Source organism: Novipirellula artificiosorum (assembly GCF_007860135.1).
GTDB classification, from domain to species: Bacteria; Planctomycetota; Planctomycetia; order Pirellulales; family Pirellulaceae; genus Novipirellula_A; species Novipirellula_A artificiosorum.
This window is the reverse complement of the sequence record NZ_SJPV01000005.1, coordinates 57,672-109,784: the sequence shown is the minus strand read 5'-3', so window position 1 is coordinate 109,784 and position 52,113 is coordinate 57,672. Positions and strand designations below refer to the sequence as shown.

Annotated in this window: 43 protein-coding genes and 1 tRNA gene (1 of these 44 cut by a window edge); 13 read left to right on the top strand and 31 right to left on the bottom strand. The window is 55.2% G+C overall.

All coding sequences use genetic code 11. The features are described 5' to 3' along the window. Nucleotides 1–961 precede the first annotated feature (961 nt). Nucleotides 962–1,714: a gamma-glutamyl-gamma-aminobutyrate hydrolase family protein gene (locus Poly41_RS15230; protein ID WP_146527329.1), complete on the bottom strand. Its 753-nt coding sequence runs from the start codon at nucleotides 1,712–1,714 to the stop codon at nucleotides 962–964. Nucleotides 1,715–2,220: 506 nt separating this feature from the next. Between Poly41_RS15230 and Poly41_RS15225 the strand changes: the two genes are divergently transcribed. Next, nucleotides 2,221–3,306, top strand: coding sequence for a 3-oxoacyl-ACP synthase III (locus Poly41_RS15225; protein ID WP_197231361.1), 1,086 nt, complete (start codon nucleotides 2,221–2,223; stop codon nucleotides 3,304–3,306). On the opposite strand, the gene Poly41_RS15220 is transcribed toward Poly41_RS15225, so the two are convergent. Next, the gene (locus tag Poly41_RS15220) at nucleotides 3,296–4,477 is read right to left on the bottom strand and encodes a tRNA-uridine aminocarboxypropyltransferase (RefSeq protein WP_146527325.1); all 1,182 of its coding nucleotides are present in this window, start codon (nucleotides 4,475–4,477) and stop codon (nucleotides 3,296–3,298) included. The two genes, Poly41_RS15225 and Poly41_RS15220, sit on opposite strands and share 11 nt — an antisense overlap. Before the next feature lie 514 nt (nucleotides 4,478–4,991). On the opposite strand from Poly41_RS15220, the gene Poly41_RS15215 reads away from it, so the two are divergent. The 3 genes from Poly41_RS15215 (at nucleotide 4,992) to Poly41_RS15210 (ending at nucleotide 7,662) form a co-directional block, all read left to right on the top strand. Continuing rightward, on the top strand, nucleotides 4,992–5,825 hold the full coding sequence (locus Poly41_RS15215) for a 50S ribosomal protein L11 methyltransferase (RefSeq protein ID WP_146527323.1): 834 nt from the start codon (nucleotides 4,992–4,994) through the stop codon (nucleotides 5,823–5,825). A gap of 240 nt (nucleotides 5,826–6,065) precedes the next feature. Then, nucleotides 6,066–6,239: a hypothetical protein gene (locus Poly41_RS34125; RefSeq protein ID WP_197231360.1), complete on the top strand. Its 174-nt coding sequence runs from the start codon at nucleotides 6,066–6,068 to the stop codon at nucleotides 6,237–6,239. Nucleotides 6,240–6,456: 217 nt separating this feature from the next. After that, nucleotides 6,457–7,662, top strand: a complete 1,206-nt coding sequence (locus Poly41_RS15210) for a DUF1559 domain-containing protein (protein WP_146527321.1) — start codon at nucleotides 6,457–6,459, stop codon at nucleotides 7,660–7,662. A 104-nt stretch (nucleotides 7,663–7,766) separates the two neighbouring features. On the opposite strand, the gene Poly41_RS15205 is transcribed toward Poly41_RS15210, so the two are convergent. From Poly41_RS15205 to Poly41_RS15175, 7 genes are all read right to left on the bottom strand, one after another. Then, nucleotides 7,767–8,987 carry an efflux RND transporter periplasmic adaptor subunit gene (locus tag Poly41_RS15205; RefSeq protein ID WP_231615677.1) on the bottom strand — a complete coding sequence of 407 codons (1,221 nt, stop codon included), beginning with the start codon at nucleotides 8,985–8,987 and terminating at the stop codon, nucleotides 7,767–7,769. Nucleotides 8,988–8,989: 2 nt separating this feature from the next. Next, the gene (locus tag Poly41_RS15200; protein WP_146527319.1) at nucleotides 8,990–11,353 is read right to left on the bottom strand and encodes an ABC transporter permease; all 2,364 of its coding nucleotides are present in this window, start codon (nucleotides 11,351–11,353) and stop codon (nucleotides 8,990–8,992) included. Between the two features lie 44 nt (nucleotides 11,354–11,397). Next, the gene (locus Poly41_RS15195; protein WP_146527317.1) at nucleotides 11,398–12,126 is read right to left on the bottom strand and encodes an ABC transporter ATP-binding protein; all 729 of its coding nucleotides are present in this window, start codon (nucleotides 12,124–12,126) and stop codon (nucleotides 11,398–11,400) included. Nucleotides 12,127–12,242: 116 nt separating this feature from the next. Beyond that, on the bottom strand, nucleotides 12,243–13,637 hold the full coding sequence (locus Poly41_RS15190; RefSeq protein WP_146527315.1) for a UDP-glucose 6-dehydrogenase: 1,395 nt from the start codon (nucleotides 13,635–13,637) through the stop codon (nucleotides 12,243–12,245). A gap of 121 nt (nucleotides 13,638–13,758) precedes the next feature. Beyond that, a complete protein-coding gene (locus tag Poly41_RS15185) occupies nucleotides 13,759–14,793 on the bottom strand; it encodes a GDP-mannose 4,6-dehydratase (protein ID WP_146527313.1) in 1,035 nt (344 codons plus the stop codon). Continuing rightward, the gene (gene nusG, locus Poly41_RS15180) at nucleotides 14,790–15,350 is read right to left on the bottom strand and encodes a transcription termination/antitermination protein NusG (RefSeq protein WP_146527311.1); all 561 of its coding nucleotides are present in this window, start codon (nucleotides 15,348–15,350) and stop codon (nucleotides 14,790–14,792) included. Before nusG ends, Poly41_RS15185 begins: the two co-directional genes overlap by 4 nt. A 279-nt stretch (nucleotides 15,351–15,629) precedes the next feature. Next, a complete protein-coding gene (locus tag Poly41_RS15175; RefSeq protein ID WP_146527310.1) occupies nucleotides 15,630–16,988 on the bottom strand; it encodes a Gfo/Idh/MocA family protein in 1,359 nt (452 codons plus the stop codon). A 215-nt stretch (nucleotides 16,989–17,203) separates the two neighbouring features. Here Poly41_RS15175 and yidD point away from each other — a divergent pair, with 215 nt between their 5' ends. Beyond that, the gene (gene yidD / locus Poly41_RS15170; RefSeq protein WP_261344900.1) at nucleotides 17,204–17,434 is read left to right on the top strand and encodes a membrane protein insertion efficiency factor YidD; all 231 of its coding nucleotides are present in this window, start codon (nucleotides 17,204–17,206) and stop codon (nucleotides 17,432–17,434) included. A gap of 764 nt (nucleotides 17,435–18,198) precedes the next feature. On the opposite strand, the gene Poly41_RS15165 is transcribed toward yidD, so the two are convergent. Then, on the bottom strand, nucleotides 18,199–20,319 hold the full coding sequence (locus Poly41_RS15165; protein WP_231615676.1) for a vWA domain-containing protein: 2,121 nt from the start codon (nucleotides 20,317–20,319) through the stop codon (nucleotides 18,199–18,201). A gap of 173 nt (nucleotides 20,320–20,492) precedes the next feature. Here Poly41_RS15165 and Poly41_RS15160 point away from each other — a divergent pair, with 173 nt between their 5' ends. Next, entirely contained in the window at nucleotides 20,493–21,167 is a 675-nt protein-coding gene (locus tag Poly41_RS15160) for a metallophosphoesterase family protein (RefSeq protein WP_146527308.1), read from the top strand. Between the two features lie 25 nt (nucleotides 21,168–21,192). Here the strand turns inward: Poly41_RS15160 and trxA are convergent, their stop codons facing one another. The 7 genes from trxA to Poly41_RS15125 form a co-directional block, all read right to left on the bottom strand. Then, a complete protein-coding gene (gene trxA / locus Poly41_RS15155; protein ID WP_146527306.1) occupies nucleotides 21,193–21,522 on the bottom strand; it encodes a thioredoxin in 330 nt (109 codons plus the stop codon). Between the two features lie 89 nt (nucleotides 21,523–21,611). Further along, nucleotides 21,612–22,391 carry an NUDIX hydrolase gene (locus Poly41_RS15150; RefSeq protein ID WP_231615675.1) on the bottom strand — a complete coding sequence of 260 codons (780 nt, stop codon included), beginning with the start codon at nucleotides 22,389–22,391 and terminating at the stop codon, nucleotides 21,612–21,614. 1 nt (nucleotide 22,392) lies between these two features. Further along, a complete protein-coding gene (locus Poly41_RS15145; protein WP_146527304.1) occupies nucleotides 22,393–23,139 on the bottom strand; it encodes a sugar phosphate isomerase/epimerase family protein in 747 nt (248 codons plus the stop codon). A 960-nt stretch (nucleotides 23,140–24,099) separates the two neighbouring features. Beyond that, nucleotides 24,100–26,013 carry a PEP-CTERM sorting domain-containing protein gene (locus Poly41_RS15140; protein WP_146527302.1) on the bottom strand — a complete coding sequence of 638 codons (1,914 nt, stop codon included), beginning with the start codon at nucleotides 26,011–26,013 and terminating at the stop codon, nucleotides 24,100–24,102. Next, on the bottom strand, nucleotides 26,010–27,326 hold the full coding sequence (locus Poly41_RS15135; protein ID WP_146527300.1) for a tetratricopeptide repeat protein: 1,317 nt from the start codon (nucleotides 27,324–27,326) through the stop codon (nucleotides 26,010–26,012). The genes Poly41_RS15140 and Poly41_RS15135 overlap by 4 nt, the downstream gene beginning before the upstream one ends. Nucleotides 27,327–27,594: 268 nt before the next feature. Beyond that, nucleotides 27,595–27,668: transfer RNA gene (locus tag Poly41_RS15130), tRNA-Met, on the bottom strand. A gap of 409 nt (nucleotides 27,669–28,077) precedes the next feature. Next, the gene (locus Poly41_RS15125; RefSeq protein ID WP_146527297.1) at nucleotides 28,078–28,923 is read right to left on the bottom strand and encodes a sugar phosphate isomerase/epimerase family protein; all 846 of its coding nucleotides are present in this window, start codon (nucleotides 28,921–28,923) and stop codon (nucleotides 28,078–28,080) included. A 129-nt stretch (nucleotides 28,924–29,052) separates the two neighbouring features. On the opposite strand from Poly41_RS15125, the gene Poly41_RS15120 reads away from it, so the two are divergent. After that, nucleotides 29,053–29,643, top strand: coding sequence for a DUF2141 domain-containing protein (locus Poly41_RS15120; RefSeq protein WP_231615674.1), 591 nt, complete (start codon nucleotides 29,053–29,055; stop codon nucleotides 29,641–29,643). A gap of 106 nt (nucleotides 29,644–29,749) precedes the next feature. Further along, nucleotides 29,750–30,751: a ThuA domain-containing protein gene (locus tag Poly41_RS15115; protein ID WP_146527293.1), complete on the top strand. Its 1,002-nt coding sequence runs from the start codon at nucleotides 29,750–29,752 to the stop codon at nucleotides 30,749–30,751. Nucleotides 30,752–30,812: 61 nt separating this feature from the next. On the opposite strand, the gene Poly41_RS15110 is transcribed toward Poly41_RS15115, so the two are convergent. The 4 genes from Poly41_RS15110 to Poly41_RS15095 form a co-directional block, all read right to left on the bottom strand. Further along, complete coding sequence (locus Poly41_RS15110; protein WP_146527291.1) at nucleotides 30,813–33,008, bottom strand: secretin N-terminal domain-containing protein; 2,196 nt, start codon at nucleotides 33,006–33,008, stop codon at nucleotides 30,813–30,815. Between the two features lie 80 nt (nucleotides 33,009–33,088). Continuing rightward, a complete protein-coding gene (locus Poly41_RS15105) occupies nucleotides 33,089–33,742 on the bottom strand; it encodes a hypothetical protein (RefSeq protein WP_146527289.1) in 654 nt (217 codons plus the stop codon). Beyond that, entirely contained in the window at nucleotides 33,735–35,252 is a 1,518-nt protein-coding gene (locus Poly41_RS15100) for a hypothetical protein (protein WP_146527287.1), read from the bottom strand. Before Poly41_RS15100 ends, Poly41_RS15105 begins: the two co-directional genes overlap by 8 nt. A gap of 139 nt (nucleotides 35,253–35,391) precedes the next feature. Beyond that, on the bottom strand, nucleotides 35,392–37,386 hold the full coding sequence (locus Poly41_RS15095) for a tetratricopeptide repeat protein (RefSeq protein ID WP_197231359.1): 1,995 nt from the start codon (nucleotides 37,384–37,386) through the stop codon (nucleotides 35,392–35,394). Nucleotides 37,387–37,575: 189 nt separating this feature from the next. Here Poly41_RS15095 and Poly41_RS15090 point away from each other — a divergent pair, with 189 nt between their 5' ends. After that, a complete protein-coding gene (locus Poly41_RS15090) occupies nucleotides 37,576–39,255 on the top strand; it encodes an alpha/beta hydrolase (protein ID WP_146527284.1) in 1,680 nt (559 codons plus the stop codon). On the opposite strand, the gene Poly41_RS15085 is transcribed toward Poly41_RS15090, so the two are convergent. The 5 genes from Poly41_RS15085 to Poly41_RS15065 form a co-directional block, all read right to left on the bottom strand. Then, nucleotides 39,233–40,717 (bottom strand): dicarboxylate/amino acid:cation symporter, encoded by a 1,485-nt coding sequence (locus Poly41_RS15085; RefSeq protein ID WP_146527282.1) that lies wholly within the window; start codon nucleotides 40,715–40,717, stop codon nucleotides 39,233–39,235. The genes Poly41_RS15090 and Poly41_RS15085 overlap by 23 nt on opposite strands. 6 nt (nucleotides 40,718–40,723) lie before the next feature. Beyond that, on the bottom strand, nucleotides 40,724–41,110 hold the full coding sequence (acpS, locus tag Poly41_RS15080; RefSeq protein WP_146527280.1) for a holo-ACP synthase: 387 nt from the start codon (nucleotides 41,108–41,110) through the stop codon (nucleotides 40,724–40,726). 98 nt (nucleotides 41,111–41,208) lie between these two features. Then, the gene (gene trpS / locus Poly41_RS15075) at nucleotides 41,209–42,171 is read right to left on the bottom strand and encodes a tryptophan--tRNA ligase (protein WP_146527278.1); all 963 of its coding nucleotides are present in this window, start codon (nucleotides 42,169–42,171) and stop codon (nucleotides 41,209–41,211) included. Nucleotides 42,172–42,360: 189 nt separating this feature from the next. Further along, nucleotides 42,361–42,609: a hypothetical protein gene (locus tag Poly41_RS15070; RefSeq protein ID WP_146527276.1), complete on the bottom strand. Its 249-nt coding sequence runs from the start codon at nucleotides 42,607–42,609 to the stop codon at nucleotides 42,361–42,363. A gap of 577 nt (nucleotides 42,610–43,186) precedes the next feature. Then, nucleotides 43,187–43,801, bottom strand: coding sequence for a hypothetical protein (locus Poly41_RS15065; protein WP_146527274.1), 615 nt, complete (start codon nucleotides 43,799–43,801; stop codon nucleotides 43,187–43,189). 421 nt (nucleotides 43,802–44,222) lie between these two features. On the opposite strand from Poly41_RS15065, the gene Poly41_RS15060 reads away from it, so the two are divergent. The 3 genes from Poly41_RS15060 (at nucleotide 44,223) to Poly41_RS15050 (ending at nucleotide 45,863) form a co-directional block, all read left to right on the top strand. Further along, nucleotides 44,223–44,579, top strand: coding sequence for a phosphoribosyl-ATP diphosphatase (locus tag Poly41_RS15060; RefSeq protein WP_146527272.1), 357 nt, complete (start codon nucleotides 44,223–44,225; stop codon nucleotides 44,577–44,579). Between the two features lie 6 nt (nucleotides 44,580–44,585). Beyond that, the gene (gene hisG, locus Poly41_RS15055; protein WP_146527270.1) at nucleotides 44,586–45,446 is read left to right on the top strand and encodes an ATP phosphoribosyltransferase; all 861 of its coding nucleotides are present in this window, start codon (nucleotides 44,586–44,588) and stop codon (nucleotides 45,444–45,446) included. Nucleotides 45,447–45,518: 72 nt separating this feature from the next. Then, nucleotides 45,519–45,863: a rhodanese-like domain-containing protein gene (locus tag Poly41_RS15050; RefSeq protein ID WP_146527268.1), complete on the top strand. Its 345-nt coding sequence runs from the start codon at nucleotides 45,519–45,521 to the stop codon at nucleotides 45,861–45,863. A gap of 101 nt (nucleotides 45,864–45,964) precedes the next feature. On the opposite strand, the gene Poly41_RS15045 is transcribed toward Poly41_RS15050, so the two are convergent. The 5 genes from Poly41_RS15045 to Poly41_RS15025 all read right to left on the bottom strand — a co-directional run bounded on the left by Poly41_RS15045 (nucleotide 45,965) and on the right by Poly41_RS15025 (nucleotide 51,511). Then, nucleotides 45,965–46,381 (bottom strand): response regulator transcription factor, encoded by a 417-nt coding sequence (locus Poly41_RS15045; RefSeq protein WP_231615673.1) that lies wholly within the window; start codon nucleotides 46,379–46,381, stop codon nucleotides 45,965–45,967. 214 nt (nucleotides 46,382–46,595) lie between these two features. Beyond that, the gene (locus Poly41_RS15040) at nucleotides 46,596–47,501 is read right to left on the bottom strand and encodes an alpha/beta hydrolase (protein ID WP_146527266.1); all 906 of its coding nucleotides are present in this window, start codon (nucleotides 47,499–47,501) and stop codon (nucleotides 46,596–46,598) included. 195 nt (nucleotides 47,502–47,696) lie between these two features. Beyond that, nucleotides 47,697–48,644, bottom strand: coding sequence for a malate dehydrogenase (gene mdh / locus Poly41_RS15035; RefSeq protein ID WP_146527894.1), 948 nt, complete (start codon nucleotides 48,642–48,644; stop codon nucleotides 47,697–47,699). Nucleotides 48,645–48,797: 153 nt separating this feature from the next. After that, complete coding sequence (locus Poly41_RS15030) at nucleotides 48,798–50,216, bottom strand: hypothetical protein (RefSeq protein WP_146527264.1); 1,419 nt, start codon at nucleotides 50,214–50,216, stop codon at nucleotides 48,798–48,800. Further along, nucleotides 50,213–51,511: a hypothetical protein gene (locus tag Poly41_RS15025; RefSeq protein WP_146527262.1), complete on the bottom strand. Its 1,299-nt coding sequence runs from the start codon at nucleotides 51,509–51,511 to the stop codon at nucleotides 50,213–50,215. Before Poly41_RS15025 ends, Poly41_RS15030 begins: the two co-directional genes overlap by 4 nt. Nucleotides 51,512–51,726: 215 nt before the next feature. Here Poly41_RS15025 and Poly41_RS15020 point away from each other — a divergent pair, with 215 nt between their 5' ends. Further along, nucleotides 51,727–52,113, top strand: partial view of a tetratricopeptide repeat protein gene (locus Poly41_RS15020; protein WP_146527260.1) — the beginning only. The gene runs 2,673 nt beyond the window's last position; 387 of the gene's 3,060 nt are visible here — the first part of the coding sequence; its start codon is at nucleotides 51,727–51,729; its stop codon lies off the right edge, out of view.

Below are 52,113 nucleotides of genomic sequence, written 5' to 3'. Positions count from 1 at the left end.
AACGCGGATCCTCAATTGAGGATAATTCGCGGCGTCCAGCAAAAAGTCCAGTGGAGTTGCACACAAAACCAACCCGTCAATGCATGCAAAACGCAGGAGTTATGTGGTACAACGAGCCCAGAGGGAGGGGTAAGCCCACCCCTCCCGCTCGGAGGTCGTCAGGTTTTTAAGTTGTGACTAACACAGTGTTTCGGTATCCAACCACCCCTGCCCGCGGAGGTCGTGCAGTTTTTAAGTTGTTGATTGAAAAAGACTTACAAGATTTACCTCTCCCTCTGGGAGAGGTCGAGCCTAAGCGAGGGAGAGGGAAAACGGGCTGCGATTACAACATGAAATTCCAGCACTGTTTCTATACCGGCCCTCCCCCTCGCTGCGCTCGACCCCTCCCGCTGCGCGGGCAGGGGTGGATGGATACCTAAACACTTCAGCAGTCACAACTTAAAAACTGCACGACCTCGCGCAGCGAGGGGGGAGGGCCCAGAACGCGCTAGACTTTTCGATTCGTCAGGCAACCCGGAGGGAAAAAGGGTGAAGTCCGTAAACGCTTATGGTTTTCTTGACTGCGCGACATCTTTTTGGGGGGGACAGGCAAAAAAGAAGCCGGGCGTGCCTCAACTCGGTGCACGCCCGGCCTCAAAGTCAGCCATGACTCAATCATCTAGTGAAATCGTTCTTCCCGCTAGGCATCGACGCTTCCCTGCCTGACTCACCTTCCATCCTGGGAGGCGATTGTTGCGACGACAACTTCTGCTTCAAGAACCTGACATCTTGTCTCATCGATCGCGAATCCATCCGCGAAGCTTTGAAGTTTTCGAATTTGACGTCGTTTGGCAATCCAATGGGTTTCCGATTCTCCTATCTGACACATCCTTGTGTACGATCACTGAGCGAAGAACAGGTTCTTGGCTCGAACTCCATTGTGGGGAGGATCGATCTCGGATCCTCTAAGGCAGCCGGTCGCTTAGGCAACCAGTCGCAAGTCCTCTTGGTTCATTCGTTCGCGAACGCCATCGATGAATTCTTCGAAAATGCGAACGTCCAGCGCCGAGGCGGCGCCACATTCGGGATGGAATTGGGTTCCAAGTGCAAACCAATCCATCATTTCACTTTCAATGGCTTCGATCACCCCATCGGGGCATTTTGCTGTGACGCGGAATCCGGGGGCGACTTCGTCAATCGCCATGTGGTGTCGGCTGCTGACGCGGATTTCGCCGTCGCCATAGACGCGGCCGATCAGTGAATCGCCTTCGACGTTTAGCGTGTGTCGGTGATTCGGGTCTTGCGGGTCGTGGTGGGGGACCGCATTGGGGAGGTCTTCTTTGATGTGTAAGAACAAGTTCCCGCCTTGATGCACATTCAACAACTGCATGCCCGTACCAATTCCGAGCACCGGCATTCTCCGTTCGGCGATGTCCGCGACCAGCAGTCGGTCGCTTGTCTCGCGAACCGGATCGAGCGGACGTACCGAAGGGTGTAACATGAAACCATCATTCCGCGGATCCAAGTCCGCGCCGCCAATCATGATAAAGCCGTGGATCACCTCCAGAGCCTCATGAATCGACTCAGGGTCATCCATCGGGGGAAGTACAACAGGGATCCCTCCTGCTGCAATCACCGACTGAAAATAGCCAGCAGCGATGTAACTGTATGCGGGCATGTTACGAGCTGCAGCACGATAGTCAGCGTTTAAGCCGATCAATGGTTTACACGTCATCCGAAAGGTCCTCTTCGAAGTTCGCGAGTGAAAAGAAGCCCGATGCGAGAATCTGTTCGCGATTCGGGGCGGGGGGCATGCAATCGAAAGAGAAGAGAACAACGCTTCGTCCACGACTTGGTCGTTGCCGACGGCACCAAAGCCATCCGGCCTCTGCGTGCGAAGCGATTCGTGAGATTGTCAGTGAGCGCCATCTTGGCATTCAACCCATCTTGACGTTTTGACGAATGGTAAGCAGCGAACCCGCTGAATCAACTCGCCGTTGCATTGCCGCCCTTGGTGTCACACGATGTGTCACCGGCGATGGGTGGGAATTTAGAAGCGTTCAATCGTTCGTCAAACCTTTGTTGCTACGTAGTCAATAAAGGCCGCTGCTAGCACTACATGGAGTGATAGCAAGCCGATTTTTTGCTAGCAATCAGCGGGGATCGATTGGTTCTCAGTCTTTGCCTCAAGGGGTATAAATAATGCGAAGGTCAATGCAGGAAACAACTTAGGACTTGAGAATGAGATTCAATAACGTTTACTTAGAATCCATCGGTGCGGAAATTCCCGATGAAATTTGGACAAGCGAACATATTGAAGGGAGGTTGCGACCGCTTTACGAGCGTTTGAAGTTGCCCGAAGGCCGTTTAGCCTTAATGAGCGGCATCGAGCAGAGACGGGTTTGGTCAGCGGGGACGATGCCCAGCGGACCGAGCGTGCGAAGTGCAACGCGGGCGATTGAAGCGGCGGGAATCGATCGGAATCGAGTGGGTTGTTTGATTCACGCCAGTGTTTGTCGTGATTTTCTCGAGCCAGCCACGGCGTCTCGCGTGCATCATGAAGTCGGTTTGCCCCACCCTTGTTGGGTCTACGACGTCTCAAATGCCTGCCTCGGATTGATGAACGGGGCGGTCCAAATCGCGATGATGATCGAAATGGGAGCGATCGAGGCGGGAGTGGTCGTCGGGACGGAGAACAGCCGACCGCTGCTCGAACAAACGATCCAACAGCTGAATACCGACATGTCGTTGACGCGGCAATCGGTCAAGCCTGCCTTCGCTTCCTTGACGATCGGCTCGGGGAGTTGCGCGTGGTTGCTGGTTCACCGAAAGCTATCTCGGATGGGGACGCCGCTCGACACGGCGATTGCCGAGTCGCGAACCGAGTTCAACGACTTGTGCCGGAGCGATCAAGATACCGCAGGATCAGCAATGCATCCTTTAATGGATACCGATTCCGAGCGTTTGATGGCGGAAGGAATTGCAACCGGTGCGAGTGCGTTTGAACGGTTGCTGGGTGAGAGTGGTTGGAGCCGTGAGCAGATCGACCGCAGCGTTTGTCATCAAGTGGGATCGCGTCATCGGGTCGCGATGCTTGACGCGATGGGATTGCCGGTGGACCGCGATTCGGCGACGTTTCCAAAACTCGGAAACACCGGATCGGTCGCTTTACCGTTGACACTTGCTGCTGCCGCTCAGCGGGGCGAATTGTCGGCGGGGCAACGCGTCGCGATGCTGGGGATTGGATCAGGGATCAACAGTGTCATGCTGTCGGCCGAGTGGGGGCAGACGCCGGTCAGCGGAAACATCGGTGAGATTAGCGAATGATCGCTTTGCCACCACCTTTGAGTGGACCCTCGTTGAGGGGTGGATTTGACGCTTGCACATGCTTGACGAACGCAATCGCATTGGCCAGTCGAAACGAGGAGCGGCTGGTTCCACCGTCATCGATCCCAATGCCTTCGTCTCGCAGGAACTGCTCCAGTGTCGCCGATACGGGGTGCGAGCCGATCTGAATCGATTTGAGTAACAAAAGGTTTGGACATGCCGCTCCGGCGTTGCGAAGCAGGTTGGCGGTTCGTTGGTGATACACCACGACCGTATCCGACGGGCGCAAGAACGCTTTCCACTGGTTGCGGAATTCGGAAAGCGAGATCGCTTGATCGATCTGACGGTCGGTCAGCCGGAGACGCTCCGCAAATTTCGCGTCCTGCAGCGATTTCGACTCGATCGCGCAGGCGAACGTTTCATCGCTCTGCAAACGCTCGGCGATCCAATAGACCGGCCGCGGCTTGATTCCATCATCGACCTCGCCCTTTCGGGGGCCCCGTTCTTGTTCGCCGTAGGCAACGACGACATTGCCCAAATTGCTGCATAGCGATCGTGGCACATTGGTCGATCCTCGCCGACGTCGTCGATTCTGGCGCCAATTCGCAGGGGCATGAACGATTTGCTGATCGATCATTTGCTCGAAGACGTTTAGCAACCGATCGAAGCCGAGGGTGTCGGGTTCGATTTCTCGCAGTGCTGCCACGGTCGCTTCCAAAGTCGACAGCGCTTGATCGTTCGGTTCGCGGCGAATGCGATACCGGCCGGGAGAAGCAGGCGTGATTTGGTAGCGGGGCAATCGCTGCAAACGTGGCACGTCACGCATCAGCGTCTTGGCGTGATGCCACGTACCGTCGACAACCACCAACTGATTCGGCAAGTCACGAGCATCCGGACCGCTTAACGGCATGGATCCCTCACCCGGGTACAACAGCCCCACATTGGCCGACAACTCCATGGTTTCCAGCCGTTTGGCTAGCTCGTCGTTGTGTTCGCAGAGGACGCTGCAACGCTGCAACGCCGTGTTGACGATGCGAGCCGTATTGAACGGGTGCGAACGTTCGCGGCGATGTTGAAGAATCAACACCTCCGTGCGATTCGTAATCGCTGGAATCTGGTCACAGAAGCACTGTTGGATCGGCCGAAAGCATTGAAAGCAGCGTGATGGCATGGTCGTGACGTTGGTGTCTTCGTCTTAGCCTCGATGATGGACGCATCCCGTTTGCGTTCAGGCTTTGAATCAAAGCGACTAAACTAAGGCAAACACCGCGGCAGAAGTAGGGTGGGCATAGCCGTCACACGGCCGCGAAAACTTGTGGCGGTTCCCCGTCGACCCTGTTCGCGACCATGTCGTTACTAAGCCGTTCTTTATCGAGGAGTTGCAGTACCGTTACCTCTCGTTTGGGAGAGGTCGGCGTTTCAACGCCGGGAGTGGGAAAACGGGCTGCGATGACGGCATGAAACTCCAACACCGTTTCGATACCGGCCCTCCCCCTCGCTGCGTTCGACCCCTCCCGCTGCGCGGGCAGGGGTGGTTGGATACCGAAACACTGCAGTCGTTACAGCTTAAAACTGCATGACCTCTGAACGGTCGCTCGCTGTTTGCCGCTTTGCCGCCCGGGGATCTGCTAACCTAACACTCTCCACGACTGGCTTCTCCAATCACTTCCAAGGTCTCGATCCCCATGTCTCGCTCCCCTCTCCTTTCACGCGGTTGCTTTCCGCTGATCGTCCTTGTCGGTCTGACGGCAGGTTGCTTGTCGAAATTGAAGGATCCTGGTGAAGGTCGCGGCGACGAGCAAAGTGTTCCGCCTCAATACAACGTGATCCAAACGTGGCCGATCGCCGACCTGGTTGAGTCCGCCGGGCTCCCCGATGGCATGTTTGTTCAATTCGATTCGGTATTTTGGGAACCGGATGATACGATTTCACTGCGAAAGAAAATTGGCAAGGAATCGCTGGTGGTCGATCGCGATGTCTTGGAGATCGGGACGGGAACGGGGTTGCTGTCGATTTGCTGTTTGCAAAACGGCGCCCGCAGCGTGGTCGCGACCGACATCAACCCGATCGCCGTCGCAAACGCTCGTTACAACGCGGCGATGCTTGTGCCCGACCGTGCCGAGGATTTCGACGTGCGCGCGGTTGATCCTCAACATCCGGGCGCTTTCTCAGCACTCGATCCCGAGGAACGATTCGATCTGATCCTTTCGAACCCACCTTGGGAGGACGGTACGGTCGAGAAACCGGCGGACTATGCCTTCTATGATCCTGCGTTTGAATTGCAGGAATCGATTCTCGACCAGTTGAAGGGACGTCTCAAACCGGGCGGTCGATGCTTATTGGCCTACGGTAACAAAACCGCAATCCGGCGACTGATCGATGGCTGCGAGGATCGCAATATGATTTGCACTCCACTGGATTCGCGAAATTTTGATATTTTGTCAGAAAATTTTCTGCCAGGTATGTTGCTGGAAATCCAGTGGAATCCGGCCCCATCCCACCAACCGTTGGCGGAGTAAAATGGTGAAAAGACCGTCTTTTTGTCGCTTTTCTTGAGGATCCTATCGAGATCGCGGTCTGATTGAGCCATAACGTCAGCGTGGTTTTCGGGACTATTGAGACGAAAAGTGGACAAAAAGCACCTCTTTAAAATTTGACTCTATAGACCCGGCCGGATACATTCGCAAATTGAGTGTTTAAAATTCGCGTTATCTTTAAAAATGCGGTCATTTCAACTTTCCGGTTCGGAGACAATTTCAATGCGTCAATTCGTTTGTGTGGTTTTATTCGCCTCGGCTACTGTTCTTGGCATTGCGGGCTGTGGTCCTGATAACTCGACAACGGTTTCCCCAGTCGATGACAGCGTTGTTCAGACGCCTGAGGAGATGGCAGCAATGGAAGCCGAATACGCTTCACAGCAAGGCAGTCGCTAACGGTTCCTTCCTGCTGAATTGTTTGCGGGTCGCCCAGGGGCAACCTTGGGCTTTGGTTTGAACGGGACGAAGCACTCGTCATGTCGCATGTCGCTTCGTTTGTCGCTCAGCTTGTAACGCGACCGCGGATAGCACACTCCGCCGGTATGGTCGGTCGATCACGCGTGAACTTCAATATTGGTTACTTCCTTTTCGTTTCTATGCGAGGAAATTCGTTATGGTTCGTTGTTTTTCTAACGACCGCGTGAGCTCACGGTCGACCGAACGTCGATTCGGTTTTACGCTTGTCGAACTGTTGGTGGTCATCGCCATCATCGGTGTTTTGGTTGGATTGCTTTTGCCAGCGGTTCAAGCTGCTCGTGAAGCGGCACGTCGAATGAGTTGCAGCAATAACTTCAAGCAAATTGGGTTGGGTCTGCATAACTATCATTCTGCGTTTGGTCAGAATGTGGTCCAAAGTGGTGGTAGCTACGGTGCAGGCGCTTATGTTGACGGCAACCGACACATGCTTTGTTACTTGGTTGGGTTGACCCCCTTTATTGAGCAACAAGCTTTGTGGGAGCAAATCGCCAACCCACGCGCGGTGAACCACAATGGCACGGCAAAGACTCCTCCTTTCCCACCGATGGGGCCTGTGCCTTGGGCTCGCGCTTACACACCTTGGCTCACCCAAGTCGGCACCTACCGGTGTCCGAGTGATCCGAACGACTCGCCAGGCAACTTCGAAGCGTTCATGAACTACGCTGCATGCATTGGTGATGGCATTTCGAGTAACAATCACTCCTGCGTGGGCGAACAAGGACAAGAATTGGGTTGGTGTACGGCACGACGTGGATCGTTCGACCGTGGTTTCTTCACCACCCGTGTGACGACACGCTTCCGTGATGTGCTCGATGGTCTAAGCAACACGATCGCTTGCGCCGAGTTTGTAACCGACAATAACACGTTGGAAGCGAAAGCGACCGTCGTGAACAACGGCAACAATGCAGACTTTTTCATTACCCCGAGTATTTGCCAAGAAAAGTACATGGACCCCAATCGTCCGCAGTACTTGTTGCCGGGAACCAATGCAAACAACTGGAATTCATCGCAGCGAAAAGGGATGCGATGGTCCGATGGTCGTCCCTGCATGTCGAGTGTAACAACGATCAATCCGCCGAATGGTTTCAGTTGCGCATGGTCGGGCGACGGTTCGGACGTGATGAACAGCGCGGGCAGTCGCCATCCAGGTGGTTGTCATGTGTTGATGGGTGATGGTGCTATCAAGTTCATTACCGATTCGATTGAAACCGGTAATCTGTCGCAGAATTCTCCGAACTGGCCTGTCGGTAACCTGACAACTCCATCGGGTGCCCAGAGCCCCTATGGGTTGTGGGGCGCCTTGGGGACCAAGGCGATGAAAGAAACCAAGATGCTTGAATAGAATCCTGGAAAGCGGGATCGCCCGTTTCAAATGATTCGAACTCGAACTTGCGGCGTCCCTTTTGGGGACGCCGTTTTTTTTGGCGTTGTTGGGCGCGGCGATCGCTAACGACTCGAACTCCTCAATCGTACCGGAGTGCCCGGATGGAGTTCATCACTTGGGTAGATCACGACTTTGTCGCCTGCTTTCAATCCCTCCGTGATTTGCGTGGAGTCTTCGTTTTGCATCCCGACCGATACGGGCTGAAGCTCGGCTTTGCCGTTGACAATGGCTAACACATGCCATTGGCGTTGGTACCGAAACAAGGCACTGTTGGGGATTTGCAGAACTTTGTCACGTTCGTTGACGGTAATTCGAGCTTCGACGCGATAACCGTCGCCGAGTGAGGTAATTCGTTCGGGTGGCTCGTTAAAATCGGCGATGATGTTGACGCGTTGTTCCTCGACGCCCAGCGAAGAGACTTTCGTGAATGCACCCGGTTCAATTACACGCACGTAGCCTTGAAGTGGTGATTGGCCACCCCAATGTTCGATAGTCAAATCTGCGCCGGGTTTGATGCGGACCGCATCGGTCGACAGGACATCGATCTCGATTTCCAAGTTGCGAGGGTCCCCCAATTCAATCAGCGGCGTTCCCATTGGGACGACCGTTGAGCTTTCCTCGAAGACTCGGAGGACGCGGCCTGAGATCGGCGAGAAGATCTCGAAGGGTTCGACGGAGTCGGAGTGTTGCGGGTCAGAAAACTGACTTACCGCCGCTCGTGCCATTTCCAGTTCAAAGCTAGCGATTTCGATGTCAAAATGAGCGGTCTTGATTGCTTGAGCGGAGGCCAACGCTTCCGCTTTGACCACGTCGTGCTCGCTCTCTGAAATCGCACCCGTCGGCACCAGTCCTTCGGCTCGCTGCTTTCTGGTCAGGTTAAATTCATGGTTGATCTTCGCTTGTTGTGCACTTGATTTGGCACGTTCGAGCGCAGCTTCGGCGGCTTGCACTTGGGCATCTGCTGCGGCTTTCGCCCGCGCGTCCAAGATCGCGGGATCGCTTGGCAGGATCACCGCCAACAAAGTCTCCTCGCTACACAAGTCACCAGGGTCGAGTTCAATACGAGACAGTCGCCCAGCGACCGGGGCCGAAACGGTGTACTTTTCACGAACGCGTGTTTTCCCATCCTCCTGGACCGATACTCGCAGTGGTCCAATCGTCGCCGTCGCCGATTCCACCTCGACCGGTTTGGGAACCATCGCCAGTGCAACGAACATCACCAATGCGGTCAACAGCACGCCCCAGAGCATCGTTCTGAGTGAAAACTTCATTTTCAATCGCATACCTATTCTCTTGTTTTGAGTACACCGACTAAATCGAGTCGGTGAATTCGTCGCTGAACCACCAAGCAAGACAAAGCGGTCGCGAGGATGACGACAAAGGCGGCCAAGGCAAAGGTGTTACGGCTGACAACCAGTGGAATACGATAGTTGTCCGTATCGAGTCCCGCCACCATCACACCTGCTAACGCATAGCCGATGACAGCCCCGAGCGGGATTGCAGCCAGTGTGAGCAGTGCGATTTCGCCTAGTAGGACCATCGAGACTTCACGTCGAGTGTATCCGACGACCCGCATGGTCGCCAAATCGCGACTCCGTTCGGAAAGCGAGATTCTGGAACTGTTGTAAACCACACCGATGGCAATCACGGATGCAAAGAAGACAAAGAACGATCGCATCACCAAGATGTTTTCGGCCACCGTTTTTTCGAAGCTGTGGAGCACTGCATCCTTGATTGTCACGCCAGCGACTCCCGGCCGCATTTCCAATTCGCGAAAGACCTGATCGATTTGGTTTTCGTCGACTTTCAAGAAGGCGCCCGAAGCAACGCTGGACTCTTTTAACAATCGGTGAAGTTGGTCCTTGTTCATGTAGGCATTCAGTCCGGCGTATTCCTCGACCAATGCCGTGACTTCGACGGTGACCGTGGGCCGCTTGTCCTCAAGGACTTCGACGAGGACACGGTCGCCAAGTCGGACGCCCAGCAGTCGGGCGAGCTTGGTGTTGAGCATGATTCCAAACTCGGGAACTGCGACGGAGTGTTCGTTCTTGTCCAGCAACCGATAGAGTTGTGGATCACGCTGGAGCCCCATGATGGCCAAACGCCGCGAACGATTCTGGAAGTGAATACGCGTGGCGACCGTGCGCAGGGTCTCGCTATCGAGCACCCCATCGAGTTCGCTCATTTCATACATGACCGACGCCGTGGCAGGTTCAACAAACGTGACCATCAAGTCTTGCCGCTGCGCAAGACGGAATTGAAAGGTCATCATGTAGTCCATCGCATCGAGCGAGAAGTTACCTAGAATCATGACCGCGACCGCCATCGAAATTCCCAGCATCGAAAAGCCAGCCTTGAAGGGTTTGCGAGCCACGTTGCGTATCACCATCCGCATTTCCGGCGGCATCAGATGACGGGGAACGAGTCGCTCAAGGAGTGTGGGCTTGAAGCTGGGGGGCGGTTCGGGACGCATCGCTTCGGCAGGTGGTAGACGGATGGCGTGGTGAACCGACACCCATGTTCCCAGCACCGCGGTGACCGTGGTCAGCAAGAAGGCCAGCAGAATTGCGGGCACATCAAATTGAAACTCCAGCATCGGGAACTTATAGAACTCGGCGTACATCTTCGTCATCCCTGATGCCATCCAAAAGCCGAACAGCGTGCCCAGAATCGTTCCGCTCAGCGAAATCACCAAGACAAGGTTGAGATAATGGAAGCCGACCTCGCGATGGGTGTAGCCAAACGCTTTGAGTGCCGCAATTTGTTCTCGCTGCTGGCTGATGATTCGCGAAATAACGATGTTCAACAGGAATGCGGCAACCGACAAGAAGATCGTCGGTGCCATGACGGCCATACCCCTCAACTGTGTCAATTCGTCGGACAAGTACTGGTGTGAAATCTGTTGATCGCGACCATACGCACCGACGCTGCCGTAGGGTCGAAGCAAACGGTCGAGTTGTGAGATGACTTCGTCTTCGTTGCTGCTATACGCCAATTTGAGTGAGACACTGTTGAACGCGCCCGTCATGTCGAAGGCCGCTTCCAAGTCACGTTGGCTGATCCATAGAATCCCGAACCGCTTGTTGTCGGGCATGATGCTGCCCGGTTGCACCTGGATGACATATTCGGGTGACAACGCGATGCCAACAATCGTGAGCGTTTGCGATTTACCGTTGAGGATCGCTTTGACGTGATCGCCTGCGACAAAACCATGGGCTTCGGCAAAGACTTCTGAGACCACCACCTCGCCAGTCCGCTCGGGTTCCAGCATTCGCCCCCGCGAAATGTATACTTTGTTCAGCCGACAATCTCCCGTTTCGGGAACCGAAATCAGTCTTGCGGAGGCCGGTTCGCTCATCTCAGGAACATCGAGCAACACGTCGTAGACCAAACGCGTTTCCACCGCAGAGACCCCGGAGATTTCCTTCATGCGCGGGATCAACGCATCGGGCGTTCGTCCAGTTTCTGAGAAAACATCCGCAAACCGAAACTCTCCATAAAAATAATCCTTGCTCCATTGCAGCGACGCGTAGGCGCACATCGACATCACGAACGTCCCCACGCCGGCTGCGATGACCATCACGATTGCTGTTGCTTGACCTTTCAGTGTGATCAGGTCGCGAAACAGTTTTTGGTCAAGTTTACGCATTTTGGTGGGCCGGCGTTAGGATCGAAGGGAAAGCGGCACGATCCTCACCACTGCAACTCATTGGCGTTGCGTTTGACTTGATTCCTTTCGACCCGCGCGATTTGGCCATCAGACAGCGAAATTACGCGATCGGCCATTTGCGAGATTGCAGCATTGTGCGTGATCACCGCGGTGGTGGTTCCGAGTTCTCGATTGATCCGTGCGATCGCTTCAAGAACGACGATCCCGGTGTGGACATCGAGTGCGCCGGTCGGTTCATCACAGAGCAAGACTTTGGGTTGTTTTGCGATCGCCCGTGCGATGGCGACGCGTTGTTGTTCCCCACCGGACAATTGGGCGGGAAAGTGATTGGCTCGTTCGTCCATCTGAACCAAATGCAGCGCATCGAGGGCAGGCATTGGATTGTCTGCAATCTCGGTGATCAGCTCGACATTTTCGCGAGCCGTCAAACTGGGAATGAGGTTGTAAAACTGAAAAACAAAGCCAACATGCTTGCGGCGATAGAGTGTCAGCTCGGACTCATCGCTGGCGGTCAACTCATCGTCGAGGTAGTAAACGGTTCCAGACGTCGGAATATCCAATCCGCCGAGAATGTTCAACAACGTCGACTTGCCGCTGCCGGAAGCACCGAGCAGAACCACAAATTCATGTTCACAAAGCTCAAACGTCACCCCTCGCAGTGCGTGGACCTGGACCTCGCCCATTTGATAGACCTTCGTCACATCAATCGTGCGAAAAACAGTGTTCGCAGCGGCAAGTGGACCAGCACTCATGGGAGATTTCTTGTGGATGGACCTCGAACACGTTTCCTTCGGTAGCGTCCCGTCTCTAGTTTGACGGGCAATCGCTATCCGTTCAACCGTCTACTGCGTAGGAAAGGGAAGCCGGGTCACACTCCACTCTTGCCAATTCCAAACACCTCAAAACCGATCTCGGTCAATCGTTTGCGATCGACCACGTTGCGTCCATCGAACACAAACGCCGGAGCTTTCATTGTGCCGTAGATTTTCTTGTAATCCAACGTTTTGAACTCGTCCCATTCGGTCAAAACGGCGATCGCATGCGCGTCTTTCGCTGCTTCGTAGCCGTCGCCAACAATCGTTACGTTCTTTTCGACGAGGGAACGATCTAAGTCGCTAATCTCACCCGCAAGATTGCTCATCGATGCGATCAAGTCGGCGCGGATCTTGGCTTCGGGAACTTGGGGGTCATAAATCGCCAAACGCGCTCGTTCTCTCAGTAGGTCACGGCAAACATAAATCGCTGCGCTTTCACGCGTGTCGTTTGTATCCTTCTTGAAGGCGAATCCCCAGACCGCGATCTTCTTGTCACTGACGGTGCTAAACATGGTCCGGCAAATGCCTTCCGCAAAGCGGCGTTTTTGGTAGTCGTTCATGATCACGACTTGTTCCCAATAGGCCGCGACTTCACGGAGACCAAAGTGTTCGCACAGATAGACAAGGTTCAAGATGTCTTTTTGGAAGCAACTGCCACCGAAACCGACCGATGCTTTCAGGAACTTGGGGCCGATCCTGGAGTCCATTCCGATGGCGCGCGCGACCTCATCCACATCGGCTTCGGTCGCTTCGCACAAAGCCGAAATCGCGTTGATGCTCGAGACGCGTTGTGCTAAGAATGCGTTGGCCGTCAACTTGGAAAGCTCGCTGCTCCACAAATTGGTGGTCAGAATTTGCTCGCGAGGAACCCATCGGGCGTAGACGTTGACCAAGGCTTCGATCGCTTCGGTCGATTCGCCTCCGATCAAGACTCGATCGGGGTCCAGCAAGTCATCGATGGCAGTCCCTTCGGCGAGGAATTCGGGATTGCTGAGTACATCGAAGGTGGCTCCGCTGGCGCCGGCCCCAAGAATTCGCTTGATCGCTTCCGCGGTACGGACTGGCAGCGTCGATTTTTCAACGACAATCTTGTGGCCCTCGGCCACCTCGGCAATGCGACGGGCGCATTTCTCGACGAATTCCAAGTTTGCCGCTCGGCCCGCGCCCACGCCGAAGGTCTTCGTCGGTGTGTTGACCGCCATGAAAATAATGTCCGCTTCGGTGATGGCGGCATCGACGTCGGTCGAAAATTTTAGGTTGCGCCCGCGCGCCTCACGAACGACTTCATCAAGTCCCGGTTCGTAGATCGGAAGCGAATCGGAATTCCAAGCGTCGATTCGTTCTTGGTTTAGATCAACAACATGTACCGGAATATCGGGGCATTGCTTTGCAATCATCGCCATCGTGGGTCCACCAACGTAGCCAGCACCAATGCAGCAAATCTTCATAGATCGTTCGACCGTTTCAAAAAGGATGACAGAGTGGGAGAGTCAAGACAGAGCCCAAAGTCATTGACGTTAGTCCACGATTTGTCGATGTAAAGTGTTCCGCTAGAGGGGCCTGGCCAGTTCAAGATTTTCCGTTTGATTTTGCCGTTGATGCGACCTGTTCGGGTTGCGAACGCAGTACCTTCAAGTCGTGCTCTACCATTCTGGCCGCTAATTCAGGGAGGGTTGTTTGTGCCGACCATCCCAACACTCGCTTGGCTTTTGATGGGTCGCCGACCAAACGCTGTACCTCCGAGGGACGCATGAATGCTTGGTCTTGTCGCACGTAATCACGCCAATCCAAATGGACGGCATCGAACGCGGCCGCGAGAAAATCCTCCACGCGGTTGACCGTTCCGGTTGCCAAGATGAAGTCATCCGCTTCAGATTCTTGCAACATCAGCCACATGGCTTTGACGTAGTCGGGAGCGAAGCCCCAGTCACGCTGGGCATCGATCGACCCCAACGTGACATGATCCTCTTGCCCCAAGGAGATTGCCGCAGCGGCTCGAGTGATCTTGCGAGTCACAAACGATTCACCTCGGCGTGGTGATTCATGGTTGTAGCAAATCGCGTTGCAAGCAAACAAACCGAACGACTCGCGGTAGAGCGAAACCATTTGCGTCGCAAAGGCCTTGGCAATTCCGTAAGGTGTGACCGGTCGCATCGGAGTCGCTTCGGTTTGCGGTGCCTTATCCGGTCGCCCGAACACCTCGCTGCTGCTGATGTGCAGCAAACGCGGACGTTTGTTTAGGTCACGTAGGATCTCCAGCAACTTCAGCGTTCCCATGGCGGTAAACTGACAGGTCGTCTCGGGAATCTCGAAACTGGCTCCGACGTGACTTTGGCCCGCCAAGTGATAGACCTCATCGGGTTCGGTTCGGACAAACACGCGGCGAATGGTGGTTGTGTCATCAAGGTCGGCGTAGTGCAGGAACAACCGCTTGTTGTAGATCTCGTGGTTGTGAAACAGATGATCCAACCGCGTACGCTGAGTCGTGCTGCTGCGGCGAACCAGTCCGTGGACGGTGTAGCCTTTTTCAAGCAGCAGTTCGGTTAAGTAGGAACCATCTTGGCCGGTGATGCCGGTAATGACGGCCGAGGGTGCAGAGGTCATTGGCCGATCAATTCAAGTTGGCAATCTTCTAGTTTCACGCTAACACCTTGTTCCATAAAGCGAACGGCGACAAGCAGTCGCGTTTCTCCTTCGCGTCGCAAGACCGTTCCTTCGTATCCCGCAAACGACCCGCTTCGGATGCGGACCATTTGGCCCGGCTGAAGCCGACTTTCCAAAGTCAGGGGGACGCCCATATCAATCAGATCGCGGATCTGTTTCATGTCCGCGATAAAATCATCAACCTCGGTGATCTCGGCCGCTTTGATGATGCAGCCGGTGCAGATCGATTTGTAGCGGGCCTCGTCCGTTTGCCCCGTGACAAAGACATAATTGCTGAACAGCGGTACGAAGGATGTTCGAATGCGCCCCGCGGGGGATCGTTTTCGCTGAGGGATCTGAGGCCCGTAATGCCAAACCCCCTCTTCGCGAAGCTGCCGCATCAATAGCTTTTCCTGACGCGACTTGGTGTACATTAACCACCATGTCTGCGTTAGCACCTGCTCAAGGTCCAGCAGATTTTCAGGCAGCCCATCGGGTTCTTGAGGCAGGATTGGCATCACGTAGGCTCGAAAGAGAAGGAGGTTTCAATGTCTTAGGTCGGATCAATCCTACAATTGACGACGGTAAAATCATAAAACCTCTTCAAGAATCATAAAACCCAGCTCGAAACCGCCCCATTCCTCAAAAATTGGCGTGACAAACCCCTCGCACTGTTCATTGCTAGCAACGCATGGCCAGCAAGCCTCAACGCGAACAAGGAATGTCCAAGGACCAAGGAAAAGTCGAAACTTTCGTTGGGCTTTGACACTCCTTGTTTGGCGTTGAAGCAGCGATCGCTATGCCACAGGGCCGAATCCGGTTCGCGATTTTCGGCTCAACAGCGCATTGGCCTGATCATCATTCACGAACAGCTCGGCTTTGGGATCCCATTGCAATTCACGACCGAGCATCAGTGCGATATTGCACAAATGGCAGGAGGTCATGGTTCGGTGGTGCGACCAGACATCCGAAATCGGCTTGCTGCGGTCCTCAATGCAATCAAAGAAGTTCTGCATATGGCTTCCCGGTTTCTTGCCTTTGCATAGCTCGATGATCTTGTCATCAATTCGCTTGCGATCTTCGTCGGTCAACGCATCAACGGGCTTGCCTTCCAATTTGCCACGATTAACAAAAATGCGACCCTTGTCACCTTCGAAAAGAATGCCGTTTCCGAAATCGACGTTGTCGCCTTCTCGTTTGTAGTGGTTGTTGACGCTCAAGACGGAGCCCGAGTCAAACGTCAAATCGATATGGAATTCCGTTGCCGTGTTGAATCCGTTCGGCAGCGATGCTTCGCCATCAAGGAAAGCTTTCCAGTTGTAATCATCAGGAACGTTCTTGGTGAATTTGCCGGTTCCCGAGATTTTCACGGGTCCATCTTCGCCCGGAGCCAATGCCCATTGGGCGATGTCAATGTGGTGGGCGCCCCAGTCGGTCATTTTGCCACCGGAGTACTCGAAGAACCAGCGGAACATGCGACGTCGTTGATCGCAATAGGCTGCCGCCGGGGCGGGGCCGACCCACATGTCCCAATCGATGCCGTCGGGAACGGGCGTTGATTCGAAGGGACCGTCATTGGGCGCGCCGCCGATGGCAACGTAAGCGTTCACGTTGTCACCGAGCATCCCCATTTGCACCATCGCGATGGCGGTCAAGAACAGCCCCTTGGTGCTGCGCTGCTGAGTCCCGACTTGGAACACGCGACCTGTTTCTTCGACGACCTTGCGGATCTTCTTTCCTTCGTCGATCGTCAGGGTCAATGGTTTTTCGCAGTACACGTCGGCTCCGCTGCGAAGCGCGGCAATCGCGATCGGTACGTGCCAATGGTCAGGCGTGCCGATCGTGACGATTTGTGGCTTCTCCTTTTCAAGCATCTCGCGATAGTCGCTATACATATTCAAATCGCCGCCAAGGGCTTCGTTGAACTCCTTCGCGTGCAGTTCGTCGACATCACAAACAGCGATCATCTTGCCAAGCTTCGCAGCATCGCGAGCGATCGCACCACCACGGTTGTAACGACCGCGACTTCCGCCGACACCGATCGATGCGACCGTCCGTTTCTTTGAATCGTCCGCTGCCAAGACGGGATTGGATGCCGCGGCCAGCGAACCAGCTGCGGCGGTGCTTTTGAGGAAATTTCGACGAGACGCTTTCATGAATGGGGTTCCTTCAAGTCAGGAAGAGGGTGGGTGGGACAACGCAGGGGCGTTGAGTCATTATCGAATTGCGCCCCCTAGCATAACCAAATTCGCTTGGTTTGTCGCGAGACAGGCGAGTAAGAAGTGTTATCATGAGGATTGGCGACCCGTTTGGCCAGCTTTTTCGTTTTTTCGAGCGGGTTCTTGCTGTAATTCAAAACGACTGAAAACGTTTGATTGACAAAGCTCATCAACTGCTGATTGGCGCGATGGTGGCAATGATTCGCTTCTATCAAATGGCGATCAGCCCGATGTTGGGGCCAAGTTGTCGGTTCACGCCGACTTGTAGCCAATATGCGATCGAGGTGATCCGCCGAGATGGTGTGGTTCGCGGCGTCTACCGATCCGTCCGACGAATCTTGCGCTGCCATCCGTGGAACCCCGGTGGATACGATCCACCCTGAATCGCCCACCCCACGCTTCCGCGAGCCTCGTCGCACTGGTACACGTAACAACCAACAAGCCCGACCCTTCCCGAGGGGTGGCCTGACGAATCGGAGGGGGTTTGGAGACCGATGGAAAGTATCACCGATTCGAAAGTGGTCGTAGGGAGCAAGTCAATTGGGTGCCAAGAAACCCTCTCCCTCGCTGCGCTCGACCTCTCCCAGAGGGAGAGGTAAACCACCCCTCACGCTTGGAGGTCGTGCAGTTTTTAAGTTATGACTGCTGAAGTGTTTAGGTATCCAACCACCCCTGCCCGCGCAGCGGGAGGGGTCGAGCGCAGCGAGGGGGAGGGCCGGTATAGAAACCGTGCTGGAATTTCATGTTGTCATCGCAGCCCGTTTTCCCTCTCCCTCGCTTAGGCTCGACCTCTCCCAGAGGGAGAGGTAAATCTTGTAAGTCTTTTTCAATCAACAACTTAAAAACTGCACGACCTCCTTGCGGGAGGGGTCGAGCGCAGCGAGGGGGAGGTGGTGTTTGGTGTACTCAGGCCGCGAGTTTCCAGCTTGCGTTACCGATATCGCTAGCTGAAAGCTAACGCCACTTCTCAGATACCAAAGTTGTTTTACGATCGTCCCTCAGGATCAATCACCTGCCGCACTGGTGCAGGGTTACCGCATCGGGGGAGCGGTCAATCGGGGACTGGATCCTTGATCCTCTCGTGCCATCGAACATTCACTTGATCGGGCGAATTCACTTGGTCGGGCGATGCAAGTTCACAAGGGGATCACAGTTTCGGTACGGGACGCGAGGGGGCGCGTTGGATCATGCGACGTTGATCATCTTGGGGGGGGGCATTGTTATTGTCATTGTTGTTACCGGGATTTCGTCGCTCTGGAGGCTCGATCTTGGTGAACTCCTCTTGCCATTTCCAGCCGATCGGGACCACCAATTCTTGATTGGCCAACAATGCCCAGGGCGTCCCCTCGTGCTTCTGGACCACTCCTTCCAACAGCGTTTTGGCGAGTGCTGCTTCCCGCTCCCATTTGCTGCCGACGGAGATCTCATCGCTAGGCTCAAGCACCCAGGTGTTATTCTCTGGTTTCTCGAACGGCATCCCACGTTTGGCTTTTGCCAACATGGCATTGTAAGTTTCGGTGCGGACTTTTTGCGCGAGGACTCGACCCATCGCCAAGTCGAATCCGGCTTGCCACCGCAAGCTGGTCTCGGTCTCTCGCGCCTTCATGCCGGGTTCCAAGATCGCAGCGATCTGTACGAGCATCGGCTCGAGCCGGGCCGCCTGTTGTTGAGCCGTTGTCAATTCTTCTGCCAGCCCCGAAGCCGACTGCATCACAAATCGCGTCCTTGGTCGCGACAACCCGGTCGCGGGCCGCATCTGCGCGGCGGAAACCAATGCCTGTCGCAGGGGACTCGACTTGACCTTATTCACGTAGTCGTCCGCGGCCAGGTAATCCGGACGATAGCGTGACATGGCCGCTGGATCAAAGAAGTACTTCATGTCCGAAGCAAACGATTCGATCTCAAACGAACGGACACGTCGATTGACGTTACGGTTGGGATGAACCGTGAAGTAGATGCCATTGGTCTCGTAGCACAAACGTGTCAACGCGTAGGGTCCAAAACCGCTGTCGATCACCGGTTCCTCCTTAAAATCACCGGTAAACCCGACCTGAACACGTTCGGGATAATACGTCTCGGGTCCCTGATCGACCTGGGCCCACTGTGGCGTCTGATCGAAATTGGGGTCGGGATCGACGTACTTCACCAAGGTCGTCTCACGACCAAACGGAGCGGGGACTCCAATCACATAGACGGGGATTCCCCATTTTCGACAAGAGCGGATTGACGTTTCCAACATGCCTGCATCGTCTCCTCGTTCATCGGTGACGACGACAAACAACACATTTCGTTGCGGCCCCAATTGGCCGCGCGGACGTCGATACGACTTGTACTTCTCCGTAGCCGAAAGGATCGCGGTAAAGACTCGCTCTTGTCCGGACGAGTCGACCGGGATGTCTTGCACGATCGACTTGATGTCGTCGAGATCCTCTACTGGCTCTTCGGTGAAGAGGGTGACCTTGCTACCAAAGCCGATCACGGACGTCAGCAGCGGAATGTCGTTGCTGTTACGCCGAAATGCGTCGACTTCACTCCGTTTGGCAATTCCAAGCTCGGTGTAGATTCGGTCAAAGCGGTTTCGGATTTCATCGCGTTGACGATGCAACGAACCACTCTGGTCGAACATCCAAACCACCAACGTTGGACGTTCTTCGAGCGCATGCAGTATCTCGAAGGTAATTCGGTCGACGGCGCCTTTGGCCCCTTCCGTTCCATGACCAACATGACCTTTTTGGTTGGTCATTTTGTCGAGTGGCGCGACCGCAGGGGTGAAGAGCTTCTCCACCATGATCTGCCCCGACTCGGTCGGTTCCAAATCGATCGGGTTAGGAATCTCCGGCAGCTCCGCAAACATCTCGGCAGAAGCTTCCGCCATCGCTAAATCCGAGTCGCTGTTGATCCCGATCTCGTCTTGCAGAAAATCGCTATAGGTAACCTCGTCAATCCAGTCCACCGGTTCGACGAAATCTTCTTGGGGCGGCGAAAGCAAGACGACGGCGTCTTCATCACTCGAGATCGCCAAGGGAACCAGCGCCAAGGAGAGCAGCAGAATCAGATGAAATAGCAAGCTGCCGAGAAATGCGGTGGATTCGTCCGAGGCAAACAGCGAAGACGGTTCAAGCTCGTCATCGTCCCATGCATCGACCGGCTCGTCGGCGCTTTGCGGACCCACGAGCGAAGAGTCCGCTTGTTCCGGGACCCGCGTTTCGGCAACGATCGTGTTTTCCAATCCGGGATTCCCTGAGTTTGTCATGGGATCGACTGTCATCGGCTGCCATCCAAAGCAGACCGACTCGGCACATTCACTTTACACGCTATTATAACATCAGGGACCTGCGTTGATTTGTAGCAATCCGGGTGGGTACTGAAAACAATTTTTGCTAAAACGGATTGCTGATGCTCGCTGCTCCCCGTTTGTTCACTTAGAAGGTTTTTTTTACATTGTCTGAACGTTTGATTGCGATCGGTGACATTCATGGTTGCCGAGTCGCGTTGGATCGATTGATCGACGAACTGAACCCCACGTCACGCGATATCATTGTGGCGTTGGGAGACTACGTTGATCGCGGACCCGATTCACGGGGAGTGATCGATTCGCTGATCGAGCTCCGCAATCGGACCCAAGTGGTGGGTTTGCTCGGCAATCATGAAGAGATGATGCTGGAGGTGGTGCGCGGTGGCGAACCCCCCCACGGGTGGCTCAAGCACGGCGGTGTCGAGACGCTTGATAGCTACGGTTTCGATGGTGGGTTGGATTTCTTGCCCGACGCACATATCGATTTTTTCGATTCTCTCGGCGACTACTTTGAATTCGAGGATTTCTTCTTCACTCACGCCGCGTACGATCCCGACACGCCGCTCGAGCATCAGCCGACGGAGATGCTTCGTTGGTACTCGCTCAACGACGGTTTCCCCGCTCCACACCTGAGTGGCAAAACGGGTATCGTGGGACACACCGCCATGCGAGATGGCGAGATCTTGGATGTGGGCCATTTGGTGTGCATCGACACCTATTGCTACGGCGGTGGATGGCTTACCGCCATCGATTTGTACAGTCGCCGAGTCTGGCAAGTCGCTCAAGACGGGCGTGTGCGACGAGAACAGACTCAGATGTAGAATCCCTGCGGCGTTCGCACCCTACCTACGCGTTGGACGCGTCAAGCGCTTGTTGCAAGGCGGCTTTAGGGCGTACGCCGACAAAGCTTTCGGAAACCTCACCCGCTTTGAACACCAAGAGCGTTGGGATGCTACTGATACCAAATTGTTGAGCGATTCCAGGGTTGTCGTCGATGTTGATCTTGCCGATCTTGACCGACGGATTCTCATTCGCCAACTCGTCGATCATCGGTGCGATTTGACGGCAGGGACCACACCAGGGCGCCCAAAAGTCGACCAGCACGGGTGAATCGGATTTCAGCACTTCGGCATCGAAGTTCTCGTCAGTGAATTCTTTGACAGCGGCGGAGGCCATGAGGGGTTTTCCTTATTGGGTTCAAACGAGGTGTGGCTTTCAGTGTTATCACCAAAGCAGCGCAAATTGTAGGTTCACGCTCCCTGGTGTCAATTTGGCGTACCGGACGTGGCAGTCGTCCAACCAAGACTTTGACTACGAAGCAACATCTGGGCCAAATCGTCTAAAATGATCGCTGTTGCTCCCCAAATCCGGTTTCCTCCCCATTGAAACGCCGGAGCGGGGAACTGCAGCGTGGCATTGGGGTCGGTTTCGCGAAGCTCGGCGTTGGCAATCACGACTTTTCGACGCACCGGTTTTGACACCCGGCTTTCATGGCGAAAGAGCTCCTCGAGCGGAAGCAGAATCACCTCGTCAACCTCGATCGGGTCGGGGACCCAATCGGTGGATGGCATCCGCATCGCAAAGACCACCGGTCGCACGACATTGTCACTTGCATAAACGTATTGCCGAGGGAGTTCACCGAAATAGGTCAGCACATCGGGCGATACGCCAAGTTCCTCTTCAAATTCCCGCAGCGCCGCTTGTTGGGGGCGTTCCCCCGGCTCAATCTGGCCGCCAGGCAAGCAAATCTGCCCGCCATGATGACGAAGGCCCATCGGTCGACGCGTCAGCGGAATCGACCATTGGCACTGGGTGTCTTGAAACAAGGAAATGGCCACTGCGGCCTGTCGGGCACCTCTTCGCCAAGGCCCACGATGCCGGCCGTATGCCAACGCAGGACGCATCGGAGGGAGCGAATCGAGAATCCGCCGAGGATCGACGTCCTCGGCGTAGCCAACTCGACCGAGCAAGGTGTTGACGTCCACCGTCGCCGCCATTTCGGGTGCAGCAAACGTAGACGAATCGAATTTGCAAGCGTGTATCACGCTAAACCAGCGTTTCGAGTAACCGACGAAGTTTGCGAAGTTCCACTCGATGGTCCAATCCCTCCATCGGTGCCATGTGCACGGTCAACGCACGATCATACTTCTCGCGAAGCAGTTGGGACACCAATTTCCCGTAATCCACTTCGCCTTGACCGACGCTGACTTGGAACGCATCGGGGCGTGTGTCACGCAAATGAATGTTGACAACGAACTTTAGGATCTTGTCAAGATTTTTTGCGTTGGCTTTTCCGGCGATGTAGACGCTCGGATCGAGTGTCACGCCCAACCCATCGACATTATTGCAGAGTACCATCAACGTATCGGGATCTTCGCTCAAACAGCCCAGTTGGCAACGGACCGCGACACGGACACCTTCGGTTTCGGCGACTTTCACCAATTGATTGAGGTGTTCCACTTCTTCGTTAAAAGGCGTTCCAAGTTCTGCCGAGGGGATGGTCAAATTGACCACCTTGGTTGCCTTGGCCAAGCGACAAATGTCTTTGAAGTCTGCGTAATGCTGTTCACCCTTTGACGCCAATTCGACGCTATATCCGGAGATATCCATGCGGTGTGAACTGCGCAGGATCTGGGCGGCGCGATCCAAATCGCTGACCAATTCGCTTGGTTTGATCTTCCCCGATTCGTGAAGTGCGATCTCGATCGCCGTAAACTCCAGATCCTGGAGCAAATCGACGACCTCAGCCAAATCCATTTCGGGGCAACATTCGGTGGAAGCTGCAACAAACACGGTGTGCGTCCTTTCTAGAGTCGACCTTCAAAAAGCAAATGCGGAATGCAATAGCTTACCGAGTCCCTGAGTTGCTGGGAAGCAAGACTCAGCGTTTTCGAGGACTTCGAAACATTCGATAACACAAAGCATCAAAACCTTGAAGAGGTTTCACAAAGCGATTCTTGTGGAACCCCTTCAGGGTTCGGTTGGTGGGAGCGTTCGCTAACCCCAGGGTGCGCCGCTCCGCGTCGACCCTGGTCTTTGGAGTCCAACCGCTTCGCGGTAAGGCTTCCTACGACAACAACGTTTCATGTCGAGGACCGTTCGTCGCCCCGCGGCGTAGTTGCGGGAACGCACCCTTGTCTTTTCCCGAAAATGAGCACGCCGAAAATGGTCAAACGCCACGAAAATCAATACGGCGAAGCCGTTAAACTCCGCAGCCCAGGGTCGCGCAGCGCACCCTGGGTTCACGGAACACACAAAAATCAAAACCTTGAAGAGGTTTCACAACGCGATACATGTGGAACCCCTTCAGGGTTCGGTTGGTGGGAGCGTTCGTTAACTCCAGGGTGCGCCGCTCCGCGTCGACCCTGGTCTTTGGAGTTCAACCGCTTCGCGGTAAGGCTTCCTACGACAACAGTGCTTCATGTCGAGGACCGTTAGTCCCCAACCGTTCTCCCCTGGAAGGAGGTCGTGCAGTTATTGAGCCGTTCTTTATCGAGGAGTTACGGTACCTTTACCTCTCCTTTGGGAGAGGTCGGCGTCTCAACGCCGGGAGAGGGTTTTCGGTTGCTGCCCCCTGTGCGAGGCTTAGCGCTCGGCCTCCCCCACGCAAGCGTGGTGGAGGTGACATTAATGTTAGCAGTTCAGGGCGGTGGAAGGTACAAAAAAGAAGCAGGAAGATCGTGGGGGATTCTCTCCCGCCACGGTCTTCCTGCTTCAATGGAATCAATCGGTCTTGCGATGCAAGTTAATGCATCAAACGGTCGCCGGTTTGGCCGCTTTGCGACGACGGCGTAACCACAATCCGGCCGCTCCAACGCCAAGAACTGCAAACGAAGCCGGCTCTGGAACGGCTGAGACCGACAGCATGCCAGTGGTGTAAAGCTGCGACGTGTCCCAAAAACCTTGACCAGGAGCGAGCGTCGGAAGCAGAAGTTTATCATTATCAAATGTACCGACGGTCGATCCCGTATTCCAGAGCTCGAACGACTCCCCAATCATAGGAGTGTAACCGGTAAGTTTTACATCCAAAAAGGCTCCCGATTCGATCGTGAAAACCCCACTGACGATCAATCGATCAAATTCCACTGGGTCAAGGCTCGTCCCGGCAATCTCCATCTCAAGGGTGCCCCCAGTGAGCGTGTAGTTTCCGTCAATCGTAGCGATTCCCGGAGATTGGCCCGGTGCGAGTGTTCCTCCGTCTTGGGCCAAATTACCATTCAGCGTCCCATCGAGGAACATCGTTGCGGAGCCGGAGAGAGCTACGTCGTTCGTTGCCGACAATGAGGACGTACCATCGACAATCAGCCTTCCGGCGTTGTTGACGGTAAGATCTCCTCCAACTGTGACATTTGAAGAGGCTGAGGCCGAGAGTGTTCCTCCGTCGAGAGTCAGGTTGTTCAAGGCAATGGTTCCTCCTGTGCTTGTCAGTTCCCGGCCTTGACCGATCGTGGCAGCGCCCGTCGATGTCAATGTGGCGCCACCCGATACGGCGACCGTACCACTCGAACCATTGTCCAGCGTCAAATCGCCCGTGGTCAGCGATCCACCCGAAAGCGACAGCGATGCGGAATCCCTGACCGTGACAGTACCGGCAACGGATGCAGTTCCCGCGGTTTGAGTGTAGGTGTCAACGTCGAGGTCCCCAGAAAGGTCCAAGTTACTCGCAGCACTACTCATGACAACCGACATGTCACCGCCCGAGTTGCTCAAAATGCTGCGAGCAGTGATCGTACCGTTATCCAGTTGAACGACGGAGGTGCCAGCACCTCCGAGAATATCCCGTGCGGTGACCTCGCCCGGGCCAGTTACGTCTGCAGCCGGAATTGTGCTGACATCAAGTCCATTGCCGACCTGAAGCTTCCCGGACGCACCCGAGTCTCCCACGCCGAGTTCGATATCCCTCGATGAGCCAAGCAGGACCTTTTTGCCCGCTTGCGCCCAAACTACTCCGTCCCCACTGGAACCCTGGCCGATCACCAAACCCGTGGTGTCGGTTGCCCCAGTAATCAGAATTCCCGAGTTTACATCAACCGTTGCTAGGTTGCCAATGACGACCTTTCCGGCATGGATTGCAGGGGTTCCCTCAGTGGTTGCTGAGATAGGGGTGGATCGTACGACAAAAGCATCGGCAGCAGAGGCATTGTTGCCAATCGTCAGCACTCCTTCCACATCAATGACTGAGCTATTGGTATTGAGTGGATTTCGCCCCAAGACCAACTCAGGAAACTCAGTCACATTGTTTTGTAACTGGTTGATTGTTGCATCCCCCGCGACGACCAGTCGTGCAGAATCGCTAATGAAACTTAACTTGCCTTGTTCGAACATGAACCCGTCAACACCAATGTTCAGCAAGCCACCTATCTGCAATCCGCCAGACAAATTGCTGTTATTGACCATAAGCGAAAGAGCACTGGAACCGGTCGGTGTCAGAATTGGGACGGCAAAGTCACCCAAGATAAAGGCATCTTTACTGCTACCCGGCACCCCATTACTCCAATTCGAGTCAGATCCCCAATCCGATGGAGACGGCCCCGGCGTCCAACTAGTATCGTTTGGCCCAGTTTGCCCATACGCTGATGACACGAAGCCAAACAGTAAAACACCGGTGGCCAAACTGGTTTTCATCGCAAACTGGATCCGATGAGTGGGAAGTTGCATCAATTTCATTTCTTTGACAACTCTTCTTGAAGGTAAAATGTGGGGCCGTTGGCGTTCTTGCTGGCCTCTGCGAGCTGGGACGCAACCTCGTCTTGTCCTAGCTTTTCCTTGATTTTCGATAAAAAGTAGGCTGTGTCACGCTCGACCACTCCATTTTTTAACGCAACCGACAAACTCTTCTCCGCTTGTGTAACGTCTCCAAGACGGAATTGTACCCATCCCAAAGTCGACCAAGCTTCCGCAAATTCACTATGATTGCGAGTATTGGCTTGTGCAATCTGTAAAGCGCGAAATCTTCTGGCTTCGTCCGAATCTTCGACCAAAACCAGTGCTAGCTGATTCCCGATCGTAAACGAAGCGGGGTCCGCTTGGTGCAATCGCGACAAAATGTCTCGAGCTTCGTCAAAGCGTCCCTGCATCCGAGCAATCAGCGCCGAAACGTAGTCCGTTTCCGCTTTTTCTGCGTCCGTCGTGCCCTTCGGTAAGGAACGCAGCAACCTGCGAGCTTCCGCGGGTCGATTGCTCCAAATCAACCAACGCACATAGGCTCGCGAAGCCTTGTTTGTCGTTTGTTCGCCACTATTGGCCCTCTTTTCACGCTCAATGGCTCGTTGGAAGTAGGCCTCGGTCTGGTCGACCTGCTGAGCGGCCTCGAATAATTTTGCCACCATCATCTCAGGCAAATCTGCCCCGGGCGTCTCTTCGTAGAACGCTTCAAAGTGTTGCAGTGCGATCTCATCATTCCCGAGATGGAACTCGCAACGGCCCAATCCCGCGGAGACCTCCGGCAATTTGCCCCACTGTTTGGTCAGTAATTCGTAGGTTTTCTTGGCATCGGACCACGCGAAGCGGCCTTCACAGGCAGCTGCTTTGACCATGGCCATTTTGCGGATCATGCTCTCGCGGTGAGCCTCGGTCCAATTCGCGGGAAAACCTGCGATTTCAGCCAATTCCGCATGAGAATAGGCGTCAAACCAACGCTTTTCTCCAATCGCGATTTGAGCGAATGCGAAATGGACGTCGAATCGTCGGGGGTGCTGGCCCGAGAGTTTTTCCAGTACCTGCCGCGCCTCGACGTTCCTGCCGGCCTGCAACATCATTTGCGCCAGCATGACTTCAGGGTCCGAGTAATTGATCCCCGTCTTCGATAGACGCTGCAACTCGGCTCGTGCGGCGGCGTCATCCCTTTGGTTGACCTTTTCTTGTACCGCAGCCAACTCAGCCTTCTTATCGTTGATCAAGCTCTCTTCCGTGAAGGTTGCAACCGACGTCACTTCGGCTTGGCAAGCTGTTGGGACGAAACACAGCGGTTCCATCAGCATCAGCAGACCGCCAGTTGCAAACCTGAGCAGTGTTCGAATTTGGGGCGCCGTGCAAAATTTCGAATGGGGTCGCGTAGAGATCGACACAGCAAAAACCGCTTCCTTAGGACAATCGCGAGCGTTTACGGAAAAAGAATGGGTGGGGGGGCTGATTCTGGTTTCAGCGAGGCAAACGCAGTATGATCCATCCGCTGGAAGGGTTCAAGGTTGCGCTGGCCAGAAAAGGTGGGGGCCTGTCAGGGCGCGGTGGCGTTCGCAGGTGGGAAAGTAGCGATGAGCGGACTCGAACCGCTGACCTAAGCCTTATGAAGACTCCGCTCTAACCGACTGAGCTACATCGCCAAATCATGAAGTGCGGAATAATAACAAAATGGAAATTCCTCACAAGGCGTAACGGCGATTACACGCCAATCAATGGGGTCGCGTTTCTGGGGACAGGCCCGAACAAGCGTTGGGGTTCACGCCGCCAAAAATTCGATAAACAGTCGCGTCCAGACCCATTTCGCTCACGATCCGCCGTTCAGCTTCTCCCGAAAACGGAAGGTCGTGCGGGTTTTAGATACTGATCAACAAGCGTTTACGGACTTCACCCTCCATGCGACCACTTTCGAATCGTTGATACTTTCCATCGGTCTCCAAACTTGCACCGATTCGTCAGGCCACTCGGAGGGCGGTGATGCCAACGCACGTTTGGCGTTTGTTTCACTTTCCAAGCTGGACGTTGCGAACCCGTGAGATCCGTCGGGATGGACTATCCAAGGATCTCGGTCCGTAAGGTTGTTAGCAGTCCAATCGCTCCGCTGATTTCCTGTTTTTGCCTTTGCGGATCCTGTGGAATCTCGCGTTCGATCGTCAACGGACCGGTGTAACCGATCTCCTTGAGCGTTTGCAGGTACGTCCGCATGTTGACGTCGCCTTGCCCGAGCGGAACTTCGGCGCCCCACGTTTCGCCTGGCTTATCGCTCCACGTCGCATCTTTGCAGTGAACGCTGCGGACAAAGTTGGCGACCGTCCGCAATCCCTCGATGGGATCGCCAGCACCGTACAGGATCATGTTTGCGGGATCGAAATTGATCTTCAGGTTCTCGCGCGCAACCTGCTTGATGAACTCCAACAACCCTTCGGCGGTTTCTTGGCCCGTTTCCAGGTGCAGGTATTGCTCGTTCTCGTCACATGCTTCGCAAAGCTTGCGAGTCACCGAGACGATTTCCGAATAGCCTTCGGCCGACGGGTCATGTGGGACAAAGCCCAGGTGCAGTGCTACGGTGTCGCATCCAAGCCTCTTCGCGAAGGTGGCGATTTCGAACATTTCCTCTAATCGGCTTTGCCGCGTCGCGGCGGGGACCAACCCGACCGTTTGCGAGACCGTTGGAATGTCGGCATAGCTTTCTCCCTCGAATCCGCCGAACACGGCAGTGCAGCGAACGTCGGACTCCGACAACTGTTCCCTGAACTGCGCCGCGGCAGTTTCATTGCGATTTCCGGCGTGTGGGGCGTGCAGTTGGATCGTCGGTACTTTTAATTCGGAGATCACGTCCCAGCGGACGCCCAATCCCGCGTCGACGGAGGCGAATACGCCTATCGGCCAGGTTTGCATCGTTCGTTTTACCTTGGGGGAATGCTATTGTCGGCTGAGGAACTCTTGGCTCTTTTGCAGCTCTTGCTAGATTAAGGGTCTGGAAACCACAATACAATCATGTCCATAGAAAAAATCCCCCCCCCTTCGATGCCACCTAACGACGACGATCCGTACGACGTGCCGCTTACGGATCGCTTCACAGGGCGGTGGCAACAGAACCATGGCAACTTGATCATGGCGTTTTTGGCGGGGCTGTTGATCCTTGGCCTCAGCACCTTGGTGTATCGCCAAGTCCGGTTCGTTCCGCCAAGGTTCCCCGATGGGGATTCGCTGGCGCCACAGCGCAAGCTACTTCAACAGAATGCTGGCATCGGAGAGTCATTCCGTTTTCGTGTTCTTGGGGCCGCGAACGATCGGGGCAAAATGGTCGTTGCGGTTTTTACGGATGCGGAATCGTTTCCCCAGTTTGACAAATCGGTTCAAACCACGACGACTGCGATTTCGGATGGAGTTGCCGAAGGCGCGATCGACCGGTCGGGATTGCCGGGATCGATCGCGATCGGTGTGTTTCATGACGAGAACGAAGATGGGGTGTTAAACAAAAACACGCTAGGTGCACCATCCGAACGCTATGGCTTTTCGAACAACCCTCGAGTGATGGAAGAGACGCCGTTGTATGAGGAGGCCGAAATGGAATTGCCCTCCGATGGTGCCACCATCGATTTGTCGGTGCGGTAGGACGCGTCGCGTTTTGTTAAAACAATCCTTTCAACAGGGATTGCCAATTTGTCGGCGATATTTTTCCTTCTTCAAATCCCCTTCCTCGCGAACCCAGTGATCCATCATGAGTACGTTTCGCTCTATTATCTGTTTCTGTCTCGTTCTAACCGCTTCGTCTTGTTTCGCCGCCGATCGACTGGTGCTTGAACCTGCCGACGGGACAGGCAATGGACGGCACATTGTGTTGGTCTCAGGTGATGAGGAGTATCGCACCGAAGAATCATGCCCGATGCTGGCGAAGATTCTGAGCCAACACCATGGTTTCAAATGTACCGTGCTGTTTGCGATCGATAAGGAAACAGGAAGGATCAACCCGAACGAAATCAGCAACATTCCCGGTACCGATGCATTGGCCGACGCAGACCTGATGATCATCGCAACCCGCTGGCGTGTGTTGCCCGATGAACAACTCAAACCCATCTTGGATTACTTGAAGGCGGCGAAACCAATCGTTGCCTATCGCACGGCGACCCATGCATTCAAGAGTGGCCACTACGGCGGTTACGACTGGGCGAATTTTGGGATCAACGTGATTGGCGAAAACTGGCTTAGCCATCACGGCAAGCACAAAGTCCAAGGTGGCCGAGCCGTCATTGTCCCCGAGAATGCCAAGCACCCAGTGTTGAACTCGGTGTCGGACATTTACACCCCATCCGACATTTACGGCATCAAGCATCTCGATCAGAACAAGGCCACCGTACTGCTTCGTGGTGCAGTCATCGAAGCACTGGACCCCAATGCAGCGATCGTTGAAGGAGAGATCAACGATCCAATGATGCCGTTGGCGTGGATCAAGCCCTATCCGTCGCCATCGGGAGAAACGGGCCAATGCTTTGCCACAACGGCTGGCGCGGCCGTCGATTTTCTGAGCGAAGACTTGCGGCGTTTGATCGTCAACGCCTGCTTCTTCTTGACTGAGCAAACCGTCCCCGAAAAAGCAGACGTGACGTTCGTCGATCCGTTCGACCCCTCGTTCTTCGGCTTTCAAAAAGGCGACTTCTTCGAAAAACGAGCCCTCAAGGTCGAAGATTTCGATCTTGGCAAATCGACCAAAGTGCTGCAGTAACCGAAGGCAAGGGTCCCGTCGGCGCGGGAAGAGACACAATCCCACGAGCACTCGAGGCAGATCACTCGTAGAGAACATCCGCATGCGGGCAGGTGCATTCCATGCCGCTATCGCCCAGCATTTCCAATTCAAACGATCCACCGTTGACGCGACAGCGAGGATTGTGATTTGGGCAGTACGGATTTTTGCAATCGGGTGTTTGCGGGCAAACCGTGGCATAGGGGATTTGATCGAGCTGCGTGTTGGCAATGCAAGCGGCTTGTTGTTGTCGTGGCGTGCCGACGGAGTAGGGTGTCACGATTTCTGGCTTGAGGAAGACAATCAATTCGCTTTCGCGTACCTCGGTATTGTGGCTGCGGAACAGTCGTCCGATGTACTTGATGTCCTTCAAGTAGGGCACGCCACGAACATCCTCGATGATGTTTTTTTGCCGAAGCCCACCGAGGACAAACAAGTGACCATCGTTGACGCGCACCGTCGTGTCGGCTGCGCGGCTGTCAATCACGGGATTTCCATTGATCTCATCGGCTTTGTAACTGTATTCCGGGTGCACTTTCATCTCGATCGTTCCATCGCGACTGATTCGCGGCGTTACGGTCAAGATGATCCCAGCCTCTTCAAATTCGACTTGGGGGATTGCCCCCGCAGTGGTCAAAATCGAACTGACAACGGGGATTTTTTGGACGATGCGAATCGACGCTTCGTTACGGTCGCCAACCGTCACGGTTGGGTCGGCCAAAATTTTGGCTTCGGCGTTCGAGTCGAGTGCTTGGATCAGCATCGTCGCTTCGTACGTGCTGTTGATCGTCCGAATCGCGATGGCACTTAGTCCCGCCGTTGTGGCGTCCGCGGGAGCCAATCCGGTCGCCCCAATCCCAATCGTGTTTCGGTAGACAAGGTCCGTGCTATTGAGTGATTCGAGGGCCGTTGCGCTGCTGTGCGGTATTTGTGACCAATTGATACCGAGTTTTTCAAGTTCACCGATTGCCACATCGTAGATCACCGCGGTGATTCGAACCTGCGGTCTTGGGACGTCGAGTTGTTCGATCGCCTGGGCGGCGATTCGTAGTTCCTCAGGCGTTCCCTTCACCATGATGCGGTTTTCTTCGGCGTAGACTGCGACCGTGACGGTGTCACCGAGGGCTTGGCCAAGCGACTCGGCCATTTCTTCCGCTTCCGTATACTGAGGCGTGAAGTAGGCGATTCCGTTTTGCGTTATCACAGGCTCGGCCGTCACCGCATTGGGGATCGGCTCACTCGACGGTGCCGTATCACTGGACGAAGGCGATGGTGTGGTCAACGTCGCGGACCGTTGGCCGGCGAGACTCGAAAACAGCTCTTCCAGCTTGTTGATGGCATCCGGATGAGCGATGACCAGCACCGCAGCCTCACCCACTTTTTGTATTTGGCCTCTTTCGCCGAGCAGCATCTTTGCCGCTTCGATCATTCCGTCCCCGTCGTCTGTGGATTGTGGTAGACGAAGTGTGCGGGAAACAAAGTCAGGTTGGTCGGATCCGACATCTGCGACCGGTAACACAATCAAGCTGCTGCCGGTTTTTCGATAGCTGTACCCGGACGTCGTCAGCACCGCAGACAAGACCTCTCGCAGCGGTGTCTCGTGGAACGTTCCGCTGACTTCGCCGACCACATTTTCTCCGATGACGATGTTGACCTGCCACAATTCACTGAGCAGAAACACGACCTCGTTGAGCGGCGTTTGGCGAAACGTGATGCTGCCCGGTCGGCTGAGTGCCGCGTCAATTGAGTTTGCGTTGGTCGAGTTTGCGTTGGTCGAGTTTGCGTTGGTCGAGTTTGCGTTGGTCGAGTTTGCGTTGGTCGAGTTTGCGTTGGTCGATAAGGACGGGGGCGGTGGCGTGTTTGATTGGGGCGCCGATGCGGTCTCGGTCAACGGTGGCGTCGATGGAGGAGCCACTTGCGATGGAGTGGAAATAGGGCTCGGTGGTAGCAGGTCAAGGGGCGCGGACTCCGAGGTCTCGTTGTTGATCAGCACTCGCGATTCGGGCTTGACCAATTGTGCGGCATGAACGATGCGTGAGCTGGGGGCCGGACGGATCGGCACCAAATCAGGAACCTCGGCCAGCATCAAGCCGCTATGGCCAGCTTGATTTTCCAATCGGTCGATCGGTTCGGTTGACGTGGCAAGGTTGGCCCCCCACGCGAACACGACCATCGCAGCGGCGCAATTGGCGACGCGATGGAGGCGACAGGTGTGCGTAGGTTGTTTCAAATGGGGCATTGAATTGCCATCCTTGGCAAAGTGTTCGTTAGCGATCCTGTTTCGCAGAGCTTGTCTGTCTGTCTGTATGGAGGAGCCGTCTAATAGGTCGACGGCATTCCTTGATTCAGTTCGGCAAACTCCTGTTCGGCTTCTTCGGGTTTTGGACCCAGTCCGTACACGGTCAGCCGCATTTCTGCGGCAATGATTGGCAAGTTCCCATCCGTGGGCATCATTGCCAAGCTTTTTGTCGTCATGTACCAACCCTGCGCGGCGATTCCTTGTAGTATCTTGGTGACGTCTTGGAGTGACCCGTCGATCCGAAGTTCGATTTCGTGAGCATACAGTAGGTAGTTCGATTCTTCGCCATACTCGGGCATCGTCTCGCTTCGAGGATTATCAGAATCGATCGCCCACGGACGGTCGTGCCCCTCGCTGATCTCCAAGTTTCGCAACCTTCCGCCCGCATCACGAATGATCGTGAGTAGGGTGTTACGGACGGCTTGGCGTTTCTCAGGATCAATCGAACGTGCCAATGCGGCGTCTAATTCCGATTTGATCTTCGCTTCGATCTGATGCAACCGTTTCTGCTGCAACTGCACCTGAGTGAACTGGCTTCCCATCTCACTCATTTCGGTGACTTCGTTTCGTAGCCGAAAATATTCATCGGCCATGCGGAGTCCTATCGCGATGATCGCAAGCAAACTTAGGCTCGCAACGATTACTCGGATCGTCCGGTTATTCGGTTTATTCACGTTCTACGTCTCCATCGCTTGGCCCTTGTTTGCTGGCCATCGTCAATCGGATGACAAATCTTGTCGCATCGCTGTTGGTGTCGGGGTTGGTCGCGTGGAGTGCGACTTGGGCAATGCCTGGCAAATGCCGCAATTGCTCCAAGATTTCGTATACCATTCGCTCCTCGAAGACGCTGCCATCGAGCCGGATATGTGTGCCGTCTTCGACACGAAATTCGTTCAAGCATGCTGTATTCGGCAAACTTTGCGTGATCTGCATTAACTGAACGTTCCAGTCCAATTCGGCGGTTTGTTGCTCAATCGACTGCAGATAGTCGATCCATTCGCGTTGCTGGGCCAGCACGGTCATCCGCGCCTGCGTCGCCACGACGGTGGCTTTCACTTCCGGTTCGCCGTTGAGCAACTCGGCAGCTTGATTTCGTTCACGCTGCAAAATTCCGTATCCGCACATCAGCAAGAGGGCTGCCGCGATCGCCGGCCAGCCGATCCGTAGTAGCATCGACCACCACGGCAAGTCGGGTGCGCGTCGCACTTCCGTCAACAGGTCCGGAACCTGCTGCGATGTGATGCCAAGGATTAGCGGCAAGACCGAAGCGACCGCGGGGACACTTTGAGTGAGCCGTTGATCGTCACTGATTTCATACAGGGATTCAAGTTTCGGAACTCGAAGGGCAACCGCGTCAATTCCCGATGCGTTGAGGAATAGCGAAGCGGTCCGCTCCACCTTCTCGGGATCACCACAAATCACCATTTGATCGAGTTGACCGGCATGGATGCCAAGGTAGCGATGGCAGAACCGATGCAATCGTTCGATATGCCCATCGATAGCGGCATGAAACGCTTCCGCCGTATCGGCCGCGGCAGGACGATAATCCAAGATCAACCGACCTTCGTAGACGATCCCTACGTCCCATCGGGATCCGGTGCCATCGGCAATCAGTACGGGATGCTCCGCAGACAGTTGGGTTTGGCTGATCAGTCGGGCGACGCTGACGAGCGAGGGTTCGACCCATGCAATCTCAACATCGCAGTCGCGAAAGACGTCATAAACAACACGCATGAAGGAATGATTGACCACACTGGTGATCGCATACTCGGTTTGCTCATCCACTCGTTCACGGACGCGACCGGTCGCTTTGCGCCCAGGGCCAAGTTGCAAATAGCGGGGGACCCGTTCCTCAAGCGAAACAAGTTCCCGGTTCACCGCATCGGGGCTGCCCATCGCGATTCGACTGACGCAGAAGTCACCGTCCAACGAAACCGCAACAGTCCCGCGGCGCATTTCGTGACGGTCGACCAGCGTTTCAATCGCAGCGGTAAAATTGTCCAATCCCCGGTCCATCAACCATCCTGCTTGATCGGGACAGGCGATCGCATCAATCTCTAACCGGTAGCGGCCATCGCGGGTCGGCGTTGCGACCGCGACTTGCAGCAAACGGTTTTCGATCCATAGCCCAAAAAGCTTGGATCGTTCGGTATCGTTGTTTTGTCTTGCTGACGGCTTCGTCATTACAGGATATCCCCCTGTACGAAGCGTAGGTTACAAATTTGACCACGTCACTCGCGACCCACAACGATCGTGTGCGCGGGCAAGAAACGGATGGGTCCACCCTCATTTGCGGATTGTACCGATGGTAACGCCAGCCCGATCAGCGGGCTTGTTGTCGCGTTTCCAACATCATCCCCGTACGCCCGACCTGCTCGGCCAACGCCGGATCGGTCGAGGAATAGAGTTTGAAAAGTGAGCGGTACGGCGAAAGGTAACCGGCGTCGATTTCAATCGACCGACGAAATGCACTTTCTGCCTCACCAAAACGTTGCAGGCGCCCGAACACAAGACCGAGGTTGTACCAATCGACTGCGGATCGACCATTCTCGGCCAATTCGATCCCATAGCGAACCGCCTTCGAGAAATTCCCTTCGCTATAGCTCTTGTCGAACAGGACCGACAAACTCGATTGACGCAAGAGAGTGGGATCGGCTTGCATTCTCAAAACCGTCGCGGCATGCTTTTCCGCTAAATTCCACATCTGCCTCGCATCGCCCGCGTTCTTGGCTAATATCGCATCTTGCTTTGCCAGCCGGGCGATCGCTTCGTGAACGGCGGCGTCCCTTTGGTCTGAGTCTGCGAGTTTCAGTAGTTCGTCGATCGTTTTCTGTCGTAATTCCGGTGAAGGGATGCCTTCATAAACCCCTTCTCGCAACCACGATGCGGTCGCCAAAGCGTCATTGCGACGCGTTGTCGATTGTGCCTCGGGATCCAGAGGGTTGTGTAATCGGCGGAGTTTCGGTTCGCTTGGCTTCGCTGTCGGTGCGGCGTTATCGACATGAATTCCAATGCGATGCTGAGTCGTCGCCGTGTGGGGAATGGCACTTTCTCCCTTTGGCATATGACACTGAACGCACTGATTCTGTGCCCTCTGCATCCGAGTTTCGTGATCCAACCCGCATGCAGAATCGTCGTGGCAGGACAAACAATTTTGCTGGTGGATCTCGCGAGCCGATTCCCCCGTCGGCGAATGATGAGGGTCGTGACAGGTGATGCAGGTCAACGTTTCGGATTGTTGATAACAAGGGCTTTGCCAAAGCTGCTCAAAGTGATCTGTAAAGTTGGCGTCCTTCGTGCTACTCGAATCCACTTTGTAAGAGACTTGTGTTGCATCGAGTCGCTCGCCTGGGCGATAGTCCCAAATCGTCTTGCCTTCGGCATAGACAAACAAGCTACCTTGCAAATGGCACTGAGCACAAATCTCTTCGGCCCTTTGCCGGTTTAAATTTGCTGGCTGAACGATGCGGTAATCATCCTCTGCATCGCTCGCCGTATCCGATTCAACCCAGTCCAGATGATCTTGCCCCGGTCCGTGGCATCGCTCGCATCCGATGGCAACTTCCGTAACGACCAACTTGTGCTCGTTTCCGTTTTCGCGGTAAGCGAGTCCGGCATGGCAATACAGACACCCATCGCTAATCATCCGTTTCATGCCGAGGTGATGGGGGACGTCGTAGCGAGGTGCCATCGCAAAAGATTTCGCTGCCACATACCAAGTCATCGGTGACTGCAACAGCATGCCGTTGTCGCTGAGCAGGTAACCTTTTGCAAAGGCGCCACTCCCCATCACGTACTTGACCGGCAACTCAGCCGCCAAAAATTTTGCTTCTGGCCCCAACGGCAAGTTTGCCGAAGCATCTTTTTCCGTCGGAAAATGAATCCATTCCTGGTGCTTCAGCTCGGTGCCGTCACGCACCGCATGGTAGGACGCCTTGCTCGGCTGGTGGTAGTACGCACCGGTCACTTCATCTGCCGCATCACTTGCCAGCCTCAATGAGCGACTATGGTGCGTCGCCTGATACGACTCGTATTGCTCGGCATGGCACTCGGCACACGCGTCGGTCCCAATGTAGCCTGCGGCCGAAGATGGAAGGGAGGTCGCATACACTTCGGCCGTGGGTTGCTGCGCGATCGCGGGCTCCGGATCCCATCGTTGAGCGGAAATCGATTTCGGTTTCTCGGGAGATTTCGTTTTCTCGGGGGAGGAGGGGGCACTTGCGATGGGCACCTCGGCGGGCCGACTGCATCCAGCGACATCCAATAAAACGCCGAAGGCAGCGAATAGCAAAACGGCCACGAAGGGTTTGGCTGTCATCGGATGTTTTGTCTCGACCCCCATTTCCCGCATTTTACCCAATCGCTACTGTCGTCGTGCAGTCACAAAAAACCTTGAGGCATTTTCACGCGAATCCGTCGCGCTGCGACAGATCATCTTGATTTGAATAATCATAATCTTAGACAATCGGGACCGGTGTTCCATTTGGCCCCTCTGGATACGGTTCTCATGACATTCCTGGAAAAAGTCCGACACCAGCGCAGCGCAATCGTGGTGTTTTTCGGTTCCCTGTTGTTTGCAAGCATTGTTGGCTGCTCCGCGGAATCGGCACGCAGTACAGAAGACCGCAGTACAGAAGACCGCAGTACAGCGATGGAGACGGCAGCGATGGAGACGGCAGCGAGTTACGAGCAGGGCGAGGTAGCGGAATGGAGCGTCGAGGCCAGCGAGGATCCCGCGTTTGCCAGCGCGGAAAACTTCGCAGCGGAAGCCATCGCTTCGGAACCCCAGGTCGACGCCATCGACTCGATGCCGCGAATCCGGTCAGCGCCGATGGAGACTCGATCGATGAATGTGCCCCTTGCTGCCCCGTCCACCCCCAAGCCTGTACCGCTCGGAACTGCGGGCTCGCCGGCACGAACCCGGTCTGGCGATCATTTATCACACCTTCCAGCCGGTGCCGAACACAGCCCCGAACAAGGTTTTGCAACGGTCCAGGTGTTCTATGCAACTGACCGAAGTCGTGGTGCGGTTTCGTTGTCGGACTATGAGATTACGGGACAAAAGGAAGCCTTCTTGTTTCTGTCCGTTGGTTCGTTGGGAATGGTGCTGTTTGGCGGGCTGCTCTGGTACCGAGGACGGACACGATCCGGCAACGTGGCGTTGATGATGGGTGGGTTGACCGGATGTTTGGCCGCGGCGTGTGTTGCCGTGGGTCAGGCCAATATCGAGAAACATGGGGTGACGTACGGCTCGGATCGCGGAAGCCTAGTTCGCGGCATTTGCGAGGTGACGGTGCCGGATTCGCATCAACGCGGCCTGGTCGAGCGTCCCAGTTTGCTACGGTTCGAACTGCAAGAAAATCAGCGTGAGCACATTGTACTGACACGTGCGGTTGAGTTGGCAAGCAGCGATTTCCAGCAGCGGTTGACGGAAACCCTTGCCGCATCGCCCGATGGCGATCTGTTGGTCTTCATTCATGGCTACAACGTCAGCTTCGAGTCGGCGGTCCAGCGAACCGCTCAAATCGCTGTCGATTTGCCTTTCGAGGGCGTCCCGGTTTGTTACAGCTGGCCAAGCCAAGCCTCCTTGATGGGTTACACGATCGACGAAAATAACTCGGAGTGGACGATCACGCACCTGAAACAATTCCTTACGGACTTGGCGGAACAAAGTGGTGCCAAAAGCATCAACGTGGTCGCTCACAGCATGGGGAACCGAGCGATGACCGCCGCGATGCAGCAGATTCAATGGCAGCGAGACGAAGCATCACCGCCACCGTTCGATCGTATCGTCTTGGCGGCTCCCGACGTCGACGCCGACCGTTTTCGTCGCGACCTCGCGCCGGCCTTATTAAAGGTTTCTAACCAAGTCACCTTGTACGCCTCGTCCGATGACCAAGCACTGGTTGCGTCGAAGAAAGTTCACGGCTATCCGCGTGCAGGAGAGAGCGGTGCAAACATCGTTGTGGTCCCGGGAGTCGAAACGATCGATGTCAGCGGCATCGACTTAAGTCTGCTCGGCCATAGCTACTACGGCGACAACGAGTCGATGCTCCGCGATTTGTATGAGTTGGTGCGTGTACGGTTGCCAGCGGCCCAACGGCGGATGTTGATGGCTCGACGCGAAGGCGAACTGATCTACTGGCAATTGGCTCAGCGACAACTTACCGATCCGTCGTTGCGTTGAACGAGGCGTCGTTCCCTTCCAAGGCTTCCACGACGGCACACCCGCACGAGTCGCTCCACACATTGACGGCAGTACGAGCCATATCGAGAACGCGATCGACCGCCAAGATCACTCCTTGCATCTCCATTGGCAAGCCAACTGCGTGCAAGATGATCGCCATCATCACGAGTCCCGCGTGAGGAATGCCCGCCGCGCCGACACTGGCTAACAATGCGGTTATGGCGACGACGATTTGTTGGCTCAGCGGCAGATTCATGCCGAAATGCAATTGGGCAATGAAGATCACGGCGACCGCTTCGTACAACGCGGTACCATCCATATTGATTGTGGCCCCAAGCGGCAAGACAAACGATCCTGTTCGGTTGCTGATGCCGGCTCGCTCTTCCACGCTCGACATGGTCAAGGGCAGCGTTCCATTGCTGCTAGCACTACTAAACGCCGTTAGCAATGCAGGCGACATGGCCTTGGCGAATTCGAACGGACTGCGTCTGGCAACGAATTTGACGATCAACGGCAGCGTGATCAACGCGTGAATCGATAACGCCGACGCGACCGCGACCACGTACCAAGCTAGCGACATGAAAACATTGGCACCCTGAGTGGCCGTGACTGCGGCGATCAGAAAGAAAACGCCCACCGGTGCCAACCGAATGATCGCCATCGTCATCGCCATCATCACTTCAAATCCCGCCGTTGCGAGTGATCCGATCCGGTCCTGGGTTCGTCCGCCAACCGAGATCGTGAATAGCGAAAAGGCAATCGTGAAGGCGATGATCGACAAGTAGTTCGGCGCCACGAGAGCGGAGAGTGGGTTCTTTGGAATCATCGCTTCCAATTGAGCAAACAGCACATCCACCAGCGAAGCGGCATCGCTGGTTTCCACCTTGGCAACCTTCACCGCCTCACCCCGAAGACCCGGGCGGATCACGTTCACGACAAACAATCCGGTCGTAATGGCCAACATGCTCGTGCAAAGATAGTAAACAATCGTGCGGCGAAACATGCGGCCAATGCCGGCTGAGGATCCGAGCCCGATCACGCCCGTCATCAGGGACGTCACGATCAACGGCACGGCAACCATCTGCAGCATCCTTAAAAACAAACCGCCCAATCGCGAAAACCATGCTCCCACGCGTTTGGCAAGACTCTGTCCGTGCCGCTCATAAATCTGCACCGCAATCGGATCCGATTGTGCGAGCATCTCAACCGATGGGAACACGTTTTCGCTGCGGTCAACCGGGTCAATGGTTCGCTCGATGGTCGTTCCCGCGGAATTCGTGTAGCGGATCCTGGTCGACGCACTTGAATCGTCAATGTTTGCCGCAACGATGCCTTTGGGCAATCGACTCGATTCAGCAATTTCGACCGAACGGGTCGAGCATGTCATATTGAGAACGAGACCGATCAAGGTCCCGGCCAGCATTCCGATCAGAATCTGCCAGTGTAGGGCGAGACGCAGCATTGTGAATCAATCCAATTCGTCGGAGGCGATCACATAAGCGGTCGCGTGCGTGCGACAGGCACCAAGTGAAACGTGTAGTTTTTCGATGCCATGTTGTTCAGCCCACAACGAGGCGGCTCCCGTGAGCAAAAGGGAGGGGCCTTCGCCCGGGTGGACCCTGATTTCGATGTCGGTCCAACGGACGCCTTGGTGGCGACATCGCATCGCCTTCATCGCGGCCTCTTTGGCGGCCCAGCGAGTCGCGAAGTGCTGAGTTGCGTCCGCCGTTTGGACACAGTACTCAATCTCGTTGGCGGTATAAACTCGTTCGAGAAACTGCTCCCCATGCGTTTCAATCATCTTTGCGATGCGAACACATTCGACAATTTCCGTTCCGACGCCAAGGATCGCCATGTGCCTGGTGGGTTGAAGTTGTCTCGTGACGCCGTCGCGAAACCAAAGAAGAAACCAAGAAGGAGGTGCCCAGCACCGCTGCTAGGCAACCTTCCATTCTAACGCAAACCGCACGCCGTTTGGGCTCGGTGCAATACGGTTGCGGCAACTTCTCGGGCCCGCTTGGCACCATCACGTAGGGTATGGTGGACATAGTCGAGGTTCGCTTCCAAATCCTCTCGTCGCGTTCTCGCCTCGGCAAAATAGGTTTCACTCACCTCAGCGACGGCCTTTTTGACTTCGCCGTAACCAAATCCACCCTGCCGATACTTTTCCGCCATCGCCTCGATTTCGTCATCGGCGGCAAACAGCCGGAAGAGCTGGAACAGGTGGTCCTCCTCCGGCTCTTTGGGATCTTCCATTGGCCGACTGTCCGTCGTGATTCGCATGATCTGCTTGCGAATCTGTTTGATATTGCCAAACAACGGAAGCGTATTGTCATAGCTTTTGCTCATCTTTTGCCCGTCGGTCCCGGGGACCTTCGCGCCATGGTCGAGTGTCTTCGCATTGGGTAGCACAAAGGTCTCGCCAAATTCATGATTGAAACTACCCGCCAAATCTCGACACACTTCAATGTGCTGGACTTGGTCTTGGCCAACCGGGACAACCTCCGAGTCGTAGGCCAAAATATCGGCCGCCATCAACACGGGATACGTGAACAATCCGGCGTCCGCAGTCATTCCTTTCGCCTTCTTTTCTTTGTAGGCATGACACCGCTCCAGAAGCCCCATCGGAGCAACGGTCATCAACAGCCACGTTAACTCGCTGACCTCCGGAACATGCGATTGGATAAACAACGTCGCATTCCGCGGATCGAGCCCCAACGCCAACAGATCCAAAGCCGCGTCGAGCGTGTTCTGTCGGAGCGCGTCAGCGTCGCGCACCGTCGTCAGTGCATGCAGATCGGCGATGAAGTAGAAACCGTCGTTATCTTCTTGCAAGTCGATGTATTGGCGAATGGCACCAAAAAAATTACCCCAGTGAGGACGCCCCGTGGGCTGGATGCCAGAAAGAACACGCATGACAAGGAACCTGGATCGGGGACAGACAGAATATCGAAAGGGTGGATTGTGAACGATTCAGCGTGCGAGGGGAATTAGGGGGGAGTCACTCCGAACGCGGATCTTGTCAGCTCCGGGTAGAGCAACGCCTCGACAAAGTGAGAACTGGCTGGGTCGCGTTTCTGCTGCGAGGTGAGCTGCCACGTTCTGCTACTCCACCGGTAACGGTTCGGCTTCCGTTTCGCTTTCGGAATCGATCGCCCCGTCAATCTTTTGCGCGGCATCCTTGGCGATTCGTTTCGCACTCTCGCGAAGGGAGGCGGTGTCGTTCTCGATCTCCGTCTTATCAATGCGAATGCTCGCGTCTTTTTCGGTGGACTCCATCGTCCACCAGCCAGCCCATGCGCTGAACACTAAGAACAGCACCAACAAGACGATCGCAAACAAAAAACCTCTCATCAATCCAACTCCTTCTTTAGGGTGGTGTATTTCTAGTATTCCGCCGCAGCTCAATTTTCGGGAAGGGCCGTTTCCTACCGGCCACACTCTCAAGTGATTCGGCCGGTGGGAACCGGCCCTACCAAGTGATTTGGCCCGTGGGAACCGGCCCTACTTCGAACGCCTACTCGCAATTCAAGCTGAGTCGGAATACGAGTGGACCGTCAAGGTTACAACTGCGAGTTGGGACGTAGTGGACTTCGCCAGAAGTCCCTAAAAACATTTGAGTTACGGATTTCTGGCGAAATCCACTACGCTAAAATTTAATGCTGACGGTCCTACAGGGCGGCGTAGCCGCAATTGGCGAGCTGCCGCTGACGACCCAAACTTCGTCGACGCTAGCACGCATGTGCCCGATCACGGATCGAGCACAGCGAGTACCGTACCAGGGATCTCCCTTCGCTGGACAACGCCACTTTTCTTTTCAAACAAGCACGAAACACAAGCGAGTGAATTACGGACGTCAAAACCTACTCGCTTGCGCTCCGAGCTTGTACTCGTAACGTTTCCGCTCCGAAGTGGTGCTGTGCAGTTAGGCTTAACCATTCGCGGATAGCATGTCGAACTTGGCAAGCCAAAACAACTGTTGCAGCCAACTTTCTTCCGAACAACTGCTTTGAGGCCACGCCTCAACCGGTGCGGCAGCCAATTCACAGATTCCTCGCGAGTCGGTCACAATGAAGCTCTGCGTCCGGGCGATCCAGACCGCGAGCGCCGCGGTTTCCGGACAATCCTCCTGTAACACCAGACATGCGATTTGGCCTTCGGAACCTTGAGCGTCCAGCTGATGACGAAACCACTTTCGGTAGGCAGGCCAACGAGGGTCCTGTAACTGAGACTCGCGAACGATCATGATCAAGTTTCGACACGACAAGCCAGGCCGAGCTTTGGGGAAATGCAACACCGCTTGCTTCAGGAGTTCGGGTTCGACAACAACCGCGTCTAAGATCAGTGCCGGCCCATCCGCTCGGTCCAGAACGCGATGCAATCGTCGGTCGAGATGTTCGACCTCTTGCTGAAGCGTGTCCTTGATCGTTGCATCGGGAATCAAGCGAATCGAGTGCGGATAATAGTGTGGTGTTTCCAGGTGGGAATCGCGGTTCGGTCCAACTTCAATGGAATCGGCGTCCGCGACGTGATTCGATGAAATCATGTTTGGCTCCTCGAAAAAGTGTTCGTTGCAACCCAAGGCATCCCATTGCCCTCTCAACCGGTTTTCCCGCAGCATCTTGAGCAATCGGCGTTCCGCAGCTTGGGCAAATCGTGTTCCGGCCGGTGCCAAACCCCGCTCCGATCGTGGCAAATTCCGCTGCGGCCGGTGTCAATCGCGTTCCAATTGGGGCAAACCGCGTTCCGATGGATGGGCATTTCCGCAGGAAATGATTCACCCCGAAACCGCCTAGCCCCGTAACTGTCGGCTCATTGCGACGTCTGAGCGCGCGATAATGGCACATAAGTTTTCGCAAGCTCCCCACGTTGGCGACGATGCGGCTGGACAATAGGCTATCGGATAACGAAGTATGACATGTTCACGCTCCACTTTCCACATGACGCCCCCATGCCTGAACGCTGTAATGACTGAACCCCTCGATCCTCTGATGCGCTTGATGCAAACGCTCGCCGAACGTGCCGAAACGCGTCCTTCGGGTTCCTACACCACCAAACTGATGGAGGGGGGCGCGGCGAAGATTGGCCAGAAGGTTCGGGAAGAGGCGGAAGAACTGATTGAAGCCGCGTTGGAGACGGGAGACACGGGCCGCGCACATTTTGTTTACGAGGCTGCCGATCTCGTCTACCACACCCTTGTGCTGTTGGCGTGGAAAGGGGTCGACCTCACCGAGGTTGCTGCCGAATTGGCACGGCGTGAAGGGACATCGGGGCTGGTCGAGAAGGCGAGCCGAAAAACGAATCACAACTCAAGCGAAAAGTAGTACACCTTGGAAACAGAGAAGCATCTTCGCATTGGATTGCCAAGCAAAGGACGTTTGTGCGATGTCGCCACCGATTTGTTGACCCAGGCGGGCTTGCAATTTCGCCGCCAATCGCGTGGCTTGTTCGCACGGGTCCGTGGGCTGCCGATCGATCTGGTCTTTCTTCGAACCGACGACATTCCGACCCTTTGTGCCGAGGGAGCTATCGACATGGGGATCACCGGTAGTGACTTGGTCGAAGAAGCAGCTGCCGACGTGCAGTTGCGAATGAAATTGGGGGTGGGGCGTTGCCGCTTGGCGGTTTGTATCCCTGAGGATGCGCCCATCAAGACGGCCTCGCAACTGGACTCCAAACGGATTGCCACCAGTTTTCCGACGATCACCGAACGCTATTTGGCGGGCCATGGAGCGGAAGCCCATTTGGTATCGTTGACCGGTAGCGTTGAAGTCATGATTCAACTCGGGGTCGCCGACGCGATTGTCGATTTGGTCGAAACGGGCAGCACGTTGGCCGCGAACCGACTTCGGATTCTCGATGAGATCGGATTCTATGAGACCGTCTTGATTCAAAATGACCATTGCCGCGACCAAGTGACGGCCGACCGCGTGGTACGCCGTCTTGAGGGCGTGGTGATTGCCCGTGATTACTCGCTGCTAGAATACAACGTTCCGCGAACCAAGTTGGCCGAAGCAGAACAGATCACGCCAGGTTTTGATTCGCCCACCGTCAATGCACTCGAGGATGATGCGTGGTGCAGTGTCCGTGTGATGGTAAAACGCAAAGAGGTGATTGACGCGATGGAAAAGCTTGAGATTCTAGGTGCCTCGGCTATCTTTGAGACGACGCTTTCCAATTGCCGCCTTTGAGGCCTGATTGCCGCCTTGGAAGGATTGCCTTACGAGATTGCCGCGATTGACAAACTTATGATTGAGGATTTGATGACTAACTCCGAAGAATTGCCGATCCAAATTGATGTCCCTACCGTGGCCAAGATGCTCCGTCGTGGTGACAACTTTCTATTGCTCGACGTTCGTGAATCGAGTGAATATGCGATCGCCAAGATCAACGGCAGCACGCTGGTTCCCATGAGCGAATTGGCGGGAAGAGCGGCGGAGCTCGACCCTCATCAAGATCGGTTGATCGTTGTGCACTGCCACCACGGCGGACGCAGTTTGCAAGTCACCCACGCACTCAAAGCGAGCGGCTTCAGGAAGGTCCAAAACATGGAGGGTGGCATCGATCAGTGGAGTCTACAGATCGATTCATCCGTGCCACGTTATTGATCTGAGTGAAGTGCGTCGCTTGGGTGATGTCAGCGCCCCCGTTGGAGCTCAGGTTTGGCAAAGCATTCTTGACACCTCAGCCCCCTCAAAAACAGGTCCTGCTAACTGAGCAACCTATTGACGGCGTTGATCAGGCGATCCATTGGGAACGGTTTGCGAATGTAGTCGCTGACTCCTAGCAATTCAGCGTAAGCCTTGTGCCGACTTCCCTCGTTTCCGGTAATCATGATCACGGGAAGTGGTTCGTCGCGGACACGCCGCAGTTTTTCGAGAACCAGGAAACCACTGCGTTTGGGCATCATCATGTCCAAGATCATCAAGTCGGGGTTCTCGCGTTCCGCCAAGGCCAAGCCTTGGTTTCCATCTCGGGCGACGATGACCTGGTGACCTTCGCCTTCGAGTGCATAGCGAACCGAATCGATGATCTCGAAATCATCGTCAACAATCAAGACTTTCTTGGCAGCATCAATCGGCTGCGAAGACGATTCGTTCTTGGGCTGACTTTCATCGCGAGTCATCGTTACTCATCTAAACAAAGGGGGGAGGGGCGTTCGGTGAGTCGAGCAACATGGATCGTCTGCACGTTGCTTAGTGTACAGCGTTTGATTCCGTGAAGGAATCACAGGTCAAAGGAAAGCGCGCGTCGAAGCGGTCGACGTCGGCCTTGATGCCGCTCTCGAGCCAATGGAATGCGGTTGCAGACGCCGCTCACCCCATGGAAAGGCAACATTTCTAATTGTGCGAAAACTGTGTCGGAGAGGTCGCCCAACTCTGATTGGACTGATTCTGCTCGTTCGGAATCATGCTGCTCATGATCCATTCGTTCAAATCGGCCAACGCAATGGTGGTCATCTCATCATCACCGGCGTATTGTCGGACTTCAAGTTTCGCGCGAATCATCATTGCGGTACGCAAGTCGCGATCTAGCTTGGTGCGACAGAAATTTGGTCCTTCGTTGGCCCATTGCCAAAGCATCGGCAAACGGCGGTCTCGGAGCAGTTGCAGATTCGCAAGCGAACGGCACCCGCGCGGCAAATGCCCGCCCAGCGAAACGACACCCGCAAATCGCTGCGGATCACGCAAAGCGATCTGCATCGCCATCGTGCCGCCACTCTGGTAGCCCGCCAACACCACTCGCGACCGATGAATCGAGAAGCGATCGGTCGCTTCGTCGATGGCTGTCAACACATGCTCGTGAGCGGCTTGAACCGACGCAGCACTTTGTCGCCATTCGTAGCAATACCCAGCAGAATCGGTTGCATGACTCGCTCGTGTGCCAACTGCGACAAAATTACGCAGGCTGATGTGCGGTATCACTTGCTTGACTTGGTTTTCGTTGTACCCATCACTGTGCAGCCAAATCAATAACGGGTACTGGTAATTTGCCTCGTAGTGCAGCGGAACGAAGAAGGAGTGTTGTAAAGCAAAGCCCGATGATGAGGCCGGGTGACCACATCCGCTCGCGTCCTCATCGCTAAAGTCGTCCTCGCCCCATGCGTGTTGAAACGAAAGATCGTTGATCAGAGGGTCGTCAAAAGCCGGGGAATCGCTAGAGAATGGCTTCGGTTTTGAATCAGATTGAGAAAGGGGGGAAGTTGGAGAGGGGCCCCAAGTTTCAGTCGGATCAAAACGATTCATGGCGCGGCCGGAAAATAAGAAGTGCCATGCGAGCAACCGCCACACGTGCCGGGATAGACGCTAGAAAACGGGGTGCGTATTCCGACACAAACGTAGCGATCGAAGCGTGAGATGAATAGGACTAACCTACGCGCAGCAGCGCGTAGGTGTCAACGTGAATGCCTGTCCGTGATGGAAAAGAAATCGAAACATCGACTAGGACGATAGCAATTGATCCATCGCGGCGACCAAGTCCTTGACGGCACTCACACTGTGCTGGAATGCTGCCGTTTCCTTTTCGGTCAACTGCAGCTCGATGATCTTTTCAACACCACCGCTGCCCATCACGACGGGGACGCCGACGTAATAACCACCGACGCTGTATTCGCTATCGCACAAGGCGGCGACAGGAATGACCCGTTTCTTGTCCTTGACAACCGCTTCTGCCATTTGTGCACAGGCAGCAGCCGGCGCGTAATAGGCGCTTCCGGTCTTTAGCAGCGAGACGATTTCAGCCCCGCCCTTGCGAGTCCGATCGACGATTTCTTCCAATCGTTTTTCTTCAATCAGTTGCGTTACGGGAATCCCGCCGACACTGGTACAACTTGGCATCGGTACCATCGTGTCACCGTGGCCACCCATCAACAATGCACTGATGTCTTCGACGCTGACGCCAAGTTCCATCGCCAAGAAGGCTCGGTAACGAGCGGTGTCCAGAACGCCAGCTTGGCCGCAAACGCGAGCAGAATCGAAACCGGTGACCTTCCACATTTGTTGAACCATCGCGTCGAGCGGATTGCTGACGACGATCACCACGGCATTAGGGCTGGATTCTTTGATTTGTCCAGCAACACTGGTGATAATTTTCGCATTCGTGCCGAGTAGGTCATCGCGGCTCATGCCAGGCTTGCGAGGAATGCCGGCGGTGACGACGACCACGTCGCTGTCGGCCGTGTCGTCGTAGCTGGTCGTACCGACGATATTGGAATCGAAGCCCATGATCGGAGATGCTTGCATTAAGTCAAGCGCCTTGCCGGCTGGCATGTCCTCGGTTTGAGGGATGTCCAACAGAACAATGTCACCTAATTCGGCAGCCGCGCACCAATGTGCACAAGTGGCTCCAACGTTTCCTGCTCCAATGATCGATATCTTTGCTCGACGCATCTTGTCTTGCTCACTCTGAATGTTGGGAATCGAAAGTAGTTTCATCCGTCACTTTGTCGAACAAAGTGACCTGGGCCCTATCGTCTCGCAACGGCCCACGGGGTCAAGTGGACACCGGCAAAAAACCGCGCGGGGCATCGCACGGCTCGGCCGCTATTCGGACCGCGAATCCAGTTCGTTTTGCTCAGGCAATTGCAGGTGTTCGGCTTCGTGTTGCTTGCGAATTCGCTGCACTTCACGATCGCGACGTGCGACAATAAAGCTCCAAACCAGCAGCCCTAGGACGGCAATCCCCGTCGCGAGGGCGGCGATCCAACCGATCATTCGAACGCCGATGGGGTCGGGATCCGTGACTTCGCGACTGTGGATTTCGGCAGCCATCAACAGCGGGCCAAATTGGTCTCCACCCCCAAATTGCCGCATGTACTCGCTCGAGTAACTCCAAAGCCGGAAAAAGAAACCGTCAACCGTCACCGGAATCGTCAGCTGCGTTACGACCGCATCGTCATTCTCCGGTTCACCGATCCGCTGCCGCAACCAGGCGGGCAACGTTTTGCAGACGATCGAGACGGGGTAGCGTTTTTCGAATAACGCAGGCTCTGCCCCCGAACCTTCGACCGGCGCGATCTTGACGACGACATTGCCCAGATCACCGATCGCGTCAATCTGATAGTAGTGGTCCGCACCGAGTTGCTCCTGCCGAACCGTATCTTGGACTTCGATTCGCGTCAGTTGAATCGTTTGCAAGTCGATTTGAATCCACTCGCCGGTAAAATCGGTTGGGCGACGGAGCAGGTCGACCGCGTTGATCGAAGCGGGCCGAGGCACTTGAATCCGTGGCGCCGTGTTGGATCCTTCGATCCCATCGGCGGCAACCAAAAGATCGTAGAAGATGGCCGTATCCTCGTGCGACAAGGGTTTGCGATTCCGTGCCGCTACGGCTGCTAAGTTTCCAAGATCGACGCCTTGCTGTGAGAGCAGCTGCCAACCGACGCGTCTGGGGGTCGCAGGCAGCCAAGTCACCCTCGGTGCGGCTACCGCTTGAAGGACTCCGTTTTGAGTACCGGCAATCATCATCGCCTTGCTCAAAACTCGATCGCCCGACTTAGCGGCGGTTGGCAACCCTGTCGTAAACAGGGTGATCGCTGGCCCGACGCCGACTGGATCTTGCTCAATCCTCAGCTCGATGATTCGGCCAAATTCCAAAAACTCAACGAGTTGCGGAGGGACGGCAATCGATCGAATGGACTGGATCACTCCCGCCACCATGACAACATCTCCTAGCACCCGTGCATCGCGTTGGGCGTCCGACTTGGCGATCTGATCCAATTTGCCGCTTGAGATTCGGTCGATCCGATAGAGCAGCTTGGCAAGTTCACCGATGGAATCCTCGTTGTCCGCAGGCCAAGTCTGCTTAATTCGTTCCGAATCGAACCCCAACAGCAAACGCAAGTCGCTTTCGCCGATCGCGTGCGTCGGGCCGACCAGGAGTATCAGCAGGGCAACAAGGATCTGCGTGTTGCGGTCGTTCCGCACGGTGGCAGTTGCCCGCCGATTTCTCCATCCACTCATGTTGCGACCTCACCATCGTTCTCGACTTCCAAGTCAATCAAAAAAGGACTTGGATCTTTGCGATTCGCTTCGCGCAGTTGTCGACTTTGCTTCGCTCGTACATGGGTTCGCCAGAACAGCCATCCCGCAACGCTCATTCCCAACAGTGCCGCAAGACTCACGACCCTCCAGATCCGCCAAGGTGAAGGCGACGCGGCGGAGGTTGGTGAGATAAGGGACATGGCGGTTGGCTCGGAAACAAGTCGCCCGACAATCACGGGAGCCAAATCGGCGCCAATGCTTGACCGGTAAGCCAAACGTTTCAGGAATCGGCCTTGGATCAACAGCTGGGGGCCATCGCTCAAGTTCGCATCGGCTTCGATCTTGGCGATGCGATCGGGAACTTTGGGGACAATCGCCAACAAAGGCCGATCGACACCCACATCGGGACGCATCCAGAGATGCCAATACGATCCAACACCAAACGTGTTGTTTGACGGCGGGATTTTCTCGGCTCGCACGACTCGACCATGGAACGAGACGAAGTGGTTGCGATACACATCCGGTTGCTGCAACAGTGGCAACACGCCCACCTTTCTTGATGCGGCCGCCACCCGTTCGTCTTTGGCTTCGTCCAAATACCGAAACAACGAATCACGATCATTGGCATTCCACACGCTCCCATCGACCACTCGTTCCGCAGCAAGTACATCGAGAGCCACGATCATAGCGCGGATGCGTTCCGAATCGATTGCCGAAGGTGCTTCCGCGCCGAGCTCGCTCGCGGCAAAGCGTTGCAACCAATCGCTCCACGAGTCTTGCGGTCGACTTGATCGGTCGTCGCGTGGCGAGAGTGGATGGATCCAACGGGTCGACAAGGTTCCATACGCTGCCTTTCCATACGCTGTCGTTCCTTTCGCAGTCGGGGGGGGACCACGCTGAGTATGAATCAAAGCCGCATGCCACGACGACTGCGCTTCCTCAGGAATCTGCGCCGCAAGGGTCTTCGCCTCTGCAGCCAGCTTCGGATCAAGCGGCAACGGAGGGAGCGTCGATGCACTCGATGGTTGGGTAAATCGATCGTTCGAACCGTTAGAACCGTCAGATCCAACCTGATGGTAGGACTTCGTCTTGGTCCCCGTATCGGGGAAGAACGTTTGATAGATTGCCGGGTTGGCAGCGTGTTGCATGACGACCAAGACCAACAGCATTGCCAAACCGTAGCGAAGCAACTGGCGATAGGCCGGAAGCGACTCCTTACGACGTCGCCGCCGGCTATAAAGGCTATCTTCGTTAAATTGAGAGGGAATTCTCATCGGATCGGGCCAACAAGGGCCGGCATATGCTTGAAGGAGCGAACGTGGCTCTTTAACCTAGAGGTTTGGGGACGCAACCAACACCTTATCGTCGGCGCCCTCTACGACAGAATAGCGTCTTTGCCGTCTTCGCGTCGAATCCCCCATGGCTGGCATGACGCGAATTCGACGTTTTTTCCGTGCGATCCACTCCTGCTCATCCCATGATGCACGACATGCTCCGACCCTTTTCAACCTTCGCGTTACACGTCCCGTGTTGGATGCCGGCGAGATGGAGCTTGGGGATTGTTTTGTTGTTCGTCTTGTTCGCGCAATCGGCGAGTGCGGAAGGGGAACCGGCGGAGGATTTTCTAAAATACCTGCGAGCGGCCGGGTACTTTGATACGGCGATCACCTATTTGGATCGGATCGATCAGTTTCCCAGCCAATACCCCGGGGTGTCCGAAACGCTTCGCGAGGCCATCGACCTCGAAAAGGCGCAAACCTACATCGACGCGGCGGTCGCGGCCAGAAGCGTGGAGGATCGCGACCAGTTTTTTGCCAGCGCGGAAACTTCGCTTGCCGATTTCCTAAAACAGGAAACCCACCCGCGTGTCTCCGAA

What these genes read in the sequence shown, in the direction of transcription:
- Poly41_RS15065 (WP_146527274.1), bottom strand. Translation starts at nt 43,801, where the DNA reads ATGATTTCATCGAATCACGTCGCGGACGCCGATTCCATTGAAGTTGGA.
- Poly41_RS15200 (WP_146527319.1), bottom strand. Translation starts at nt 11,353, where the DNA reads ATGCGTAAACTTGACCAAAAACTGTTTCGCGACCTGATCACACTGAAA.
- Poly41_RS15185 (WP_146527313.1), bottom strand. Translation starts at nt 14,793, where the DNA reads ATGACCTCTGCACCCTCGGCCGTCATTACCGGCATCACCGGCCAAGAT.
- Poly41_RS15135 (WP_146527300.1), bottom strand. Translation starts at nt 27,326, where the DNA reads ATGCTGATGGAACCGCTGTGTTTCGTCCCAACAGCTTGCCAAGCCGAA.
- Poly41_RS15175 (WP_146527310.1), bottom strand. Translation starts at nt 16,988, where the DNA reads ATGAAAGCGTCTCGTCGAAATTTCCTCAAAAGCACCGCCGCAGCTGGT.
- Poly41_RS15225 (WP_197231361.1), top strand. Translation starts at nt 2,221, where the DNA reads ATGAGATTCAATAACGTTTACTTAGAATCCATCGGTGCGGAAATTCCC.
- trpS (WP_146527278.1), bottom strand. Translation starts at nt 42,171, where the DNA reads ATGCGTGTTCTTTCTGGCATCCAGCCCACGGGGCGTCCTCACTGGGGT.
- mdh (WP_146527894.1), bottom strand. Translation starts at nt 48,644, where the DNA reads ATGCGTCGAGCAAAGATATCGATCATTGGAGCAGGAAACGTTGGAGCC.
- Poly41_RS15210 (WP_146527321.1), top strand. Translation starts at nt 6,457, where the DNA reads ATGGTTCGTTGTTTTTCTAACGACCGCGTGAGCTCACGGTCGACCGAA.
- Poly41_RS15100 (WP_146527287.1), bottom strand. Translation starts at nt 35,252, where the DNA reads ATGACGAAGCCGTCAGCAAGACAAAACAACGATACCGAACGATCCAAG.
- Poly41_RS15070 (WP_146527276.1), bottom strand. Translation starts at nt 42,609, where the DNA reads ATGAGAGGTTTTTTGTTTGCGATCGTCTTGTTGGTGCTGTTCTTAGTG.
- Poly41_RS34125 (WP_197231360.1), top strand. Translation starts at nt 6,066, where the DNA reads ATGCGTCAATTCGTTTGTGTGGTTTTATTCGCCTCGGCTACTGTTCTT.
- Poly41_RS15060 (WP_146527272.1), top strand. Translation starts at nt 44,223, where the DNA reads ATGACTGAACCCCTCGATCCTCTGATGCGCTTGATGCAAACGCTCGCC.
- Poly41_RS15195 (WP_146527317.1), bottom strand. Translation starts at nt 12,126, where the DNA reads ATGAGTGCTGGTCCACTTGCCGCTGCGAACACTGTTTTTCGCACGATT.
- Poly41_RS15045 (WP_231615673.1), bottom strand. Translation starts at nt 46,381, where the DNA reads ATGACTCGCGATGAAAGTCAGCCCAAGAACGAATCGTCTTCGCAGCCG.
- Poly41_RS15205 (WP_231615677.1), bottom strand. Translation starts at nt 8,987, where the DNA reads ATGCGATTGAAAATGAAGTTTTCACTCAGAACGATGCTCTGGGGCGTG.
- Poly41_RS15220 (WP_146527325.1), bottom strand. Translation starts at nt 4,477, where the DNA reads ATGCCATCACGCTGCTTTCAATGCTTTCGGCCGATCCAACAGTGCTTC.
- Poly41_RS15030 (WP_146527264.1), bottom strand. Translation starts at nt 50,216, where the DNA reads ATGAGTGGATGGAGAAATCGGCGGGCAACTGCCACCGTGCGGAACGAC.
- Poly41_RS15165 (WP_231615676.1), bottom strand. Translation starts at nt 20,319, where the DNA reads ATGACAGTCGATCCCATGACAAACTCAGGGAATCCCGGATTGGAAAAC.
- trxA (WP_146527306.1), bottom strand. Translation starts at nt 21,522, where the DNA reads ATGGCCTCCGCCGCTGTCAAAGAATTCACTGACGAGAACTTCGATGCC.
- Poly41_RS15110 (WP_146527291.1), bottom strand. Translation starts at nt 33,008, where the DNA reads ATGCCCCATTTGAAACAACCTACGCACACCTGTCGCCTCCATCGCGTC.
- nusG (WP_146527311.1), bottom strand. Translation starts at nt 15,350, where the DNA reads ATGCCAATCCTGCCTCAAGAACCCGATGGGCTGCCTGAAAATCTGCTG.
- Poly41_RS15085 (WP_146527282.1), bottom strand. Translation starts at nt 40,717, where the DNA reads ATGCTGCGTCTCGCCCTACACTGGCAGATTCTGATCGGAATGCTGGCC.
- Poly41_RS15050 (WP_146527268.1), top strand. Translation starts at nt 45,519, where the DNA reads ATGACTAACTCCGAAGAATTGCCGATCCAAATTGATGTCCCTACCGTG.
- Poly41_RS15125 (WP_146527297.1), bottom strand. Translation starts at nt 28,923, where the DNA reads ATGCAAACCTGGCCGATAGGCGTATTCGCCTCCGTCGACGCGGGATTG.
- acpS (WP_146527280.1), bottom strand. Translation starts at nt 41,110, where the DNA reads ATGGCGATCCTTGGCGTCGGAACGGAAATTGTCGAATGTGTTCGCATC.
- Poly41_RS15095 (WP_197231359.1), bottom strand. Translation starts at nt 37,386, where the DNA reads ATGACAGCCAAACCCTTCGTGGCCGTTTTGCTATTCGCTGCCTTCGGC.
- Poly41_RS15190 (WP_146527315.1), bottom strand. Translation starts at nt 13,637, where the DNA reads ATGAAGATTTGCTGCATTGGTGCTGGCTACGTTGGTGGACCCACGATG.
- Poly41_RS15115 (WP_146527293.1), top strand. Translation starts at nt 29,750, where the DNA reads ATGAGTACGTTTCGCTCTATTATCTGTTTCTGTCTCGTTCTAACCGCT.
- Poly41_RS15090 (WP_146527284.1), top strand. Translation starts at nt 37,576, where the DNA reads ATGACATTCCTGGAAAAAGTCCGACACCAGCGCAGCGCAATCGTGGTG.
- Poly41_RS15025 (WP_146527262.1), bottom strand. Translation starts at nt 51,511, where the DNA reads ATGAGAATTCCCTCTCAATTTAACGAAGATAGCCTTTATAGCCGGCGG.
- Poly41_RS15040 (WP_146527266.1), bottom strand. Translation starts at nt 47,501, where the DNA reads ATGAATCGTTTTGATCCGACTGAAACTTGGGGCCCCTCTCCAACTTCC.
- Poly41_RS15230 (WP_146527329.1), bottom strand. Translation starts at nt 1,714, where the DNA reads ATGACGTGTAAACCATTGATCGGCTTAAACGCTGACTATCGTGCTGCA.
- Poly41_RS15215 (WP_146527323.1), top strand. Translation starts at nt 4,992, where the DNA reads ATGTCTCGCTCCCCTCTCCTTTCACGCGGTTGCTTTCCGCTGATCGTC.
- Poly41_RS15120 (WP_231615674.1), top strand. Translation starts at nt 29,053, where the DNA reads ATGCCACCTAACGACGACGATCCGTACGACGTGCCGCTTACGGATCGC.
- Poly41_RS15140 (WP_146527302.1), bottom strand. Translation starts at nt 26,013, where the DNA reads ATGAAATTGATGCAACTTCCCACTCATCGGATCCAGTTTGCGATGAAA.